At 41.1% G+C, this 57,671-nt stretch carries 46 protein-coding genes and 1 tRNA gene (2 of these 47 cut by a window edge); 19 read left to right on the forward strand and 28 right to left on the reverse strand.

Annotated features, from left to right (window positions below; all coding sequences use genetic code 11):
• From ACO6S0_RS00295 to ACO6S0_RS00345, 11 genes are all read left to right on the forward strand, one after another.
• Positions 1–1,179, forward strand: the 3' portion of a protein-coding gene (locus tag ACO6S0_RS00295) for an oligosaccharide flippase family protein (protein ID WP_422350060.1). It extends 165 nt beyond the left edge of the window; only the last 1,179 of its 1,344 coding nucleotides appear in the window; its start codon lies off the left edge, out of view; the stop codon is at positions 1,177–1,179.
• Positions 1,179–2,651: an O-antigen ligase family protein gene (locus ACO6S0_RS00300; protein ID WP_422350061.1), complete on the forward strand. Its 1,473-nt coding sequence runs from the start codon at positions 1,179–1,181 to the stop codon at positions 2,649–2,651. The genes ACO6S0_RS00295 and ACO6S0_RS00300 overlap by 1 nt, the downstream gene beginning before the upstream one ends.
• Before the next feature lie 10 nt (positions 2,652–2,661).
• Positions 2,662–3,558, forward strand: a complete 897-nt coding sequence (locus tag ACO6S0_RS00305) for a glycosyltransferase family 2 protein (RefSeq protein ID WP_422350062.1) — start codon at positions 2,662–2,664, stop codon at positions 3,556–3,558.
• Positions 3,559–3,684: 126 nt separating this feature from the next.
• Positions 3,685–5,646, forward strand: a complete 1,962-nt coding sequence (locus ACO6S0_RS00310; RefSeq protein WP_422350063.1) for an LruC domain-containing protein — start codon at positions 3,685–3,687, stop codon at positions 5,644–5,646.
• A 43-nt stretch (positions 5,647–5,689) separates the two neighbouring features.
• Entirely contained in the window at positions 5,690–7,042 is a 1,353-nt protein-coding gene (locus tag ACO6S0_RS00315; RefSeq protein ID WP_422350064.1) for a UDP-glucose dehydrogenase family protein, read from the forward strand.
• An 11-nt stretch (positions 7,043–7,053) separates the two neighbouring features.
• Positions 7,054–8,022: a UDP-glucuronic acid decarboxylase family protein gene (locus ACO6S0_RS00320; RefSeq protein WP_422350065.1), complete on the forward strand. Its 969-nt coding sequence runs from the start codon at positions 7,054–7,056 to the stop codon at positions 8,020–8,022.
• 9 nt (positions 8,023–8,031) lie between these two features.
• Complete coding sequence (locus ACO6S0_RS00325) at positions 8,032–9,240, forward strand: glycosyltransferase (protein WP_422350066.1); 1,209 nt, start codon at positions 8,032–8,034, stop codon at positions 9,238–9,240.
• A gap of 6 nt (positions 9,241–9,246) precedes the next feature.
• Positions 9,247–10,404 (forward strand): glycosyltransferase family 4 protein, encoded by a 1,158-nt coding sequence (locus tag ACO6S0_RS00330; protein WP_422350067.1) that lies wholly within the window; start codon positions 9,247–9,249, stop codon positions 10,402–10,404.
• Complete coding sequence (locus ACO6S0_RS00335; protein ID WP_422350068.1) at positions 10,405–11,598, forward strand: glycosyltransferase; 1,194 nt, start codon at positions 10,405–10,407, stop codon at positions 11,596–11,598.
• 10 nt (positions 11,599–11,608) lie between these two features.
• The gene (locus ACO6S0_RS00340; RefSeq protein ID WP_422350069.1) at positions 11,609–12,247 is read left to right on the forward strand and encodes an acyltransferase; all 639 of its coding nucleotides are present in this window, start codon (positions 11,609–11,611) and stop codon (positions 12,245–12,247) included.
• Positions 12,248–12,491: 244 nt separating this feature from the next.
• On the forward strand, positions 12,492–13,700 hold the full coding sequence (locus tag ACO6S0_RS00345) for a glycosyltransferase family 2 protein (RefSeq protein ID WP_422350070.1): 1,209 nt from the start codon (positions 12,492–12,494) through the stop codon (positions 13,698–13,700).
• On the opposite strand, the gene ACO6S0_RS00350 is transcribed toward ACO6S0_RS00345, so the two are convergent.
• The gene (locus ACO6S0_RS00350) at positions 13,697–14,830 is read right to left on the reverse strand and encodes a hybrid sensor histidine kinase/response regulator (protein ID WP_422350071.1); all 1,134 of its coding nucleotides are present in this window, start codon (positions 14,828–14,830) and stop codon (positions 13,697–13,699) included. The two genes, ACO6S0_RS00345 and ACO6S0_RS00350, sit on opposite strands and share 4 nt — an antisense overlap.
• 218 nt (positions 14,831–15,048) lie before the next feature.
• On the opposite strand from ACO6S0_RS00350, the gene rfbB reads away from it, so the two are divergent.
• Genes rfbB through rfbD form a run of 4 tightly spaced genes read left to right on the forward strand, consistent with a single transcriptional unit; the run spans position 15,049 to position 18,402 of the window.
• On the forward strand, positions 15,049–16,086 hold the full coding sequence (rfbB, locus tag ACO6S0_RS00355; protein ID WP_422350072.1) for a dTDP-glucose 4,6-dehydratase: 1,038 nt from the start codon (positions 15,049–15,051) through the stop codon (positions 16,084–16,086).
• A 19-nt stretch (positions 16,087–16,105) separates the two neighbouring features.
• The gene (gene rfbA, locus ACO6S0_RS00360; protein WP_422350073.1) at positions 16,106–16,966 is read left to right on the forward strand and encodes a glucose-1-phosphate thymidylyltransferase RfbA; all 861 of its coding nucleotides are present in this window, start codon (positions 16,106–16,108) and stop codon (positions 16,964–16,966) included.
• 3 nt (positions 16,967–16,969) lie between these two features.
• Positions 16,970–17,518 carry a dTDP-4-dehydrorhamnose 3,5-epimerase gene (gene rfbC, locus ACO6S0_RS00365; RefSeq protein ID WP_422350074.1) on the forward strand — a complete coding sequence of 183 codons (549 nt, stop codon included), beginning with the start codon at positions 16,970–16,972 and terminating at the stop codon, positions 17,516–17,518.
• A gap of 14 nt (positions 17,519–17,532) precedes the next feature.
• Positions 17,533–18,402 (forward strand): dTDP-4-dehydrorhamnose reductase, encoded by an 870-nt coding sequence (gene rfbD, locus ACO6S0_RS00370; RefSeq protein ID WP_422350075.1) that lies wholly within the window; start codon positions 17,533–17,535, stop codon positions 18,400–18,402.
• 214 nt (positions 18,403–18,616) lie between these two features.
• On the opposite strand, the gene ACO6S0_RS00375 is transcribed toward rfbD, so the two are convergent.
• The 3 genes from ACO6S0_RS00375 to ACO6S0_RS00385 all read right to left on the reverse strand — a co-directional run bounded on the left by ACO6S0_RS00375 (position 18,617) and on the right by ACO6S0_RS00385 (position 21,875).
• On the reverse strand, positions 18,617–19,717 hold the full coding sequence (locus tag ACO6S0_RS00375) for a DUF4407 domain-containing protein (protein ID WP_422350076.1): 1,101 nt from the start codon (positions 19,715–19,717) through the stop codon (positions 18,617–18,619).
• A gap of 196 nt (positions 19,718–19,913) precedes the next feature.
• Positions 19,914–20,468 (reverse strand): GldL-related protein, encoded by a 555-nt coding sequence (locus ACO6S0_RS00380; protein ID WP_422350077.1) that lies wholly within the window; start codon positions 20,466–20,468, stop codon positions 19,914–19,916.
• A 15-nt stretch (positions 20,469–20,483) separates the two neighbouring features.
• Positions 20,484–21,875 (reverse strand): dipeptidase, encoded by a 1,392-nt coding sequence (locus ACO6S0_RS00385; RefSeq protein ID WP_422350078.1) that lies wholly within the window; start codon positions 21,873–21,875, stop codon positions 20,484–20,486.
• 96 nt (positions 21,876–21,971) lie between these two features.
• On the opposite strand from ACO6S0_RS00385, the gene ACO6S0_RS00390 reads away from it, so the two are divergent.
• The 3 genes from ACO6S0_RS00390 to ACO6S0_RS00400 all read left to right on the forward strand — a co-directional run bounded on the left by ACO6S0_RS00390 (position 21,972) and on the right by ACO6S0_RS00400 (position 23,650).
• A tRNA-Leu gene (locus ACO6S0_RS00390) sits at positions 21,972–22,053 on the forward strand.
• 248 nt (positions 22,054–22,301) lie between these two features.
• Entirely contained in the window at positions 22,302–22,610 is a 309-nt protein-coding gene (locus ACO6S0_RS00395; RefSeq protein ID WP_422350079.1) for a hypothetical protein, read from the forward strand.
• 23 nt (positions 22,611–22,633) lie between these two features.
• A complete protein-coding gene (locus tag ACO6S0_RS00400) occupies positions 22,634–23,650 on the forward strand; it encodes a hypothetical protein (protein WP_422350080.1) in 1,017 nt (338 codons plus the stop codon).
• 571 nt (positions 23,651–24,221) lie between these two features.
• Here ACO6S0_RS00400 and ACO6S0_RS00405 read toward each other — a convergent pair.
• From ACO6S0_RS00405 to ACO6S0_RS00465, 13 genes are all read right to left on the reverse strand, one after another.
• A complete protein-coding gene (locus ACO6S0_RS00405; RefSeq protein WP_422350081.1) occupies positions 24,222–25,049 on the reverse strand; it encodes an ion channel in 828 nt (275 codons plus the stop codon).
• Positions 25,050–26,798: 1,749 nt separating this feature from the next.
• A complete protein-coding gene (locus tag ACO6S0_RS00410) occupies positions 26,799–27,149 on the reverse strand; it encodes a hypothetical protein (RefSeq protein ID WP_422350082.1) in 351 nt (116 codons plus the stop codon).
• Between the two features lie 16 nt (positions 27,150–27,165).
• Complete coding sequence (locus tag ACO6S0_RS00415; protein WP_422350083.1) at positions 27,166–32,760, reverse strand: DUF6443 domain-containing protein; 5,595 nt, start codon at positions 32,758–32,760, stop codon at positions 27,166–27,168.
• Positions 32,761–32,785: 25 nt separating this feature from the next.
• The gene (locus ACO6S0_RS00420) at positions 32,786–36,085 is read right to left on the reverse strand and encodes a hypothetical protein (RefSeq protein ID WP_422350084.1); all 3,300 of its coding nucleotides are present in this window, start codon (positions 36,083–36,085) and stop codon (positions 32,786–32,788) included.
• An 8-nt stretch (positions 36,086–36,093) separates the two neighbouring features.
• On the reverse strand, positions 36,094–37,359 hold the full coding sequence (locus tag ACO6S0_RS00425) for a fibronectin type III domain-containing protein (RefSeq protein WP_422350085.1): 1,266 nt from the start codon (positions 37,357–37,359) through the stop codon (positions 36,094–36,096).
• Between the two features lie 515 nt (positions 37,360–37,874).
• Entirely contained in the window at positions 37,875–39,791 is a 1,917-nt protein-coding gene (locus tag ACO6S0_RS00430; protein WP_422350086.1) for a phage tail tape measure protein, read from the reverse strand.
• A 94-nt stretch (positions 39,792–39,885) separates the two neighbouring features.
• Complete coding sequence (locus ACO6S0_RS00435; protein ID WP_422350087.1) at positions 39,886–40,530, reverse strand: hypothetical protein; 645 nt, start codon at positions 40,528–40,530, stop codon at positions 39,886–39,888.
• Positions 40,531–40,673: 143 nt separating this feature from the next.
• On the reverse strand, positions 40,674–41,990 hold the full coding sequence (locus tag ACO6S0_RS00440; RefSeq protein ID WP_422350088.1) for a hypothetical protein: 1,317 nt from the start codon (positions 41,988–41,990) through the stop codon (positions 40,674–40,676).
• A gap of 73 nt (positions 41,991–42,063) precedes the next feature.
• Positions 42,064–42,342, reverse strand: a complete 279-nt coding sequence (locus ACO6S0_RS00445; RefSeq protein WP_422350089.1) for a helix-turn-helix domain-containing protein — start codon at positions 42,340–42,342, stop codon at positions 42,064–42,066.
• Positions 42,343–42,433: 91 nt separating this feature from the next.
• Positions 42,434–43,177: a hypothetical protein gene (locus ACO6S0_RS00450; protein WP_422350090.1), complete on the reverse strand. Its 744-nt coding sequence runs from the start codon at positions 43,175–43,177 to the stop codon at positions 42,434–42,436.
• Positions 43,178–43,231: 54 nt separating this feature from the next.
• Positions 43,232–43,540, reverse strand: coding sequence for a hypothetical protein (locus tag ACO6S0_RS00455; RefSeq protein ID WP_422350091.1), 309 nt, complete (start codon positions 43,538–43,540; stop codon positions 43,232–43,234).
• A 19-nt stretch (positions 43,541–43,559) separates the two neighbouring features.
• A complete protein-coding gene (locus ACO6S0_RS00460) occupies positions 43,560–43,862 on the reverse strand; it encodes a hypothetical protein (protein ID WP_422350092.1) in 303 nt (100 codons plus the stop codon).
• On the reverse strand, positions 43,859–45,151 hold the full coding sequence (locus tag ACO6S0_RS00465; protein WP_422350093.1) for a tyrosine-type recombinase/integrase: 1,293 nt from the start codon (positions 45,149–45,151) through the stop codon (positions 43,859–43,861). Before ACO6S0_RS00465 ends, ACO6S0_RS00460 begins: the two co-directional genes overlap by 4 nt.
• 262 nt (positions 45,152–45,413) lie before the next feature.
• Here ACO6S0_RS00465 and ACO6S0_RS00470 point away from each other — a divergent pair, with 262 nt between their 5' ends.
• Positions 45,414–45,965: a hypothetical protein gene (locus ACO6S0_RS00470; protein WP_422350094.1), complete on the forward strand. Its 552-nt coding sequence runs from the start codon at positions 45,414–45,416 to the stop codon at positions 45,963–45,965.
• Between the two features lie 45 nt (positions 45,966–46,010).
• On the opposite strand, the gene ACO6S0_RS00475 is transcribed toward ACO6S0_RS00470, so the two are convergent.
• The 11 genes from ACO6S0_RS00475 to ACO6S0_RS00525 form a co-directional block, all read right to left on the reverse strand.
• Positions 46,011–47,549: an alpha-L-fucosidase gene (locus ACO6S0_RS00475; RefSeq protein ID WP_422350095.1), complete on the reverse strand. Its 1,539-nt coding sequence runs from the start codon at positions 47,547–47,549 to the stop codon at positions 46,011–46,013.
• A complete protein-coding gene (locus ACO6S0_RS00480) occupies positions 47,546–49,003 on the reverse strand; it encodes a tagaturonate reductase (protein ID WP_422350096.1) in 1,458 nt (485 codons plus the stop codon). The genes ACO6S0_RS00475 and ACO6S0_RS00480 overlap by 4 nt, the downstream gene beginning before the upstream one ends.
• Before the next feature lie 9 nt (positions 49,004–49,012).
• Positions 49,013–50,665: a UxaA family hydrolase gene (locus ACO6S0_RS00485; protein WP_422350097.1), complete on the reverse strand. Its 1,653-nt coding sequence runs from the start codon at positions 50,663–50,665 to the stop codon at positions 49,013–49,015.
• Between the two features lie 44 nt (positions 50,666–50,709).
• On the reverse strand, positions 50,710–51,726 hold the full coding sequence (locus ACO6S0_RS00490; protein ID WP_422350098.1) for a zinc-binding alcohol dehydrogenase family protein: 1,017 nt from the start codon (positions 51,724–51,726) through the stop codon (positions 50,710–50,712).
• A gap of 191 nt (positions 51,727–51,917) precedes the next feature.
• Positions 51,918–52,682: an FkbM family methyltransferase gene (locus tag ACO6S0_RS00495; protein WP_422350099.1), complete on the reverse strand. Its 765-nt coding sequence runs from the start codon at positions 52,680–52,682 to the stop codon at positions 51,918–51,920.
• A gap of 132 nt (positions 52,683–52,814) precedes the next feature.
• A complete protein-coding gene (locus ACO6S0_RS00500) occupies positions 52,815–53,930 on the reverse strand; it encodes a sialidase family protein (protein ID WP_422350100.1) in 1,116 nt (371 codons plus the stop codon).
• Positions 53,927–54,442 carry a GNAT family N-acetyltransferase gene (locus ACO6S0_RS00505; RefSeq protein WP_422350101.1) on the reverse strand — a complete coding sequence of 172 codons (516 nt, stop codon included), beginning with the start codon at positions 54,440–54,442 and terminating at the stop codon, positions 53,927–53,929. Before ACO6S0_RS00505 ends, ACO6S0_RS00500 begins: the two co-directional genes overlap by 4 nt.
• Before the next feature lie 94 nt (positions 54,443–54,536).
• On the reverse strand, positions 54,537–54,824 hold the full coding sequence (locus tag ACO6S0_RS00510) for a hypothetical protein (RefSeq protein ID WP_422350102.1): 288 nt from the start codon (positions 54,822–54,824) through the stop codon (positions 54,537–54,539).
• Positions 54,825–55,186: 362 nt separating this feature from the next.
• Complete coding sequence (locus ACO6S0_RS00515; protein WP_422350103.1) at positions 55,187–55,603, reverse strand: DUF2721 domain-containing protein; 417 nt, start codon at positions 55,601–55,603, stop codon at positions 55,187–55,189.
• Between the two features lie 179 nt (positions 55,604–55,782).
• A complete protein-coding gene (locus ACO6S0_RS00520) occupies positions 55,783–57,075 on the reverse strand; it encodes a hypothetical protein (protein ID WP_422350104.1) in 1,293 nt (430 codons plus the stop codon).
• Positions 57,076–57,230: 155 nt separating this feature from the next.
• Positions 57,231–57,671: the 3' portion of a hypothetical protein gene (locus ACO6S0_RS00525; protein ID WP_422350105.1), read on the reverse strand. Its footprint extends 129 nt past the window's final position; only the last 441 of its 570 coding nucleotides appear in the window; the start codon falls outside the window, past its right edge; its stop codon occupies positions 57,231–57,233.

Genomic DNA, 57,671 nt, shown 5'->3' on the forward strand with positions numbered 1-57,671 from the left:
GTTGATCTTTTACGATTTGGCTTGACGCGCACCTCTTCCGTTCGATTGCTCTCGGGAACAGATAAACAGGGTCAGAAGACCATCCTCGGGACAGCATTTCGAATAAACCTGTCCCTCCTGGGGATATTGACTTTATTTTGTTGGGGTAGCCACGTAATCCTACTCTTTTCCGGTATTGAAATCAATAATGGATATCGATTGTTCTTGTTTTACTATCCCTTTTTGGCACTTTCCAACTTAAGTTGGAACAACGCCATGTCCTTATTTCAAGCAGAACAGAATTTTAGAAGAATGATGGTGGTACGGATTTCCAATGTGGGTCTTTTTTGTCTGTTTTTACTATTGAACCAATGGTGGCTAAAATGGGGTCTTATAGAAATCATCTGGGTAAACGTAGCCGTAAATGCAATCTCGGGAATTTGGTGCATGCTCAAAAATTGGGATGGACTTTTCTACTTAAGATTCGCCCGTAAGAAAACAGAAAAGGAGCTGGTGAACTTCGGTAAATATTCCATGGGGACCCTGATCAGTTCCAGTTTGCTCAAAAGTTCCGATACCTTTATCATTGGGATGAGCCCTTTTTTGGGGTCGGCAGGGATAGCCATGTATGCCATTCCACTAAAACTGACTGATTTATTGGGAATCCCGCTGCATAGCTTTGCCATGACCGCCTATCCCCGAATGTCCAAAAAGGCCATTGATGGGGATTTAAACGGGACCAAAAGTATTTTCTATTCCTATGTTGGAATTATTACTCTTTTGTTCTTTCCCGTTGCCTTGGTAAGTTTTGTCTTTGCCGAGCATTTGGTGCTCTTTTTTGGGGGCAATGAGTACAAAGATGCCCTACCTCTACTGACCCTGATTTTTAGGGTATTCACCGTTTACATTATGTTGTTGCCCATTGACCGATTTACAGGGGTACTGCTGGATAGCATTAACAAACCAAAGCTTAATTTGTATAAGGTTTTGGTTATGACCTTTGCCAACATTATTCTGAATATCCTAGCGGTATTCGTTTTCAAAAGTTTGGTGGCAGTGGCAGTTGGGACCGTTTTATTCACTTTGATGGGGATTTTCCTCGGATTCCACTACCTCAAAAAGGAAATTCAAATACAAAGCCGGCAGATTGTTTCCGAAAGTGTGGATTTCATCAAAAACCTAAAAACACATTTGAGGTAATGAATCCTTTTGAAACAACACAGGGCTCAGATTATCTAAGGAAACCACTTCCCATTTTATTGCTGTTGTCTGTGGTCATTACCACCGCACATCTAACTGCAACCAAAGGTTTGGTGGCGGGCATTGGAATCATGGTGCTTCCTTTTGCCATAACCTACATGGGGGCTCTTTTTATAAACCCTAGGATAGGAATTATCACCATTCTCATTTTTAACTTTTTTGTACTTGGTATTGGAAGATATATTCCCATGACCTGGGGATTACTGATGGACGGTTTAATGGTATTGATGTACCTGGCTTTGTTCTTTAAAGCATTTCGGATAAAAATACCTTGGGAGAAGGCCAACTCACAATTGACCCTCTTGGTTACGATATGGTTTGGCTATGCAGTTTTGCAAATTGCCAACCCCGAAGCGGTAAGCGTGGCCGCATGGTTTTATGCTATGCGAGGCTTGGCTTTATATCAATGGTTGTTTGTGCCATTGGTCTTTATTTTGTTCAACAAACGAACCGACCTCCATCTCTTCTTTTTGATTTGGGGAACCCTGTCCGTTTTGGCTACCATGAAGGGCATGCAGCAATTGATATTTGGAGTCGATTCCTACGAGCAAGCCTGGCTGGATGCTGGAGGGGATGTTACCCATATCTTGTTCGGAAAGCTTAGGATTTTCTCTTTCTATTCTGATGCAGGTCAATTTGGAGCATCCCAAGGGCATACCGGAGTGGTGTTCGGGGTATTGGCCTTATTCGCAAAAAACCGAAAATTTCAAATTTTTTGTGGTGTTGTGGCCATGGCAGGCCTTTTGGGGATGATGATTTCAGGAACGCGGGGAGCCATTGCGGTACCGGCCATGGGAGGGGTCATGTTTATTTTGATTCGCAAACACATTCCTAGCATTGTGCTCGGCGTAATCTTGGGGATTGGGGTCTTCGTCTTTTTCAAATACACCACCATTGGGAACGATAATGATCAGATTCGGCGTATGCGTACCGCATTTGACCCTAATGACGCCTCCCTTCAAATGCGGAAAATCAACCAGGAAAGATTAAGGGGGTATTTGGCCACCAGACCTTTGGGAGGAGGTATTGGTTCAACAGGGAACTGGGGGAAACGGTTTTCGCCCAACACTTTTTTGGCCAATACCGCAACGGACAGTTGGTTTGTGGCGGTTTGGGCCGATACGGGAATCGTAGGGCTTTATCTACACCTTTTTATCTTGTTTTTTATCCTGATTACTGGAGCCTATAACTGCATGTTCAAAATACGGGACGATTGGTTAAAGGGGCAAATTACCGCCTTGGTCTGCGGTATGGCCGGAATCATGTTGGCTTCCTATGGAAATGGGGTTTTTGGACAATTTCCAACCTGTATTTTAATGTATACGGGAATGGTGTTCATCTTCATTTCACCCAAATTGGATAAGGAAATTTTGGATGGGAAGGAAGCCGAATTACAACTACAAGCAGCATAAAACACAACTCATGGAACCACTTGTTTCAATCATAACCATCAACTATAACGAATCCGAAGTGACCTTGGATTTATTACAATCCATAAGGAAACTCACCTACCCAAATATTGAGGTTATTGTGGTGGATAACGCATCGCCGAATGATACTCCTGATGTAATCAAGGAAAAGTTTCCAGAGATTACGTTGCTTAAAAGTCCAGAAAATCTGGGATTTGCGGGAGGCAACAATTTGGGGGTAAAACAGGCCAAAGGAGATTACCTGTTGTTTATTAACAATGATACCATTGTCCCATCAAATTTTATTGAACCGCTGGTGCAAACTTTACAGGCGGATACCAGCATTGGAATGGTGAGCCCCAAGATCAAATTTCATTGGGATCCCACTTTGATCCAATATGCAGGATATACTCCCATGAGTCATTGGACCATCAGAAATAGTAGTATTGGATACCATCAAAAAGATGATGGTTCTTTTGACCAACCTGGGGAGACCCAATCCATACATGGGGCTGCCATGATGGTTCCAAAAACGGTTGTGGAAAAGGTGGGAATGATGACGGAAATATACTTTTTGTACTATGAGGAGCACGACTGGGCGGAAATGGTGAAACGTGCCGGCTATAAAATCTACTACCAACCCCAATCCTATATTTTACATAAGGAATCCGTTTCAACTGGGAAATTCAGTCCCCTGAAAACATACTACATTTCGCGGAATAGGATCCTCTTTGCACGAAGGAACTTTAAACCATTCCAGTTATTTATCAGCCTATTGTTCCAAGGCTTGGTGTCCATTCCCAAGAACAGTCTGAAGTTTTTGGTCAAAAGGGAGTTTGAACATTTAAAAGCATTCTGGCGAGCCGTCACTTGGAACCTAACGCACGGGAAAACAGTAAATCAGGTCTAGTGTAAGACAGAGAACTTCCTAACATATATATGCCAGCCTCTTATTTACAACACGAAACAGGCCGTACGCAACAAATACTTTTCTTTATTAAAATGTAGGATAATATTTACAAAAAAGAAATTTATAATGATATTTAGAAATTTCGGCTTTGTAATGCTGCTTTCCATTTTTGTGTTGAATCTCGGCTGCGTAAGCGAGAAGGATTTGGACCCTCCAGTGGATAACCTAACAACAGGAGAGGAACCGGAAGAGGAAGATCCCTTAGCTGTTTTTCAAGTTTCAGCGGATTTTGACTATTCCACCAGTCAGGAGGTACAGGTTACTTTGGATGTTCCTTCTTTTTTAAGCAAGGCGGTTTTTTCATTGTATAGCAAGATAGGTTCTCAGGACAGCATTCCGTTTGGTAGGGCCGTTTTTGATGCCAACGGACACTATGAGCAAGACTTTTTGGTTCAGGCACAAGCCGATAGTATTTTGTTGTACTCAGACTATATCGGATTGACGAAGGACGTAAGGTTGAAGATCCAAAATGGATCTGTAGCCTTTGACTATAGACCCTTGTATGACAGGACAACAGCTAGCAAGAGTGCCCCATCCATCTTAAGCAAAAAAGGGATTTCGAACTTGACTGGTAAAGTACCCTACACTTTTCTAGGTGGCTTTGACAATCAAGGGGTGCCCACAGAAATGGAACTACCGGACGTGATCCAACAAAATCTTTTGGATGATATCAACGCTTCTCTTCCTGAATACAGTAGAGTGCCAATTGCCAACCCACAATTTTTGGCCAATACCAGCGAGACCAGTATGGTACTTACAGATTTGGCCGATGTTTGGGTCACCTTCGTATCCGAAGGAGCTGGATATAGAAATGCCTTGGGGTATTATTCCTATCCGGTTGGCGAGGCTCCTGCAACTGTTGATGACATCACTGCCCACAATATAATTTTTCCCAACGTATCCATGGTTGGGTCGTCCGGAGGATTGGTGCCAGGAGACCGTGTTTATCTGGGGCGTTTTCAGCCCAATACGGTAATTTCTTGGTTTGTGGTGGCCAATGGCTGGACAGGATCGGGAGTTGGTGACGGGAATGGCATTTATTATTCCGAACCAAGTTTCAATCCAGAAAATACCAATCTAAACACCCATATGGTGCAGTTATATGACAGTGCCAGGGGAATCAATTTCCTAGCTTTTGAGGATTTGAGGAGAGACCAAAGTTCTGATGACGACTTTAATGATGCCGTGTTCTACGCCCGCGCAAATCCCGTGGAATCTATAGAGTTGACCAACGTGGTTGCTTTGATTCCTGCCAACGATGAGGACGGGGACGGGGTAAACGATGAGCTGGACGAGTTCCCGTTTGACGTGAACAAGGCGTTCAACAATTTTTCCACAACCGCCAACTTAACGGGTGTTTTGGCCTATGAGGATTTATGGCCCAGCCAAGGGGATTATGATTTTAATGACCTGGTGGTTACCTATAACTACAATTTGATTACCAATGCTTCCAACCTGATTACACGGATTGAGGCAAGCTACACCATTGATAATATTGGAGGATCCCTTCAGAACGGATTTGGATTGGTTTTCCCTATTGACCCTTCTCTTGTAGAAGATGTTCAAGGCCAGGTGGTCAATGCCGATTACATCGATCTAAACGCCAATGGAACTGAAACCGGCACAGCGGCTAATGAGACCGTAATCTTTGTGGCTGGCAACGTGATACTGATGGAAGGTGAAACCATCGAATTGGGGATAGATTTTAACACGCCCGTTAGTTATTCAGATTTGGGCATGGTACCCTTCAATCCTTTTTTGATTGCAGGGGCCGATAGGGCCAAAGAGGTTCATTTGCCAGATCACACCCCTACCAGCAAGGCAGGTTTTCTTGGTACGTCCGCAGATGATAGCGATGCCAATGAAAATCGGTTTTATAAAACAAATACCAACCTGCCTTGGGCATTGAATATTTCGGATGATTTTGTTCCTCCGCAAGAATTCATTCCCATAACCATTGCGTATCCAAAATTTGTCAATTGGGCAAACTCAGGAGGTACACAGGATTTGGATTGGTACGTACGATAGCAAGAAAAATAAAATATAACAAACCATAAATACACTTCAAATTATGAACATAACAGTTATTGGTACAGGTTACGTAGGATTAGTGACAGGTACTTGTTTCGCAGAAACCGGTATAAATGTGGTCTGTGTGGACATTGATGAAAAAAAGGTGGAAAAATTGCGTAATGGCGAGATTCCCATTTATGAACCTGGCCTGGACGTCCTTTTGGAACGCAACATGGATAAGGGAAGAATCTCCTTTACCACAAGCTTGCAAAAGGGAATCAAGAATAGTGATGCCATTTTTATTGCCGTGGGAACCCCACCTGATGAAGATGGGAGCGCAGACCTTAAGTATGTTCTTGGAGTGGCTCGGGAAATAGGTCAACACATGGAAGATTACAAAGTAATCATTACCAAAAGTACCGTTCCCGTTGGAACCTCATTTAAAGTAAAAGCTGCCGTTGAAGAAGAGTTGGCCAATAGGGATGTACGTATCCCTTTTGATGTGGCATCCAATCCTGAATTCTTAAAGGAAGGAAGTGCCGTGGATGATTTCCTAAAACCTGACCGTATCGTGGTTGGAGTGGAAAGCAAACGGGCCGAAAAGGTGATGAAACGTTTGTACAAACCCTTCTTGATGAATGGTCATCCACTGTTGTTCATGGATATTTTCTCTTCGGAAATGACCAAGTATGCGGCCAATTCCATGCTGGCAACCAAGATTAGTTTTATGAACGATATCGCTAACCTATGTGAATTGGTTGGGGCCAATGTGGATTTGGTTCGAAAAGGAATAGGTTCAGATTCCAGAATAGGCAACAAGTTCATCTACCCTGGAACCGGATATGGCGGGAGTTGCTTTCCCAAGGATGTACAAGCTTTGGTTAGAACGGCAGATGAATATGGACATTCTTTAGAGGTTTTAAAAGCCGTGGAAAGTGTCAACTACAGACAGAAATCCGTACTTGTGGAAAAAATCAAGCAACATTTTGGGAAAGACCTAAAGGGAAAACAGTTTGGTCTTTGGGGATTGGCTTTCAAGCCAAAAACTGATGATATGCGAGAAGCACCTTCCTTGGTGATCATTGAGGAATTAAAAGCACTGGGTGCCAACATTAGGGCATATGATCCTGTGGCCATGGAGGAAGCTGAACGCATTTTGGGCAACAAGATTGAATACGCCAAAGACGAGTATGATGCCATCATTGATGCAGATGCATTGATTGTGGTAACGGAATGGTCAGAATTCAGGATGCCCAACTTTAGGATCTTGGAAAAATTGATGATCAACAAGACCATTTTTGATGGCCGTAATGTCTACGATCCAGAGGAAATGGAGGAACTGGACTTTACCTATTACAGTATTGGTAGGGATGCCGTTGTAAGCGATAAGGAAGAGACCGTAAAAATTTAAAAAGGGGCAAGATGAAACGAATATTAGTAACCGGGGGAGCAGGTTTTGTAGGTTCCCATCTCTGTGAAAGGCTTTTGAACGAAGGAAACGAGGTCATTAGCATGGACAATTACTTCACAGGAAGAAAAAGCAAGATTGTACATTTAATGGACAACCCCTATTTTGAGGTAGTTCGGCATGATGTTACCCTTCCCTACTTTTTGGAAGTGGATGAGATCTACAATTTGGCATGTCCAGCATCACCGGTGCATTATCAGCATAATCCCATCAAAACAATAAAGACATCTGTTTTGGGGGCGATAAATATGTTGGGATTGGCCAAACGGATCAAAGCCAAAATATTGCAGGCATCAACCAGTGAGGTTTATGGGGATCCAGAACTGCATCCACAACCCGAAGGGTATTGGGGGCATGTGAACCCAATTGGAATCCGTTCTTGTTACGATGAAGGGAAACGATGCGCCGAATCCTTATTTGTGAACTACCACAATTCCAATGACGTTTTGGTGAAGATCGTTCGGATTTTTAACACCTACGGACCTCGTATGGAGCCGGATGATGGTAGGGTGGTATCCAATTTTATCATGCAGGCCTTGCAAGGTAAGGACATCACGGTTTTTGGAGACGGAACACAGACACGAAGCTTTCAATATGTGAGCGATTTGGTTGACGGGATGATCAAGATGATGGGCACGGAAGACGATTTTATTGGGCCAATCAATATTGGTAATCCAGGTGAATTTACCATGTTGGAATTAGCTGAGAATATAATCGATATCACAGGATCTAAATCCAAGATTGTACATCTGCCACTACCTTCGGATGACCCTATGCAACGCAAGCCGGATATTTCATTGGCTCAAGAAAAGCTAACTGATTGGAACCCGTCCGTTGATCTTCGTGAAGGTCTTGGTAAAACCATAGCGTATTTTGACAATCTGCTAAAAGAGCAGTCGATAAAGGAATTGGTAGCCGGATAAAAGAACCCAATGGATGTACTAAAAATCATAATCAACGGTTTGGAAATCCTGTTGTTGGGATATTTTGGATTTGCATCCATGTATGTCGTTGTTTTTTCAGTGGCTGGCCTTTTTAAGGCTAAAACCCGTGATACCTTATCCGTAAAACAGCGAAAATTTGCGGTGCTGATCCCTGGGTATAAAGAGGACAGTGTAATTGTGGAAGTGGCCCAAAAGGCCCTGGAGCAATCCTACCCTTCCCATCTGTACGAGGTGGTGGTCATTGCCGATTCTTTTCAGGCGTCGACCTTGGAAGAATTAAAAAAACTTCCCATCAGATTGGTCGAGGTCTCCTTTGAGAAAAGTACCAAGTCCAAGGCACTGAATAAAGCCATGGAGGTCATTGGTGATGAATATCATGTGGCCTTGATCTTGGATGCGGACAATATTATGGAACAGGATTTCATTGTTAAAGTCAATGAGGCGTTCAATCAAGGGTATAGGGTTGTTCAAGGGCACCGAATTGCCAAAAACACCAATACCTCTTTTGCCATTTTGGACGCCATCAGTGAAGAAGTCAATAATCACATTTTTAGAAAAGGACATCGGGTATTAGGGCTTTCATCGGCCTTGATCGGCTCAGGAATGGCGTTTGACTACTATTTCTTTAAACATACCATGGCCCATGTAAATGCCGTAGGTGGATTTGACAAGGAATTGGAGTTGAAATTGCTGAAGAACCGAACCAAGATCGAATATTTGAATGATGCCCTGGTTTTGGACGAGAAAGTTCAAAAATCGGAAGTGTTTGCCAATCAAAGGAAACGTTGGCTGTCTGCCCAATTTGTATACTTCGGCAGATATTTTGTTCCCGGGCTAAAGGAACTTTTCACCAAAGGAAACATCGATTTCTTTGATAAGGTGTATCAGATGGTATCGCCTCCCAGAGTTTTATTGTTGGGATTGGTGACCTTGTTCAGTGGACTTTACCTCGTGATCAATCTGGTTATACCCAATAATCTATTGGTGGTGCCAGCCATATATTGGTACATAAGTTTTGGACTTACCATGTTGGCATTTGTTTTTGCCGTACCTAAAAAATACTACAGCACGAGCACATTACGGGCCGTGCTCACCTTGCCCAAAGCATTTTTCTTAATGTTCCTTTCGCTTTTCAAACTCAAAGGGGCCAATAAAAAGTTTATCCATACCCAGCATGGAACCATTAACCCCCAATAACCAGAGATGAAAATCGGAATAGAAGGACAGCGACTTTTTAGGAAAAAGAAGCACGGAATGGACATGGTGGCCTTGGAATTGATCAAGAGCTTACAGGACATTGACCCGATCAATGAATACGTGATCTTTGTTAGACCCGATTTTGATGATGGTTGTATTCCCAAAGCCGATAACTTCAAGATTGTGGAGTTAGAATCCCGTTGGGGGTATCCAGGATGGGAACAACTGGTTTTGCCACGGGCAGCCAAAAAAGAAGGCTGTGACGTGCTGCATTGCACAAGTAACACAGGACCTCTTTTTTCAAGTGTACCGTTGATAACCACACTTCACGATATTATCTATCTGGAGAGCATTAGCTTGTTTAACAAAGAAGGGACATGGTACCAAAGATTGGGCAATATGTACCGTAGATACTTTGTGCCACCGGTCATTCGAAGGAGTAAGAAGGTCATCACCGTTTCCAACTATGAGAAAGAGCGTATCAAAAAACACTTTGGATTTAAGGACAATAGATTAATAGCCATATATAACGGAGTAGGGTCGCACTTTAAAAAAGTGGCCAATCCGGTACGGTTGAATCGTATAAAAGAACAATATCAACTGCCGAATAATTTCTTTTTCTTTTTGGGAAATACCGACCCCAAAAAAAATACTAAAGGGGTACTGAAGGCCTTTTCAGATTTCAACAAGATCTATCCTAATAAGTACTATTTGGTAATGCTGGATTACGATGAGGAAGAACTGCAAAAACTGTTGAATGCTATTGACGCTGCCGAAATAAGGGAGCTCATTCATCTTACAGGATATGTTCCTAATTCTGATTTACCCGCACTAATCAATCAGGCAACCATTTTCCTTTATCCTTCGCTTCGCGAAAGCTTTGGGATTCCCATTTTGGAGGGGATGGCCTGTGGTGTTCCGGTAATCACATCCAATACGTCATCCATGCCCGAAGTAGCAGGAGATGAAGCTGCATTGATTGTGGACCCCACACGACCCCTGGAAATTACCGAAGCCATGAGGCGCTTGGTGGAGGACAAGATGCTGGCCAAGTTGCTGTCTGAAAAGGGAATTGAAAGAGCCAAGGAATTTTCCTGGGATACCATGGCCAAGAATGTGCTCAAATTGTACACGGAGGTATATGGGGAACTAAACAAGAATTAAATGATTAAAGGACAGGACATCATTGTAGTGGGTATTCAGGCCTGGGATATTGAAATTGGAAGTAATTGTAAAAACATTGCTACTGAATTTGCGAAACACAACAGGGTACTCTATGTGAATCCACCCTTGGATCGAGCTACCCTAAGAAGGGATAGAAATTCCGAAAAAGTCCAAAAAAGGGTACGGATTGCCAAAGGTGAAGACACGGGCTTGGTTCCCATTGCGGATAATCTTTGGAACCTATATCCAAAATCCTTGACGGAGTCCATTAACTGGATACCATCACATTTTCTGTTCAAGAAACTCAACAAAAGAAATGCCAGGCTTTTTTCCAATGATATCTTGGAGGCGATGGAGCAACTAAAATTTAAAAATGTGCTGCTATTCAATGACAGTTCCATGTTTTTGGGATTGCACCTTAGGGAACTTTTGCGGCCACAGAGCTATACCTATTACATGCGGGATTACCTGATAAAGGTACCCTATTGGAGAAAGCACGGGGAACGTATTGAACCCCAGGTTATTGAACTTGCTGATACCGTGGTAAACAACTCTGCTTTGTATGCTGAATACGGAGCCAAGTATAACACGAACAGCTATATGGTGGGGCAGGGTTGTGATGTTTCCTTGTTCAGTGATGAAGACAATACCATAGAAATTCCGAAGGAATTCAAAGATATTCGAGGACCCGTTTTGGGTTATGTTGGGTATTTGACCAGTATGCGTTTGGATATTGAACTACTGGAGTATATGGCCAAGACCAAAAAGGAATGGAGTATCGTTTTGGTAGGTCCCGAAGATGAAGATTTTAAAAATTCTGCTTTGCACCAATTGAACAATGTGTTCTTTCTCGGGAGCAAAGATGCTTCAGAGCTTCCAGCCTATGTCAAGGGTTTTGATATTGCCATGAACCCCCAGGTGGTCAACGATTGGACCATTGGAAACTATCCAAGGAAAATTGATGAGTATTTGGCCATGGGGAAGCCCACTTTGGCCACCAGGACCAAGGCTATGGAAATGTTCCAAGAGCATGTGTATCTGGGAAGTACCAAAGAAGAATATATCCAACTGGCTGAAAAAGCTTTGGGAGAAAACAGCGAAGGACTGCAGAACAAACGAATTGCTTTTGCCCAAAGTCATACTTGGGAAAACAATGTGAAGGCCATTTATGAGGCCATAAAAAAATCAGCGTAAAACAGGTGTTATGGGATTAAAAGACAAAATAAGGAACAGTGAAAAGATCAAAGGATTGGTGCACTGGATGTTGGTTCCCAAAAATCAGGCTAGGCCCAGACGTTGGGTACGGCTGTTTGTCAATCCCTTTTATCATAAAAAGGGAAAGGGCGCTACTGTATGCAAAAGAACCCGAATGGATGTACTTCCCTGGAATACTTTTGAACTGGGGTCCAATTCCACCATTGAGGATTTTTCTACCATCAATAATGGGGTAGGAGCAGTAAAAATTGGCAATCGTACCCGCATTGGTTTGGGCAATACCATTATTGGTCCGGTAACCATTGGGGACGATGTGCGATTGGCACAAAATATAGTCTTATCGGGACTAAACCACAATTATGAGGATGTCACCCAACCTATACATGCCCAAGGAGTATCCACTGCGACCATTGTTGTAGAGGAGGAAACTTGGATTGGGGCCAATTGTGTGGTAGTGGCTGGAGTGACCATAGGGAAGCATTGCATTATAGCGGGAGGTAGCGTGGTTACTAAAGATATTCCGCCTTATTCAGTAGCCGTTGGAAATCCGGCCAGGGTGGTAAAAAGCTATAATCACAGTACCGGGGAATGGGAAAAAGTTGCTAAAAAAAGTTTGGTTGCAGTATAACAATGGGAAAATGCAACAAAGGGATTTCACAGAAATAGTTGGAGATGGAGCGGAAGTGCGTTTCGCTTGGGCGAAAAAGAGCATGTAGCGAAAAATCTATCAACGGTTTTGTGACAAGGGAACAAAAATTTCCTTGAAATCATCTTGATTTTTTGGTTCGTTTTGTATCAAGACAAAATGAACAAAAGACTAAGGAAATGGCTTAATAACCTTCAGGAGCAAATCCTGAAATAAAAGAAAAGTAATGGAGGTTTTAAAAGTAGTATTCTGGATTTCATTATTTGTAATTTTCTATTCCTATTTGGGATACGGCATTTTGCTATTTGGCATAATAAAACTTAGACGTTTATTGGGTTTGGGCAAACCTTTTACGGGAAATGAGGATTATCAACCCGAGGTTACACTGTTCATAACCGCTTTCAATGAAAAGGATTTTTTGGACCAAAAGGTAAAGAACTCTCAGAGCTTGGATTATCCTCAGGACAAAGTGACACAAATTTGGGTAACTGATGGTTCGGATGATGGCACCCCGGAACTGCTTCGTAAGTATGAAGGAGTTGACGTATACCATAAAGACGAAAGAACTGGAAAAATTGCAGCCATGAACCGGGGAATGCACTTTGTGAAAACCCCCATTGTTATTTTTTCTGACGCCAATACGGATTTAGGGAAGAATTCCATCAAGGAGATTGTGCGTTTGTTCCGTAACCCCAAAGTGGGCTGTGTTTCGGGAGAAAAACGAATCTATTCCAAGGAATCGGATAATGCCGCTGGGGCGGGAGAAGGGATGTATTGGAAATACGAATCCTTGCTTAAAAAGTGGGATGCGGAACTGTATTCCGCAGTTGGGGCCGCGGGTGAGCTTTTTGCCATACGAACCGAGCTTTGGCAGGAAGTTGAAAAAGATACCTTGTTGGACGATTTCATAATTTCATTGCGTGTAGCTATGTCCGGTTATACCATCCAATACAACCCGGAGGCCTATGCCATTGAAACCGCTTCGGCCAATGTAAAGGAAGAGTTGAAACGAAAAATTCGGATATCAGCAGGCGGAATTCAATCCGTGGTGAGGTTACGGTCACTGTTGAATTTTTTCAAATACGGAACCTTATCCTTCCAGTATATTTCCCATCGCGTTTTGCGTTGGACACTGACCCCATTGTTGTTGTTGCTGATTATACCCATGAACTTTGCACTGGCTCAAAACGAAGGCTTGTTTGACTTTGGTTTGTTCAGCCTGTTATTCTGGGGACAGGTATTGTTTTACGTTGCCGCCCTGTTGGGATGGTTTTTGGAAAACCGACAGATTCGACTGAAAGTTCTTTTTATCCCGTACTACTTTTTTATCATGAACCTTTCCGTGTTTTTGGGCTTTGGAAGATATTTGAAGGGGAATCAGTCCGTAAAATGGGAACGTGCAAAACGAGGTGTGCAGTCTGAAGTTGTAGCTTAATCTTGTTCCGAATAGATGGGTAAATCAAAATAAAAAGTACTGCCTTTGCCCACTTCACTCTTAATTTTTAGGGCACCTCCATTTTTTTGAACAAAGTTTTGGCAAAGAATAAGACCCAGTCCGGTACCAGGTTCCTTTTCAGTCCCCAGTTTGCTAAAGTGCTCGTTGGGATTCAGGATTTTCTTGATATCCTCCTTGGGAATGCCATTTCCATTATCAACAATCTCAATAACAATGTGGTTTTTGCTAGTTTTACCATTTAGCTTGATGAGACCATCCACAGGGGTGAACTTAATGGCATTGGACACAATATTTCGCAATACGGTCTTGATCATGTTGTTGTCCGCAAAGGCAAAAGTCTCTGCAGGAATATTGTTCTGCATTTCAATTTGCTTATGGTCACTACCTAATTTGAGAAGCCTAAAAGTTTGCTCCCCTAAATCATTAAGATCCAATTTTTCAGGAATCATCTGGATTTGATCACTCTCAGATTTGGCCCAACCCAGCAGATTTTGAAGCAAGTTCAACGCCTCGTCCATTGTTTTTAAAAGATCATAAACCGTATCATCTAGAAAATTATCCGCCTTGGGGTCAATAATGCCCCGCATGATAAAATCCATTTTCAATTTAGCTGCACTCAAAGGAGATCTTAGGTCATGACCAATAATGGAAAACATTCGATCCTTCAAATCATTGGATTGCCGCAGGTTTTTGGCTTGCTTTTCAATTTGGTTTTTGGCGCGAACCAGTTCCACGTGGGTTTGTATACGGGCTACCAGTTCCTGTTCATTAAAAGGTTTGGTAACATAATCCACCCCGCCAACTTCAAAACCTTTGATTTTGTCCTTCACATTAACCTTGCCCGTGAGAAAAATAATGGGAATATCGCGATACGTTTCAAACTCTTTTACTTTTTCGCAGAGTTCAAATCCTTCAATACGCGGCATGATCACATCCAGAAGAATGAGATCTGGTTTTCGGGTCGCTAAAAGTTCAAAGAAATAGTCATCGTCACTAGTGCCTTCAAACTCAAAGTCGTATCGCTCCAAGATAAACCGAAGCAGTTCCAGGTTAAGCTGTTCGTCGTCAACGGCAAGGATATAGGGTTTTTCCGTAACTTGGTTTTCCATTTAAGTTATAAAGACCTATACGAAAGTAGGAAAAAGATTTTAGGATTGATAGGATTGCCTTTCAAAGCCCATAGAATAAGACCCATAAATTGGTTCAAATGGCGTTTAAGCCTATATTAAAGTGTTCCACCAACAAAAACCAGCTGTTCACAACATAAATTGAACGCGGTTAAAAAGTAGGATTATATTTACAAAACAAGTAATTAAATAAAATCTTCATGACTCATATCTTGGTAACCGGAGGGGCAGGATTTATCGGTTCCAACTTTGTCCCCTATTTTTTGGAAGCTAACGCCGACATCCATTTGGTCAATATAGACCTCCTTACGTATGCAGGAAATTTGGACAATCTGAAGGAAGTGGAAGGCCATGACCGATATACCTTTGTTAAGGGGGATATCTGTGACCGAAAACTCATTGAGGAGATTTTTGAAAAATACGATATAACAGGAGTAATTCATTTTGCCGCGGAATCCCATGTGGACAACTCCATTTCCAATCCGGATGCCTTTATGCAGACCAATATTTTGGGGACATTTAATCTGATTGATGTAGCCAAAAATCGTTGGATGGTAAGTCCAGGGGTTTACAAGGAAGCCTATAAGAATTCAAGATTTCACCATGTATCCACTGATGAGGTATATGGTACTTTGGGCAAGGAAGGTTTGTTTATGGAGACTACTCCGTATGCACCCAACAGTCCATACAGTGCGTCAAAGGCTTCTTCCGATTTCATTGTCAGAAGCTACCATCATACCTATGGAATGAACGTGGTGACTACCAATTGTTCCAACAATTATGGGCCTAAACAGCACGATGAGAAATTAATTCCTACCATCATAAGAAAGGCATTATCTGGCGAGGCCATTCCCATTTACGGCGATGGCTCCAACATTAGGGACTGGTTGTACGTGCTGGATCATTGCAAGGGAATTGCCCTGGCTTATGAAAATGGTGTTTCCGGAGAGACTTATAACATTGGTGGACGGAATGAACGTAACAATGTATACATTGCCCAGACCGTTTGCGAATTGTTGGATCAAAAACATCCTAAGGCAGATGGAACTTCTTATAAGGAATTGATTACCTATGTTAAGGATAGGGCAGGTCATGATTTTAGATATGCCATTGACGCCTCCAAAATAGAAAACAACCTAAAATGGAAGGCAGATGAAAACTTTGAAAGCGGTATTGACAAAACCATAGATTGGTATTTAAACAAGTTTATCCAAAACAAAACAAAAAGTCTGGCTTAGGACAATTAACCCCGAAGACATGAAAGGAATAATATTAGCAGGTGGTTCAGGAACTCGTTTGCACCCCATTACCTTGGCGGTGAGCAAACAGCTGATGCCCATCTATGACAAACCCATGATCTACTATCCGCTTTCCACGCTGATCGAGTCGGGAATTTGGGAAATATTGATTATTTCCACACCACATGACTTACCTATGTTCCAGCGGTTGTTGGGCGATGGAAGAAAATACGGCTGCAAATTTGAGTATGCCGTTCAGGATGAGCCCAACGGCTTGGCTGAAGCCTTTATCATTGGGGAAAAGTTCATTGGCGACGACAAAGTAGCCCTTATTTTGGGGGACAACATCTTCTATGGAACTGGATTGGAAACCCTGTTGCAATCCAACAACGACCCAGATGGAGGTATTATCTATGCGTATCACGTGAACGATCCTGAAAGGTATGGGGTAGTGGAGTTTGACGAGGAAGGCAATGTAATTTCCATAGAGGAAAAGCCAAAGAAGCCAAAATCGAATTATGCGGTACCAGGTATTTATTTTTACGACAACGATGTGGTGGAAATAGCCAAGAACATTGAACCCAGTGCCCGTGGTGAATTGGAAATAACCGATATCAACCAAGAATATCTAAGAAGAGGTAAACTTAAAGTAAGCATCATGGACCGCGGAACGGCCTGGTTGGATACCGGAACTTTCAAGTCGCTAATGCAGGCCTCCCAGTTTGTTCAGGTTATTGAGGAAAGACAAGGGCTAAAAATTGGTGCTATAGAATCCTCGGCCTATAAAATGGGCTTCATTACCAAAAGTCAGTTTAAGAAATTAACCGAGCCTTTTTTGAAGAGCGGTTACAGTGCCAAATTATTGGAAGTTTTAGCCTAGCCCATGGAAGTACATCAAACCCAAATAGAAGGATGTTTTATCATTGAGCCCAAGGTCTTTGAAGACAAAAGAGGCTACTTTTTGGAAAGTTATAATCAGGAAAAATTTGAATTACTGACCGGTGCCAAACCCTATTTTGTGCAGGACAATGAGTCGTTTTCGGTGAAAGGTGTGCTGCGTGGACTTCACTTTCAAAAAGGGGAGCATGCACAGGCCAAATTGGTTCGCGTTCTTGAAGGCGAGGTACTGGATGTAGCAGTCGATATAAGACCCAACTCCAAAACTTTTGGGAAGGTGGTCTCCACTTTGCTTTCCTCCCAAAACAAAAAACAAATGTTTATTCCCAGAGGATGTGCGCATGGTTTTGTAACTTTAAGTGATACGGCCAAATTCTTTTATAAATGCGATAATTTCTATAATGCCGAGTCGGAAGGGGGTATCATCTATAACGATCCAACCTTTAATATTGACTGGATTTTGAACAAGGAGGATTTGATCATATCGGACAAAGACAAGATTTTACCTGTTTTTAAGGAAGCCGTTCCACATTAAATGAAAAGTAAACTATGAAAATACTGGTCACCGGTGCGTCCGGGCAATTGGGAAGCACTTTTAAGGCTTTGGTAGATGAAGGCAAAGCACAAGGTCTGGACTTTGTGTTCAAGTCCTCATCCGAGCTGGACATCACTGATTATGATGCCGTAAACGAAGAGCTGATTTCTTTAGACTATGCCTATTGCATCAACTGCGCAGCATTTACCAATGTAGATAAAGCTGAGGCAGAAAACGAATTGGCCTATCGGGTAAACGTTAGCGGAGCAAGAAATCTGGCCCTCAATTGCAATGAAAGCAATACAGTACTTATTCATATTTCCACAGATTTTGTGTTCGACGGCTTTATGACAACCCCATACCTAGAAGAAGATATTGCCCGACCCATTGGGTTTTATGGCGATACCAAGTATAAAGGGGAACGGGCCATTATAAATAATCTGGAAGAGCATTTTATTCTCCGGACTTCTTGGCTGTATTCTGAATTTGGTCATAATTTTATGAAGACCATGATCCAGTTGGGAACAGAACGGGACGAACTTTCCGTGGTATATGATCAGGTGGGCACACCCACCTATGCCTTGGATTTGGCAGAAGTTGTGCTTCATATCATTAACGCACATAGTATAGAGTATGGCGTGTACAACTATAGTAACGAAGGGGTGGCCAGCTGGTACGATTTTGCCAAAGCTATTTTTGACGGGTACAAGATTGATGTGGATTTAAAACCCATTCGTTCTGAAGAATATCCTACCCCCGCAGAAAGACCCAAATTCAGTGTGTTGGATAAATCCAAGATCAAAACAACCTTTGGCCTGCAAATTCCACACTGGAGGGATAGCCTTTCAGTTGCCTTGAAGGCATATTCCAGGATAAATATTTAGTTTGTCATACCCTAAGCTATCTCCCTGAGCCTGTTCGAAGGGGCAGTCAAGTGGTCTTTGACTTTTTATTTCCCCTTTCCGATGAGTGCAAAATTTAGTTCGACACGAATCGTACTAATCTGCACGAATACACATGCTTATAATGGGTGTTAATTGGTGGAATTCGTGTCGTAATGGAAACAAGGGGTTGCACATTGCTAGGTGAAAAATAAAGCTAGAGTCCTTTTACCTGTACCTTGTGAAAGGAATCTGCTTGGAGTCGCAGTAACTCTTCCGTCTTTTCTTTCTTGTAACGATACAGTTCTTCCTCCCCTTTGATGTCCTCATAGATTTTTTGGTTAAGCTCACCATCTGTGGAAAAGAGCAACTTGCGCTGTGCCACTTTTTGGGTCACCCAGGTAGCCACCACACTTTCCTGTTCTTCAAACTTATAGTCATATTCGCCCTTGGGAGCCAGTAGTTTGGCAATAATGGGTGCGGTTTCTATGGCCAGGAACAATAAAAAGATGAAGAAGGATGGAAACCATGGAAGTTTTCCTAGGGAATTGATGCGCGCCATGAGGCCGTCGAAACCATCAATAATGGGTTGTGAGTCGGTTACTGCCGTGTTGTAGTCCACGCCCAAGGCTACAATTTGACTTTCCAAATCCTGAATTTTTTGTCCATTGGTTTCTTTAAGTTGGGCCAGTTCCGCCAAATAAGCATCATGCTTTTCCCGTTTTTCCTTGTATACAGGTCCTTTGCCCAGCAATCCGGTTCCTGCGGTACCTTCGGCTTCGGTAATATAGATATCATACAGGGCATTGGTTGCTGCCTCCTTGGCCGCTATTTCCGCTTTTAGTGTTCCAATTTCTTCATTGAGTGCCTCCACTTTTGGGGTGTATTGCAAAGCAATTTGTTCTTGATTGGCCAAAGTCATGGCATTTTTCTCCTCCAATAAAACCTGATTGATTTCCTTTTCAAAAATTTTCATTTCAAGCGGTTTGGAAATCACCACTGCAATGATCATGGCCAAAATGATTCGAGGTGTGGCCTGGAGCAATTCGCTTTTAAAGCTGTCCCTTTTTTTGATGGTGGACACAATGTACCGATCCAAATTGAAAATGAGCAAACCCCAAATGAATCCAAAGAAAATGGCCGTGTAAATGTTGTCGAAAACGGTGTAGAGTGCATAGCCACTGGCAATAAAGGCCATGACAGCGGTAAAGAATACTGTGGCTCCAATGCCAGCATACTTATTGCGTTCCCCGTTGGAACAAGTTTCTAAAATTTGGGTGTCCGCTCCTGAACAGAAAATAAAAAAGCGTAGTAACATGATAGTGCTCGTTTAGGTTTATACTTGACTGCATACCGCTTTTGGGTCAAATACTCCCACGGAAGGTTGGTTTGGAAGGAATTTGGCCTCTAGAAAATTGAAAGCGATGTAATTAGAACGCAGTTTTTTGGTATTTGTTACAGGGAAGACCCTAAAATCAAGGCTTAAATGTCTTCTTTACTGGGAGAAATCCAATCTAGCTACTATCTGTTTTAGGATTGATGAACACTGAAATGGCAGCGCTTACAAGTCCAACCACAAGTATAAAATCTCCGTTGATTATCCCAAATTGCCAATGGAGAATTTTTACTATTGAGCCAACAATTATTCCGACCCCTGCAAGCGCGTACAAGAAATATTTGAGTTGGTATTTGGTTTTTGATTCTTTATTGTCTGTGGTCTCCAAAGTACTTTGCCCGCTAGAAAAAAATACATCCTTGAAATACAGAATCAGGAAAACAAGCAGACAGCACTGGAATGTATAGGTGAAAATTGTTCCGTAAGCCAAGTGAAAAATCCGAAACGAATAATGCAAGAGAAATGTAATTACCAATGCCAGTTTGGAATAGTCCATCAACGTCTTCCTTCTTTTCTGATAAAACCGAATAGCGTAAAAGACGCCTATTCCGACTATTCCTGCTGCCAATATCGTAGGGGCAAAAGGCCAATGGAGAATTTTAAACAAGATTCCCAAAATGGCAATGCTGATGCTCAATCTTAGAAAAAGATGTGTTTGTCGTTTAGAAAGCAAATAGGTAGGAATTAATTATTCCTTCATTAAAACGCTGTAATATTTGTAAAAGTACGGAATGGTCTCAATCCCTTTCAAATAGTTCCAAACCCCAAAATGCTCGTTGGGGGAATGAATGGCATCGCTGTCCAAACCAAAGCCCATTAAAATGGTCTTACTTTCCAAAACCTGCTCAAAAAGAGCCACAATGGGAATGCTTCCACCCGTACGCTCGGGTATGGGAGTCTTGCCAAAAGTGGTTTCGTATGCTTTGGCCGCGGCCTTATATCCAATACTATCGGTCTTGGTAACATAGGCAAGGCCACCATGATGTGGGGTAACCTTGACTTTCACACTTTTGGGGGCAATGGACTCAAAGTGTTTGGTGAACAGTTCTGTAATCTCATCCGGGTCTTGGTCAGGAACCAAGCGCATGGATATTTTGGCAAAGGCTTTACTGGCAATCACAGTTTTGGCACCTTCTCCCGTATAACCGCCCCAAATACCGTTCACATCCAACGTAGGACGGATGGAATAACGTTCCGAAGTGGTATAGCCCTTCTCTCCATAAACATCAGCAATGTCCAAGGCTTGTTTATAGGCATCCAGACTAAAAGGAGCTTTGGCCATTTCCGCACGTTCTTCGGCCGATACTTCTTCCACTTTGTCATAAAATCCAGGAATGGTAATATGGTTGTTTTCATCATGCAGGGAGGCAATCATTTTGCTCAGCACATTAATAGGGTTGGGAACCGCTCCACCATAGATTCCCGAATGTAAATCACGGTTAGGTCCGGTGACCTCTACCTCTACATAACTTAATCCGCGTAGGCCTGTGGTGATGGAGGGAACATCATTGGCCATCATACCGGTATCTGAAATAAGAATGATGTCATTGGCCAGCTTTTCCTTGTTGGATTCCAAAAAGTCAGCCAAGCTATCGCTTCCTACCTCTTCCTCACCCTCAATCATAAATTTGACGTTACAGGGCAATTGGTTGTTTTTGATCATAAATTCCACCGCCTTTACGTGCATGTACATCTGACCTTTATCATCGCAAGCTCCCCTAGCAAAAATTGCGCCCTCCGGGTGCAATTCGGTTTTCTTTATGACGGGCTCAAACGGGGGAGAGGTCCAAAGTTCCAGTGGATCTGGAGGTTGCACATCGTAATGGCCATAGACCAACACTGTGGGGAGATTTGGGTCTATTATTTTTTCCCCATAAACCACGGGATATCCCTTGGTTTCACAGATTTCGCTTTTATCACAGCCTGCTGCTATTAGCGATTTTTCCACCACTTTGGCGGTCTCCAAAACATCTTGGGAAAAAGCGGTATCTGCGCTTATGGACGGAATTTTAAGTAGTTCGATCAACTCAGTAATAAAGCGATCTTTATGGGTTTCAATGTAGTTTTTAATTTGTTCCATGAAGTATTTTAAAGGGTCACTAAAAGTACAAAAAACAAGTTTTTAAAAAGAGAGTATTTAGTAATCGGAAAATTGATTTATATTTGCACTCCTTTTGCGGGTGTGGTGGAATTGGTAGACACGCTAGACTTAGGATCTAGTGCCGCGAGGCGTGGGGGTTCGACTCCCTTCACCCGCACATATAAGTAATCGCAAATAACTAAATATCAGTTCTTTGCGATTTTTTTGTTCTTATGTTTCCCAACCATTTCCCAACAATTGATTTTTTAAGAATATTATTAGACTATTAAATGTTAATGAGAGGTTAATTGTATTTGTTAAAAGTTAGGTTGGTATGATTTTTACGTATATAATGATGTAATTAATCGAAATATTAACAGTTAGTTAGTGATATTTTTTTATTTTTAAGCGTTCGCTAACTAACCCTTGTCCTCCCTTGCCATGGAAATATTCAGTAATTTGCCAGCCCTTAATAAAGGCATTCTGCATGCTTTAAGGGGGGTTAGAGATGCATTTGCAATATCATTAGAACAAATTTCAGATATTTTTGGGCATGATGATTCAATTTCGGTGGAAAACTCTGAAATAATTACAAATGAATCTGATAGGCTTAAGGTTTCTCAGGCAATTAATGATATGCTCGAAGAACAATTGGAAAACGCAAGAAACAATAAAATAAAGGAACTTGTGGAAGACGTTCAATTGCAAAATGGAAAAATTACCATTAGATTGTAATTGACTTTCCGTAGCTTTATAGCATGTCAATCGCACTAGACACGCTAATTCTTTTCCTATTTATAATTGTACCAGGTGTAGTCTTTCGAAGATTTTACTTTCAAGGGGAATTTACTAAGCAATTTAATTCAAAAACACTTGCTCATGCTATTATGGCAAGTGTATTGCCAGGGTTGTTCATCCAGTATCTTACAGCCAATATATACCAATACTACTGGCGTAAAATTGATGGTAATGGCATCAAAGAATTCTATGGAGAACTTGCAAAGAATGTACTTCCTGAAACATTGTTTGATTTAGATATTCTTTGGAATGTTCTTATCTATATTGGTTTAATGTTGTTGGTCTCCTTTTTGCTTGCAGTGATAAGCTGGGGGTTTGTAAGAGTTTTACGAGTTGATCGATGGTTTACAGTTTTAAGGTTTAGGAACCATTGGAACTATTATTTCAATGGAGAAATAAAAGGATTTAAATCCTATAAAGGACTGCTAAACGGAAAGGTAATTGAAGTTCGAGCAGATATCTTGGTTAGAATTGAAAATGAAGAACCAAGGTTATATAGTGGCGTTGTAAAAAGTTATACAATCAATAACAATCACGAACTGGAGTATATATATTTGTCAAAGGCATCTATCTACAAAAAAGGTAACCACAGTAGCAATAAGAAACGTCAATTAAAACCAATACCAGGGGATGTTTTTATTGTCAGCGCACAAGATATCATTAACTTAAATCTCCACTACATTACAACGGATTATCAACGCAGGTACAACTTGAAGGGTGTATTCAATATTTTAGTATTGGCTGCATTCATAGCCTTGTTGGTTACAAATTATGGCTACTTTGTTAGTGACACGCTTTTTAAGACTATTCTTATCAAATTGTTTTTTGTTTTTTATCTCACCTTTGTGGTTTCTTTGATCAGGGCATTCTTTTTTGACCCAAAAAGTGAAAAGAGAAATTCGGCAATTTCTGGGTTAATTATGTTGATTGTCATTTTGTCCATATTATACTATGTCCTGAGATTTGTTATTTTCTAGGATTGAGTTTTGAAAACTCTTTTATTTAGATTTAGACAATCTTTTATAGCCTTACATCAGCCTTCTTCTATACCACTTTCATTTTAAAATATAACTTGCTGTGGAGTAACAATCCGAGCAGTCTGGTTTGGAAACACATTTATTAATTAGATTGCCTTTTGTCAAACTCCTACAAACCCTTGCTATTAGAGTTCCAATAAGCCTGGCCTTTTCCAACTCCAATATGGCAATAACAGATATGTAACTCATCGTTCTTTGAATAGTCCAGGATTAAAATACTGCTTTGATTTTATTGAGGTTTAATATCACTGAGTTTGGTCTAAAGCATCGAAATCCCTAACAAGGTCATCTAGGTTATTAAATTTAGAAAATAATTTAAGTGTCTAATGAAACCATAAGGATTTCGGTTAGTTTTTTTTGCAGGTAAACAACACTTGGACCAGTTAACCAGTTAAAAAGGGGAGAGAGATTGGATTGGTGAAAGAAACCAGCCTCAATAAAGAAATTGGTTGTTGATTTAAAACCTCAAGATAAAATTTAGTGGTAGCAAAGGGGATATTTCCCTGAAGTATTATTTATATTTTCTTTTTATTACAACTATGGAAATGAGAAATCCAACAATAAATACTTCAATTAGAATTTGAAAAACAACAATAACACGTGTAAATGATGAATTGGGTAGTATGTCACTATTACTGACTTTAGTAAAACTGAAATACAAAAAATCCCAATACGTCCATACATCAGTATTCTCGAGCTCTACATCCCTTAACTCTTTTTCTTTTTTGTTCTTTGTGGATAGCACTTTATTAAGCTCACCCTTCAATTCGGTGGTTTTTGATTTCCGGTAGGATTCAAGTGATTTAAGTAAAATTTTTCTTTGTTCTTGTTCAATTAAAAATTGAGACCCTCGACCCAATACATCTGTTTCTATGTTGAGGCTAAATCGCTTGGAAAAGTCTCGTTTATCATAACATTCAAACTTAAGAATCAGTAATTGGTCTCCTTGTTTTCCTGGTGGGGCCATTCCCCTTCTACCTAAAGGATCGATCAGTTCCATATCATAAAGTGCACCTTGATAATTCGTGAGCTTTGAACCAAAGATGTTTTCTTGCAACTCCTTAAAACTAATATTCTCAATTAACCCTTCCGCCAATTTTACTTGTCCAATAGTTTGCGATAGATGGGTTGAGTCGGTTCGGATATTCGAATATTCTTTGTCTATAATTAAGATTTCTTGATATAAATCCTGCTTGACTTTAGAGACCTGAGTCGATAGTATTTCTTTAAGGAAGAAAAAATTACGGTTATCGTTCTTATATAGTCTGTAATAGATAATCGAAAAAACGATTTGTACTAGAAGAAACAGAATAAATACTTTGAATATTTTTCTCCTCATTATATTGTTCTATAAAGGAAAAATAACAGAAATAATCAAGATAAAGAAAACTTTGAATATCACTGGTCCACTTAACCATCCAAAAAGGGCAGAGGGTGTGTTCGAATGAAAAAAACAGCAACCCATAAAAGAGTTGCTGTTGTTGGTTTAAGGTCACTAGTTATAAACTGGGGCTAGCGGGGGAGTTTCAAAAACCGTACAGTAATATACTTGATGTGAACCAAGATTTTTATTCCGAGTTTTTTGCAACTTAGTTTCCATCTAAGGCCAAGACAATATTATTATCTTTACTATGTGGAAACTTTTAAAGACATAGCAATAAACCTTATATCAGATGCAATTTCTTTTGTATTGGGAGCTACGTTTGTTTCTGTACTTGCCTATATAAAAAAACCTAAACTCACGCATGCGAAGTTAAAAGCGAACAATAGTTCGTATTTCTTCTAACTTTTGTATCAATTGTGCGAACAAAAGTTCGCTTTGTTAGAATTATTTAGAATAACGGAAACAACCAACCCATACAAAATTCTCGATAGTACAAGCGTGGTATAACATTTAGTTCTATTTCTAGTACTCTGGATTTTTCATTTCAAAGTCATTATTTACATTATTCCTGACGTAAACAAGCCTCTATAAATTTTTCAAACATGGATATTTCAACGGTAGTTAACTCGATGGGCTTATTTTTTGACATAGTAGGAGCTTTGCTAATGTTTTTTAATTCACAACCAGTAAATTATGATACTTTGTTCCGTGATAGGGAACGTTTAAAGCAATTGAGGATAAGAGCACGAAAAAAGAACCGAAACATTAGACTTGGAGCCTTTTTATTGTTCATTGGTTTTACACTTCAAATCGTCTCAAATTTTATTTGAACTTCTCTTTTTAAAATCAATCCAAAGTTTTGCAATTCCTGTGAAGGGTATTGTTGGAATCACTTTGGCAAAGAAGTCTCCAATTAATTTAATCCTATCTCTTTTAATAAAATTCAAAAGAGTGGTCATCACCACTATGAAAACACAAAAAATTAAAATTATATATACAGCCATCATGTTTAAAGATTATTGGTTCAAGCTAAAAACAATTGTCATCAGTCTAAAAGGACATGCTGTTGACAACCTCTGGAAAGCAATATATTCATGGGGATTGTTGCAAAAAAGGACATCCAATTCAAACTTGGTTGTTAAAGAGAATCAATTATTTGAAAAGACGCTGTAACATGAACTATCAAATTCAGTAGTTTCAGTATTTTTTGATGAATGAAGTTTTTTACTGGTAAAAAATAATCCAAGTTTAAAATAAGTGTCTATAGTATTTTGTACTTTGGGTTTATGGAAGTATTGAAAGATATACTGGTCAATCTCCTTTCTGATAGAATTTCAGTTCTTGTTGGAATCATTTTGGTTTATGTATTCAAGTATATAAAAAAATCCAAATCCTGTTTTTTTTCCAACCTTTCCCCAACGATTTTATAAGTGATATTGCTAAAATCTGTATAAAAAATTAGAAATCAGAATCTTAAAAATAATGAAGTGCTGCTAAAACCTTTTGACATTATATGATTTCATATAGTGTTTTTCAATCCCAAAACCTTGAATACTGTTGAAAAACAGTATTGGAAAGTGTCATCCGTTTAAATAAAAAACCAGCCCCTAAAAAAGAGACTGGTTGTTGGTTGCAAACCCCTAGTTGTAAACTAGCGGTAGCGGAGGGAAATTCTTAGACAACCTCTCACGACACACCTCATTTCTACCAAAAAAATCCAACGGGATAATCCTGGTTCCTAATGCCTCTCCAATAATCCAATATTGGTGCAAATAATTCATTATTATGATTATTTGCAATGAAGTCAACAAAGGTTTTTACCAATTTAAAATTTGATTTATCCTCAACAATTGCATCATTAAATGAAGCTACTATTAAATCAAACAATTCATATTGGATGGATTGATTTTCATGCTTACAAGAATGAAAATAATCCATAAAATCTAATATTCTTGAAGAAGATGAATTGATAATTCCCCAATCTTGAGTTTCAAAATTCAGTCCCAAATCGGCTGAAGCTTTCTTCAGTAGTTCATAATTAGGTTTCACTGCCATCTATATTAAATTAACATTATTTTGGCAAAGTTTCTATTGTTCCAGGATACGCAGTTTTTACACCAGAGCCGCTTGGAACCAATCTTGCATGAGTTGCTGGAGTAAATGTTCCATCGGGATTTACTACCCTTCCAAGCCCTTCCGGGATCTCTATGGTCACAGAACCATTTTTAGTTTTGTCCAAATTCCTAGCAATAAAATCCTCAGCAGCAACATTATCTAACCATTGTCCTTGAGGATTCCCACTTCCTTTCGCCTGCTTAATCAATTGATCTGTATTCTGACTTCCATGTTTTGTAAAGGTATGCTTAATTGTTTTACCTTTCATTGTCATGGGCTTTACAACAACAGGAGCTTTTGGCTTAGCTGTTTTCAGTTTAAGTTTTGCAGGTGCAACAACAGCAGCTACGGTTTCAGCCCCTTGTCTTGAAACCCTTCCAATTGCTCTGGCATCACCCTTTTTGATTGCGCTGACTTCCTTTGCAGCGGCAGTAGCATCACCAGAGCCTGCAAGGTTCAAATTTACCGCTGCACTCTTGTAATCTCCATCGACTAATTGCTTTACCCCTGCAACTTTCTGATTTAGGTAATCTTCTGTGTCGGTTTGAGGATCAGGTAGACTCTCCACCCCAGCTTCAACCCAACCGACGGCAAATTGAGCAACCTTATTGTCTGTTTTAGAAGCTAAAAAGTTTAGGAATGCCCTCGCTCCCTTTTTCCATCCTGGCGGAAAAGGAAACTCTCCATTTTTCTCTTCAAAATAAATCGGATTATTGGCTGCGTAGGCGTACGGGGTTTGAAATTCAAAAAGTTCAGCTTTAGGGTCTACAGAAGTAAAGTAAGCAGCAGCAGGATCGTACATCCTCGCCCCATATTCATAAAGGTTTAAACCTAGGGCATCCGTAAACTCTTTCCCATTATATTTAAACCGCTGTGCCACATTGTTACCAAATGACGTTGCACCGCCAATGTTGTACCCTTTGTGTTTAAGGCCAAAGGGGTAGTAGTTGTTTTCCTCCACAATTTCAGTCGTCATAGGGTCACTTGTAACATCTATATCCCCATCCCCATTACCATCTGTATAACTCAATCGTATATTGCCCAAGTGGTCCTTGTACTGATATATATAGTCGTAACCACCTTGTCCATCCGATGTTATATACCCTTCAGGTTGGCTCAAGAACTCCAACACAGGTGTCCCGTTGTTATCGGTATATACGTAGTTACCGGCATAGTCTGTCACAGAACCTTCCGCGTTCTTCCGTAACTTGGTGCCCGCGGCGTCGTAAATATAGGAAATTGTTTGGCCGTTTATCACAACACTTGTAGGAAGATTCAGGTAGTTATATCCAATAGAGGTAATCCCCTTGTTGGTGTCGCTGGTCATGTTGCCGTTGGCATCGTAGGTGTAATCATTTCCGGAGTTGCTACCATCTTCAAAGCTTCCAGCTCCATCATGCTGTTCTTCCACGGCCAACAATCTATTGCCCTGGTCATAGGTATAGGTTAGGTAGTCCATCGGAGCTCCTGCCGTTGGACTTCCCATTTTAGCACGATCAAGTGACTGAAGGTTGCCGTTCTTGTCATAGTTGATGTTGGTCACATTGAACCAGCCCGGCTCATCGGACAGTTCCGAATTATAGCCAGCTACTTTGATCCTGTTCAGCGCATCATAGGTATAATTATAAAAGCGTTTTTTGCCGTCATTGGCCGTCCTCCATTCCGTATGGGAAATGTTTCCATTGTAAAGAGGGGTAGAGCCATTTTGTGAACTGTTATAGTTTATCCCAAAATTAAGGAGGTCGTTGTCATCATGAGTGTCCTCGTTGATGCGCTTGAGCCATCCCCTTATGTTATGGGCATAGTCCACAGTCTGAAGACCCAGGGTACTGGCATTTGGGTTGCCACCCACTTTTTTGGACTTTAACTGTCCCAGCTTGTCGTAATCGTTATATACAATAAGTTCTTCGTTTGTGCTTCCGCCACCGCCGCTGTTAGCCGTTGGATCTACTCGTAATATCAAGGTACCACTCAAGGTCACGGGATTGCTGGTGGCCTTTACCTCGATCCTGTCCGTTGCGGTTTGGTCGGTGGTATAGGAGGATTGATCAAGTACCAAGATATCATTATATATGATGTTTGCACAACTTTCTCCAAGAGTGTCATCGCCAATGCATTGAGTCTGTTTTAGCAAGCGGCCCCTATGGTCGTAGGTAAAGTTATCCAAGGTCACAACAGTGTTCCCATTGCGGGTATGTTGACTGCGTACCTTTATAGGTTTGCCCACAAAGTCCAGCTGGCTCTCCACTACGTCCGTGGTCTGCAGATAGTCGTTCTGGCCATAGGTATAGATGGGCCTTCCCTTGTCGTCGTAGCGGGTAATGGTGGTAATCCAGGTTTCCTGTCCCGGGATGGCATTGGGGTCCAATACCTTTACCTTGCTCCCAGTGGCAAGGCCCTTGGTCCTACCATCCACCGAAAATCCAAAGACTTCCGTGGGCGGGGTGCCCTCGTTGGCCCGGTCAAAATTATGATCATCGTAGTAATTGATGGTAAGGACTTCTGTAATCGCGGCAGTGGTGGGATATGCAGTATTACCATATTCCACGGTGACATTGTCCATGGCAAAACCACTGCCACGTTCTTCCCATGTGTTACTGTTATTATCGGCATTGCCCTGTACATAAGCTCTAGAGGCAGGGTTTGCGCCATCCATCTCCACTGCCTTCCCGGTGTAGGCCACGCGTCCAAACATATCGTACTTGGAAAACAACCATTCGCCAGAAACGCGCTGTATGCTGTCCTGGGTCATTATCGGCTGGTCCAGTTTGTTGTAAACGATATATTCCCTGGCCTTGCCCGGCAGCTGTTTTTCCACCAAACGGTTACGGTGGTCATAAACGTATTGGTAGCCGAGATCAGCGAGATTCGAATTGATGGTTGCCAATGTAGCCGTACCGGCATCCATTTTTGGAGGTAGTACGTAGGTAAGGTTGCCATGGTCATCATATATATAGTAGGTCTCGTGCGCTACCTGGGATTGACCTCCCAAATCGGCATAGGTGCGTTTGAGCACCACCCGGCCCAGTTTGTCCACAAACTCCTCGGTACTGTGGTTTTTGCCTGAAGTATGGTTTTCGTCATATGTAATGTTCTTGTACAGCTCACCAATGCCGTACTCTACACCGGCACTTTCTTCTACCAGGCTGGGTTCAAAGGTGTTACCGTTCTCGTTGAGGAGTACTTCAAAACGACGCACACCGTCTTGAGCGTCATTCGTCAGATACGCAAACACGACCTCATGTCCATTGCCCAATTTCCAGTCCTCCCCTGGTGCAGCCTGTTTCAAGATCCTGTTCAATGGAGATCGTTCAAATTCTTTTTGGGAATAGGCGTTTACTTCTATCCCTGTTGTGGTCGGGAAATCCAGACCATAATCCACATGATCCTTGTAGTAGTTGCGGGTGGCCGTTTCCTGGCTGCCGGTACGGAATTCGCCCAAAGAACCCACCGGTTCGTACAGGGGCAGCCACTCCAGTTCCTGCCGCCCAATGCTGTCATAGCCTATATGGGTTATGATATCCTTTTTGTCCGGTGACTGACGGATGGCATTTTGCTGCTGTGGCCTTCCCAAACCGTCAAAAAAGGTGATTTGCTGGATATAGGCATCATCATTCCCAAATTTGTTGATCGGTACCGTAGCCATCTCACTTTGGTAGGTTCGGGTATAGATGTAGTTATGGGTCTCCGGATCACTGCTAATGGGAACACAGGTATTGCTGGGATCATATTGGTCCGGGCAATTGTCCAGCGCATTTTGGACATAACCCGCTGGCTGGTCGCACTGGACCAAGGAGTCCGCTGGGTTTCCGAGCCCGTCCTGATCAATATTATCGGCATACCAAGTGATCATCGCAGTAATGTTGACATCGACCTGTACCCTAGTAGTGGATTCACATTGTGTCGTTGTGTTGTAACTGGATGCATAATAACTGGTATTGGCACTGAGCACCGGGGTGGTAAAACTTGTCGCTTCGGCCAAATGTATCCCTCCATTGGCAACATCGTACCATCTGATAGTATTGGCATTGCTACCAGGTGCCAAAACCAAGGTCACCGTGTTTCCAGTACAGACCTCGACAGTCTGTGATCCAATTGGGTCCAGCAATTGGGGCAATATCTCAATTTTTACGGGTACTTCTGCAAACAAGGTATAATTGCATGATTTGACACCCCTACGATAATAGGTGGTGACGGTGGCATTGGGGTCCGGGGTATAGTTTGCAAGGTCCTCTCCCGTGATTGGGGCCCAGGTACCGTTGGCTCCGCTGGGGGAAGATTCCCATACATATTCATAGTCGTTCTTTCCTCCTGTAGGCAAGGTCAAATTGGTTATGGGTCCAGGATTGGCACCATAGCAAAGCACCTGTTCTCCTTGGATGGACCCAGCGGTAAGGGGGTCGTAAACGTCTACCAAGATGCTGGGCGTCTCATCGGTCTGTCCGCAGGACATAACCACCTTTCGGTAGTATGTTGGAGTTGTTAACCCTGCCGGGGGGTCATAAGTGGACAATGTCTCCCCAGTAATGGGGTTCCAATTGGTGTCATCCACAGAGCTTTCCCATCGATAGGAATATACAGAACCATTACTGGGACCTAAGTCGCTGGTAAGGTTTGGCGGATCGCCATTATAACAAATTTTGGCCACCGTATTTAAGGTACCCGCGTTCAGGGGATCCATTACCGTAACTTTTACCGGTGTCGTGTATACTGTCTGGTTACCACCACAGGAGGTAACTCCACGCCTGTACCAGCGGTCCGAGGTTAGGTTTGTGGAAGGGTCAAAATTTTTATCTGTCTCACCTGAAACATTGGTCCATGTACTGTTATTGGTCGAAACCTGCCATTGATAGTCATAGGTAGTCCCGTGGCTTGAATCTTCGCTACTGGATATTAACGGTGAATCCGTTCCATAACAAATGATCTGGGTACCGGTGATTGTAATTGAGCCTGGGTCCAGGTCATTCGCTGTAACCGTTACACTACCCAAACCGGGACTCCATTCCCCAGTGGTGCTCCGTGCACGAATATAATAGGTTCCGCTACCTGGGGCAGTGTAGGTAGATCCGCTTCCCATGGTCGTATGAAATCCGTCATCGTCAGTTCCTTGCCAATACCAAGTGTCCCCTGTTTCTGTGGTAAATCCGGTACGCTGAAGCACAGGCGCACCACAGTTATTGGAAAGGACTGTGGGATTACCTGGGTCGTTTGGCACTCCTCCAGATACAGGGAAACTTTCTGTCAGATCATGTATCACTGTTGTATCGTCCAATATGCGTGCACGGACCACCAAGGTTCCGCTATTGGTCATGATCAACCTGAACGCATTGTTATTGCTGCCAAAGATCGTTGCCTGAGCGCTCCCTTCCAACCACCATTGTGTATCGGTGCCCGCCGAACTCGATAGGCTTACGGTAATACTGTCACCAACTACGGCGGATGCTGGAACTTGAAGAGTAACCTGAGCCTGCGCACTGATGGAAGAAAGAACCAGAAACAGTAATCCTATAAAAAATTGTTTTTTAGGATTTATTATTTTATTGAAGTTCATTTTTGTCTTTTTAATGTGTCCCTGATTATTGTTGCCCTCCTAGATTGTAGACATGGTCCGTCACAAGGTTGTTCTTCTCGTCCCTTACTTCCTTGAGCCTGTTCTGGCCATCGTAGAGGTAATAGGTGGAGTAGCCTCTTGCATCAGTTGTGCTTGTAATCCCGATCAAGGGGTCATAGGTAAAGGTGGTGACCATCGCTTCTGGAAAGTTTGTCCGGATAGAATCGAGGTGGTTCCTCAATATCTCCTCCTTACAGGTTGGATCCGAACAATTGTCATTGTCCTCGTCCGAGCGGTCCTGGATTGTTGATATTCCATAGCCCACGGATTGTGTCAAACCATTATTGACCTGGTCATAGGATATGTTGCCCTCGATCTTTGCAATTGGATAGCGATCATTGTAACCCCATATATAGACCGTCTTGTTTCCATCAGGTCTCTCAAACTCCAGGATGTTGCCCTGGTCATCATAGGCCAAATAGTTCAATTGTATATTTTCCGAACTGTTTCCCTTGATATTCTTCAACTCCATGGGAAGTACCAAATTCCCATAGGTCCCGTACATGAGGGATTCCTTTTTAAGGACTGTCCCATTCTTGCTCTGCTGCATCTCCAATAAGGCGGATAGCCTGTTTTGATCATGCAATGTTTGGATAACAGTGGATTCGCTTGGGCTTTTGTCCAGGACATGGGTATACGACGTCTTGAACGAATCACCATTACTGTCCACCAAGGTAACCTCATCGACAATCGGCAATGAAGGTTTATAGGTTGTCTGTTCAATGGTAACCAATTGCCCGCTGCCCAGGAATTCTGTTGTGGTCTTGGTTGTTAGAAGGTGCTGGGCCACGGGGATCTCTGTGCTGACATCGAGCATATGGGACTGTTGGTCCCATGCATCCAGGCCACTGCCCAGTTCCGTTGCACCTATCTTCACGTTCTTCTGGAGGGCCAGGGTCGAGAGCGTCCTGGGGGTAAGGATGTATTCTTCCTGTCGTAGGATGTCATCCGATTCAGAATACACCTTCCTAGTCTTTAGCTTGCCCCTTTTGTAATCATTGTCCACATATGCCAATGAGGGATAGGCACTGTTGTCGATCAGTTCGTCACTGCACTGGAAACTGTTCTGAACGCTGAATATCTGGTGGCCATTGGTGGGCAACCTGGATTCCTGGACATTTGGATGTTCTGAAGAAGAGGAATATAGGTATTCCGTATGTCCATTGCCCGGTTCTATTTCCAATACCCTGGAATACCCCACAAAACTTCCGGAGGTAAGCTCTATACCTCCTTTTGGCTTGTCATATACGGCGGCCTCATATAGCAAAAAAGGTGAAAGTTGGACCTGGTTTGGGTAACCAAAGACCGGTATATTGTTGATTTCGCCGGATGTGTTGCCATCAGTTCCAAGATAGGTATACTCGTATTGTTTGACGGTCACTCCCTTGTCCTTGAGTGTCTGCTTCCTGACCCTTGCCCCCCCGGCAACATAGTCCTCCCCCATGAACCTGAATGAATTGTTCTCATATTCGAACTCCGATGTCCCTCCCGTGGGGTATGTGACCCTTGTCAAGAGTCCGGTCAATGAATAAGAATTGGGCGTGAAATCGATGGCACCAGGGATTAGTTGGTAGTTGTTCTCATTAGCCCTTTGGAACGGTAAAATGGAATGCTGTCCCTGATTCGGGTAAAAGTACAATTGTGGGGTTATGCTGGTTGTCGAGTTCGAATTTCCCGTCACACCATTGTTATTGTAGTAGCCTAGATAGTCCTGTTGCAACGACCCTCTTTTGGGGAGCTTGTCGGTATATTCATAATCAAATGTGTAGATCTGCTGGTCATCCCCCTCAAAGACGGAGACACCGTCCAATCTGAGCCTTTTGCATTCTGCATCCGAACAGTTTTCCTTGGAATCGAAATAGGTATAGGAAAATTGCACTTTCTTGATCACATTGCCGAACACATCCTTGACCTGGACTTCTGTCAGTGCCTTTTCTCCGAGATAGTCCAACCTGTCCAGACCGTGGATGAAATCAATGGTCCCGCCATCAAATGTGATGGTCTGCAACCTTTTCCTCATCGGGTGCTTCTCCCAGTTCTCAAAGGCACCCAAGTAGGCGTAGGGTGCTGATCTTCCTATCGAAAATGTGTTGTGTGCGAAATAACAGGAGTTGCCGGGTGAAAGTGACGCAGGGCCATTAGTGGCAATGGTATGGTCGTTGACCATGGTGTTTTCGACAATGTCATCGTTGGCATAGTCCCCATACTGGAAATCCACGCTCCGTCCAGTGGCCGGATCGGTGATCTTGGACAGGTTCCAGGTATGTATCCGTTTGGTATAGTTGTTCGCGTCCATGGTATCCCAGGTATTGGTCCATTGGTTGATCGATCCCGAGGGCTGTGTTTCCAGGGGCGAGTAAAAACCCTCACTTACCTCAACCTGATCGAAATCATAAACGAGGCCACTGTTGTTCGATATCTGGAACTCGAAAAAATCCTTTATGGGCTCGGTCATCCTGCCCTTATGGTTACCTGTGTTGCCTGGGGCATAGAACCCAAGTCCATCTATAGTCCGGATATCAACCAATACTGAATCCATCCGGGCACCGTTGCCATCCAGGAATGTGGTGGTAAAGCCAGTGTTGTTATCTGGATAGATACATAGATTCGAGGTGTTTATACAGGTAAACTTCGAGTTCAGGCCAGGGGCGCTCACCATAAACAGGTCAGGTGACAGGTCGGTGGCGTGAAGGCCAAATCCAGGCGGATTGCCCCCGGGAGTGTTGTTCACCAAGGCGTCCACGTCCTCGTAATAAACAGCATGTTTGTTCGTCGGTCCCCAAGCGGTCACAATTTCCCTGTAGTTTGCACAGCCAGGGTTCCTGTTGTAGCCCTGAGAGGCAATCCAACCTGTCAAAATCGTCCCAAGGTCCGGGTCGCTCTCGGCGTTCAATGAAAAACCTATCTCATTGTCATGCAGGTCCCGTATGTTCCTCACAATGTTTCCCCCCGCATTGATGTTCCATCCAATGCCAACAGATGAGGCAATATCGTCCACCTTGATTCCTCCGGAATTGTAAGAAATGGAGATTGGAACTGTTATATTTCCCGATCTGATCTCATAAATGGGAATGGTAAGGTCGATTTTGCCCGTATAAAGACTAACGGGAAGCGCGTGAATTTTTTGGAACGCCATGGCATCCGGGGAAGCCGTGATGGAATTGTCCGGAATCGGGTTTGCAAAGCCCCCATGGTTTCCGTCTTGTGCTTGCAGTTTGAACATTGCCAACAATAGTGGCAATGCCATGTATATTCTGATATTCATCCTTTGGGTTATTTTTTTGCAGTCGTAAATTTCTCAAGTATCACTTTCTGGGCTTCCAGCTCCTTTTCGAAAAGTGTGATTTTTGCCAACTTTTCATTCTGTTGTTCCAATCTTTTCTCGTGTAGTTTTTGAGTGCTCTCCAGTAAAATGATGTACAAGGTCATCTCCTCAATTTTCTCCAAAAGAAGCTTGTTCATTTCGCCCACGTCCATACCATTGGCATGTACTTCTTCGGCAGAGGGAATATTGGGCAGGTGGCCATGCTGATCAATATGTTTTTGGACTTCTTGAAGTGAGGGAAGGTCATAGCCTTCCTCAAAGACATAATCCGGCCAAGTCCCTGAGAACTCAACCCTAACCTCCTCGGTAATGAGCTTTCCATCAACGGCCAATTTGTATCCGGAAGGGACCGAATTTGAGCCAATGGCAACCTCGTCTGAATAGCTAGCCGTGGTACCGTTTTTTGCCCATTCCGCGTTACCGCCGCCAGCAGGTGCAGGATCCGTGGTTACGTCCAAAAAAAGACTTGCAGGACTCTCATTCTCATAATAATCCAAGGCGGTCACATGAAACTGATATGGAGTTGACGGGGTCAGTTGGTCAGCCGTATATTCCAGAACATTGGAAAGTGTATCCACAGCGACGTTGTTTTGGTATACCTTATATCCGGTGACACCTATATCGTCTCCGGCCGCTGTCCAATTAAAAAATACTGAATTACTTGTTTTGGAAACAAGGGTAGGTTGACCAGGTTGCGTCGGTGGCGAACTGTCCAGTTCCTGTATGGAGATATTGTCAATCAATACGGCTTCCCCAATAGTTGAAGGGGCACCTGCATACACCTTCAAGGTGGCCGAAGTTCCACTGGCTGTCACATTGAACTCATAACGGTGCCAGCCTGTTCCATAAAAATCCACGCCAGCAAAATCACTAAACCCGTCCCATGACCAAAAACCACCATCCAAGCTCAATGACTTGGCGTGTATAACTATTTTGTATTGGGTATTGGCCGTAGTGGTAAAAATGTATTTTCCACGACTCGCTGCTTCGGCGATGGTCTCTATCCGTATGGCATAGGACCCTCCGTAAACATCGCTGGTCTCTACTGACACTGTGGTAACATTATCGTTTTGGGGAACCCATCCTGTTATTGCATTGGATTCATTGGCAATGCTTCCCGCATTGCTTTCGGTGTGAAGTTCTTGGGCATGGATGTTTATACATCCAAAAATTGCAAATAGGGCTACCGTATAAAACGTTTGTAAGGGTTTCATAGTTGAAAAGAAATTAGGGTTGAAATAAAATGTTTGATGTTGTTAATATGGGACCGATTGGCCCCTAAAAATGTCGAGTTATGCATGTAATGTAGGTTAAGATTTTGGGTATAATCCTCTACTATTGAAAATATAATCGACTATATATATCTGCTATTTCTTCTTTTTATTGTAGTATTTTTCTTTTTTCGATGAAATACTTATTCTTATAAAATGATTATTTCTTAAGGAAAAAGCATGATGTTCTTAGCAAAAGACTTCATGAAGGAGATACGTGATGAGGAATGATTCCACTTAAATTAATTTAGAGAATGGCAAGAATTTTATTTTGTTGTAATTCAGCCACCTTGGCTAAGTAGGTTAATGAATACCAAGCAGTTAAATGCCCAGAACGTTCAACATTGGTTATTCATCGTCTTGTTCAAAAATTCTAATACTGTGCAAAATAATTTAGCACAATTAACCAATGTTATACCTATTGGAAATGTTGATTCCTTATAAGGTAAATAAGACTGCTAAAATGCTCCTTGGGTTTTATTTAGGCTTATAGCTGGTGCATTTGGTCCTGAAGCATCAACACTCTTAACCATATTGTTTGGGTCATTAAAATTGACGTTCACATTAGAGTCATGGATTGCTTTTTTTACGTCATTATTGCTTTTCACCATAATTAATTCTGGTCCATCTAATCGCTCACGGCTTTTTGCTAAAGCCTCCCTTTCTCCGGTTAAATGGGAGATTTTATCCAATGCCCCTTTGGCCATATTTCCAACACCTGGCAATCTACTGGCCATTTTCAGCATCATTTGAATTGGAGCCAATACAAACTTTAAAACGCTTTGACCAATCCTCTTAAAGAATGCAACGAAGTCAAAATCTTTAATCCAGCTAACAACATTGTCCCATGCCTCCCCAATCCACGATGTGAACTTGCCCCACTGTTTTGAAAACCATTTTGAAACGTTGTCCCAATTGTAGAATAGGGCTATTACACCCCCAATAATAGCAATCAATGCCAGTATTGGCCATGAAGCTAAATTAATTGCAACTCCAAAGGCTGTTGTGGCGGCAGTTGCCAACCACGTAACCCCTGTGGATACAACCTGCATGGCTTTATAAGCACCCAGGGCAACAGAATTTTGGCCTATTGAGATTGCCGCTGTTTTACTAAGTGCAGCTTGGGCACCAATAACAACATTATATCCAATAGCCGCCGCCTGGGCACCCAATGTTATGGCTTTCATTCCACCAAAAATAGCCACAGCAGAACCTCCAATACCTACTATCATTTCCATGTTGTTGGCTACCCAGTCCATTGTACTTCCCAATAATCGCAGGGAGTTGTTTTCTGAATTGGTAGCTGTAGTTACATTGAAGAATTGATTTTTGATTGCGGTGATTCGAGCTCCCAATGAAGACATATTTTTGTCTGCTTGGGCTTGTGCAGCCCCTGTTAGACCGATATTCTTTAACATTTCGGCAAATCCCCCTGCATTATTGAAAAGTGCCTGAGCGAGTGCAGAATTTTCTTTTCCAAAAACCTTCATGACAGCATTATTGTCAGTTGCAATTTTGCCGAATTCCATTAACCTGGTATTAAGCGGTAAAGCAGAATTGGCAACTTTTTCTATATCCACTCCCATTGACCTTAGAACATTAAGTTGATCTTTAGGCAATATTTTGGCACTTGCAATGGTTGCTAAAATGTTTCTTAGTTTGGTGCCTGCCTCTGCTCCTTTTTCAAATGGACTAACCAATTGTATTAATGCTATTGACTCATTTAAGGTGGTGCCCGTTGCTGCCGCAATTGTTCCAAATTTTGCCAATGCATCAGCTGTCTGTGGAATTTTCGAGGATCCGTAAACACTTCCAGCGGCCAATGCATCTATGGCCATTAAAGATTTCTCAGCGCCTAATCCGAATTGATTCAAACTAGTGGTTAGAGCATCTGCTGACATTTTTAAATCCAATCCGGATGCCTTGGAAAGAATGATTGCATTCTTCGTAATGTCTGCCAAAAGATCAGGAGTCTTGAGCAATTCAGGTTTTGCGGATGCTATTTCTTCGAATCCTATTAGAACATCTTTTGCCATCATTTTGGTCGAGTTGGCCACTCCCATGGCATTTCTTTCTAATATGGTTAGATTCTTTCCCGTTGCGCCTGTAATTGAACTAACACTCATTAAAGATTTGTTATAATCGATATTCGCTTGTATCGCAGAAGAGAACAGAGCTCCTGCTGATATTCCCAAGGCCACTTGTGAAATTCGCCCCATACTTTTGAATGTCTGATTGATTTTTGCATCAAACCTCTGCATTGAGCTAATACCCATTTTAGCAAAATTTTTAGTTCCCATTCCCATTGATTTCAGAACATGTGAAAAACGGTCAACTGCTTTGAATGTGGCAGGGATTGTTACTGTAGCACCCATAGAATTTTGTTTTAATTATTTAATGTAGTGATATGATTTTTATATAGTTACGCTTAACCATTGGTTAAATTAAAAGTTGTCAACAGGAGCAATTTTACTTTCTTTCACCTCGACTTCTTACCTCAGCATAAGAGGCAATTGCTCGATGTATGTCGATTAAGGATTGTTTCTCTGCAGTTTTGATTGCTTTATCAACACTCTTTCTCATCTGGGTTCCCATTTCGCTTAAGTGGGTTCGATCTCCACCTAGAATTTCACAATAGATTGATGCCAAGTTGTCCGCTTCAGCTTCAAACGTTCTGAATATAGTGTGGATGTTAATTACCAAAATTTTCTCTACCAGTTCCACAGGCATTAACTTGCCCAGCTTTTTTTCCAGTTCCAGTTGTTTTAGTTGGTTTTCCCTTTCTGCTTTTTCAGCATCTGCTACTTTCTTTCTAATAGTCAGCGAATGGTATTGTGAGTTTTCATTAGCGGATTCAATCTGATCTTCGACACTTAATTGTACTGTTGGTTTTTGGTTGGGGATAATAGATAGCTTTGATTTAGGTTTTTTGGTTATTTTTTTTGTGTCCAAACCATTCCCGTTGGTTTGTTCAAGGATGTATTCCTGGTTGGCATCAAAATCTGTATCTATCAACTTGCCAGACTTAAATACTTTTTTTCTTTTGATATGCTGTCTGACGGTTGCTTCTTTTATACCAACAGCCATTGAAAAATCTTTAACTGATAATAACATGTTTTATGGATTTAATTGTGGATTAGCTGTCACGTAGTGATGGTGTTTTTGATTCGAAATTGTGACACATTTCGTTACGATTTTCAAAAGTGTGTCAAGTACTTGAAAAACGCAGTGCGCAACGTATTGCTTTGGGTTTAAATTCATTTTACAGTACCTTTTTTCTTAATTGCTTTTCTTTTGCTATTGTAAAATCTATTCCTGATTTGATGTGCACAATAGCTGATAATACTTGAGTCGTGCTTTGGTAGTCTAAAGTCATTTGATGATATATTTGGGGCAAGCATGGATGTCAGATGAATAAATAACTCATAGTCATTCTGTCTTAAATGCTTCAGTGTTTTTGTTCGAATGTATTTTGGGATTGGTTTTCCTGATTTGATAGGACCTTCCCTTTCTAAGGTTATCCCAGTAACAGCACATTTTAGTTGAGATAAATCGATAGGGGTGAAGATTCGACTTATATGTATAGTGGAATCGTCACCCCTCACATTTTTTGAAGCTAAACTGAGGGGTGAGGATTCGACACCTAACAATTGAGCTGACTTCGTTGTGACTTGACTGTGGAAAATTGAGTGTACATTGTTACCTGTCTTATTCAAAAGCGAAAAATATCTTGTTTTCATTCTTGAAAACATATTGACAGATTTTTGTGTTTGACAATACCAGGTGTATGAATTCAGGTATTGGGTAAGCCTTTGTTTTTCGTTGTTGTCAAGGTTCTTAAATTCTGTACTATTATCTAAAATCAATACTTCTTTCGCAGTAGATCCCAGATCCAAAGCCATTGATGTATACACTTTTTCCAATAGCAAATCTTCAAGGGTGGAAATTCCATGTTTCAAGATGTATTTAGTTTGTTTTGATTTTATCTCAAATCGGATGGTGTCGGGGTGACAATAATTGGGGTGCTGTACACCCTTAGCGTATAGCTTTACTATTTTAAATGTATTTGGTCTACCATTTGGTTTGACACCATATGCTTTCTTGCTGTATGCTAGATCTGCGTCATACTTAAACTGGGTTTTTTTCCAGTATTCAGTCCATCCTATTAGCTCTTTGCCATATCCAGGCACAAGGATATTGACTCCAAATTCAATATTGATCACTTTCCATTTGGTTGGTTCGCTTATTTGAAAAGCTTCTACAAATGTTTTGATGCAATCAACGCTTTCTGTTAGGCTAAAGTCGTTTGCGTTATGGGTATTTGCGTTATAGAAGTAATGAGGACGAAACAAGATTTCTAATCGGTTTTGAAGTTTACAGAATAGAATACCTCTCCATTTTTTTGTCTCTTTTGTTATCAGAGTCTCAAAATCAAAATGATTAAGTCTCTCATTGAAATCATGGAAAATCAATTTTGGATTGCGCCATACTCTAGCAATCTCATCCATGTCCCGAACAACGAGTTTAATAAAATCAATCACTATATTTGAGATGTTGAATGCTCCTAATTCCATTTTTTGGACATTTAACTTTGAATCTGAACAATTCGTAAAACCCTGGGACACTGTGTCAGGGTTTTATTTATTGTCATCGTAGTTTGATAATGGCCTTTTCAATTTCACTTCGTTTGAAGTAAATCATGCCACCTAAGCCGTAGGGTGTTAGTATGCCGCGGTTAGTGTAATTATTGATGGTGGTTTTGGTGACTTTCAGAAGTTTCGAAACTTCCTCCTTGGTCATAAATTCTTCTGGAGGGTCTGGTTTAAATTTTTTTGTGAAATCAACAAATCGATTATCTAATCTTTTATCGACCTCATCTAGAAAATCTTTGGGGGTAATGTTCAGAAATTGGATTGCACCAGACATAACTATTCGTTTTAAAAATCAAGGTAAAGGTTGCTAGATATTTTTACCTATTGTCGGTGGAAAATCCCTACTGGTGAAAAAACCAAAAAATTCAACCAAAATACTTGTTGAATAGCCTATTGAATTTTAGAAGTCTTTCTTCAGATTGGCAATTTTTGTAGGTGGAAAGAGGATTTTTATGATCTCTATTATAGAAAGAATCGAATAATCTTTGGGTAAGGAATTCGCTATTAAGCATCCATTTGAGATAGTCTGGTCTGGAAGGAGCGAAGATTAATTTCCTCTTTTTCAGTTCTTGATATAAATAACTGTGATCGAGGTATTCATTTAATATTTCATTAGTGACGTAATCTCGGAACAGTAGAAAAGCTTCTTTGTTTTTGAACCAATCAGGGTACTCTATTGCATCCGGACGGAGTTCGTTTAGAATAAGCTGCTTTAAGTTGTTTAAAAAAGGAAGATAGATTGAAATGAATAGGGCTTCTTCCTCTTTTGACAACAATCCGTCATTGCGCTGATAGGTAGTACGAAAATTGACGGATTTGGCTAGTGTGGTAAAATAAACGAGTAAGTTGTCTAATTCAATTTCTGTCATTGTCTCTGCAGTTATTAACAACTGTACTAGCTTTGCTTTTAGGGGCTTAAAATTACTCCAATGACTAGGCGGCCTGAATTTGTGAAGAGCCTCAAAATGATGAAGTATTTCATTTTCTGTAAGTTCCTTTGGGTTCCAACTGCCACCATTTTGGTAAACCCAAGCTAAGTCTGCGGGAGAGATGTTCCGCGGATCCTGAACAATTTCAAATATGTAATCTAAAATTTTATAGGCTTCCATGAAGATGTATAAATTGGTGGATCAAGCGATAACATCATACTAAGCACTTAAAAATCATTTACTATACTTTTCTATTAACTGTTGGTCCCAGTCAGTCAATGCGATTCCAGCATTTTTCTTTAGTTGAATTATTTTCATGTCTTGATGGTCCTCGCGTACTTCAGCGGCTTTATGACGAGCTTCCTCCAATTCTAGTTTAGCTTCTTCGTATCGTTGTTTTGTTTTTATCCATTCAGTTATTACATATCTAACATCCTCTTCGTAAGAATGTTTGTGGTCTTCAGCTATTTTATGCAAATTGGAAGCTAGGATACTTTGAACTTTTTCCTCTATTTCTTTTAGAATTGACTTTTTCAGTTTCATTTTGAATTATATTCAATGGTTACTTGATATACTTTTCGACCAATTCATCTTCCCTTTCTGTCAATTCAATTCCTGTATATCTTTTTAGTGAGATTATTTTGGAATCCTGTAAATCCTGTTCAACCTCAGCGGCTTTCATAACCGAAATTCTAATTTTGGCATCTAACTCGTCGGAACGTTGTTTTTCCTTTCCCCAAGCCATAGCTATAAAACGTACATTTTCCTCAAGGTACTTCCTTTGTTCTGTACTCATGCCGTTCCAATTTTTTGACAGAATAGATTGGACTTGTTCTTCAACTTCCTTTAGGATTGACTTTTTCATTTTGATTCGGATTTTAAGATTGATAATTTTAATTCTTTGGGGTTTTGTTGTTTCAGTTTTTCCATGAATTGAATGGTTTCCTTGGCATAGTCATAATTGGATTTGCCGATATACCCTAAAAGGCTTTTTTCGCTGCTGTGCCCTGTTATCTGCATTAATAGATGCAGTGGAAGAATACCATAATAATTCGTTGCAAAAGATCGTCTGCAAATATGTGAGGTAATCAATTGGTGTTTTGGGAATACTCCTTTTACCTTGCGTTTCTTTTCCTTATCAAATTTATAGCCTTCAGTAGGGCCATCAATTTCGGCTATTTGGCAAACCTTTTTAATGTATTCATTGAATCTTTGGGTTGAAATTTTATTCGGAAATCCTTGTGATAAAATTTCTTGTGCTTCTTCCAAAATTGGGATGGTTACATGTTTTTTGGTTTTTTGTTGAGTTATTTGAATTACCGTGATTCCTTCAACTTCTCTCAAATGCGTTTTGGTAATTGAGAGTAGGTCACCACCTCTTTGGCCAATGTAACATCCCAGAATTAACCATTTGCGTGCATTTTCCAGATAGGGTGTTAGCATTTTCGCCTTTTCAATCTTTTTTATTTCTCCTGGTGTGAGATACACTATAAGATCATTCCTTACCTTACCCCCCTTTATTTTTTTAAGTTGGTCGGAAACTTCTAGCCCATTAAATGAGGCATCATAACAAACGGTCTTTAGGTTGCCGATTAGCCTCTTGGAATAGCCTTTAGAATAATTCTGGTTATTAACTAAGTAATCAAGAAATTTGGTGGCCAGAGCTCCATCAACATCTGAAACCCTAATAGCTTTTTTCCCCTGGAATTTTTTAAAAATTGATAGGAGTGACCTATAGTCATTTATTCTACTTTGGGAAAGACCCATATTACCACTTTGGTTGATCCTTATATTTGCGGTGTCAATAATGGATTGGATAGAATCAATAACAAGATCACTTTGGTTGTTAGGATTAATTTTTTTCAAATGGATACCAATGCGCCTATCCAGCCAGTCATAATTGATAATTTCTCCTTTGGCTGTGGACTCATTGACTTCATCCAAAACATATTTTTCCAAGGATCGTAATTTGGCAGCTAGTTTTTTTTCTGAGGCAAGGTTTTGTTTGGGCAATCCTTTCAAAACACTCCATTTAGAGAAATCAACCTGATAATCTGTTTTCTTTTCAAAAACTTTACCTCTTCCCAAGGACAGTTTAAGGTATATGGATGCATTTTGGGCTTTTGATTTCACCCTAAATTTTATGGTTGCCATAAATTGAATCTGAACAACTCAAAGTTATATAATTTTCCCAACCATTTCCCAACCAAATGTTGTTTATTTTTATCTAATTTTATTTGATTTTATCACTAAGAAGAGTACATATTTAGTATAATAGGCTAATAATCAATAAAATAATATTGATAAACAATGTGTTGAGTATTATAACAAGAAATAAGGTTCGACTCCCTTCACCCGCACAAAACAACCTCTCTATTTTATAGTGGGGTTTTTTTATGCCTTACCTCTAGATTTAGTGGAGGAGAAGTTTACCCTGAGCTGTGTCGAAGGGACTCCCTTCACCCGCACAAAACAACCTCTCTATTTTATAGCGGGGTTTTTTTATGCCTTACCTCTAGATTTAGTGGAGGAGAAGTTTACCCTGAGCTGTGTCGAAGGGACTCCCTTCACCCGCACAAAACAACCTCTCTATTTTATAGTGGGGTTTTTTTATGCCTTACCTCTAGATTTAGTGGAGGAGAAGTTTACCCTGAGCTGTGTCGAAGGGACTCCCTTCACCCGCACAAAACAACCTCTCTATTTTATAGCGGGGTTTTTTTATGCCTTACCTCCAGATTTAGTGGAGGAGAAGTTTACCCTGAGCTGTGTCGAAAGGACTCCCTTCACCCGCACAAAACAACCTCTCTATTTTATAGCGGGTTTTTTTTATGCCTTACCTCCAGATTTAGTGGAGGAGAAGTTTACCCTGAGCTGTGTCGAAGGGACTCCCTTCACCCGCACAAAACAACCTCTCTATTTTATAGCGGGGGTTTTTTATGCCGCAGTTGACTTGAATCTTGGCCGATAAATCAACTAAAAACTACCGGTAAGTCCGATGTTGTTTTGAATCATGCTACTGGGATATCGTTATTTTGATTACCGTTGCCATTTCGTCTACCGTGTTTCCTGGCATTGTCAGGTAAAGTCCATTTTCCGATTGTTCCCATGCAATCTTACTTTCACTCCCCAATACGGTTACGGTTTCTATAGCAGGTACGTCAAGTATTTTTTCTTTGGCAAAAGACTCCAACATTATTTGCTGGTTCGGAGTGGTCTTGCCCATTATGATAGCGTAAATGGTGTAATCCTTTGTAGTATACCGAATATCCTTACTGGAGTATTTTATTTTGTGAAAGAGATCATGATTTTCGAAATGGCCTGTGGGTTCTTTAGTGGGTCCTTCGCCAAAGGTGTACCAAGCTTCCGTTCCATAAATTGCCTCTCCATACTTTTTTAGCCAGTCTCCCATTTCCAAAAGGCCTTCCACCTGATTGTTTGGAATAGTGCCATCCGCCATGGGGGAGATGTTCAAAAGCAGCACTCCATTTTTACTGACAATGTCTATAAGCATATGAAGGATGTCCTGGGATCTTTTGACACCAAGATCTTTGGTATAACACCAGCTTCCATCGCTAATAGTGGCATCGGTCATCCATGTTTTGGTTCCTATGGTGTTCTTTCTGGATTGCTCAAGGTCTTCAACGCTCATGTTCAGCGGTAGATCGTGCTGTTTTCTTACAATTACGGCTTCTTGGTCTTTTTTATGGGCCTCGTTTAGGTAGTACGCTGCAAATTCCTTTCTATACGCTTCCGGAATGTCGCCAAGCACATAATCAAACCAGACAATATCAGGGCTATAGTTGTCAATGACTTCCTTCAATTTTCCCAACCAAACCTCTTTGTACCATTTCTCATGCTCAATATTTCCATACATTAATTGTAGGTCTGGGTCACTTGATGTGGGCGGCATGCCTTCAAAATATGGAAAATGGCTTATGCTAATATCCTGTCCAATAGCGGTGGCCCGCTGCAGGTTTTTGGCATGGTGAAATGCGGTTATGAATTTCAGTCCTTTACCCTTGATTGATTTTTCCAATTCTCCCGTTATGTCCCTATTGGGACCAGTGTCCATGGTATTCCATGGGGTAATCTTACTGTTCCACATAGCGTAGCCATCATGGTGCTCCGCAACAGGTCCCGCGAATTTGGCACCTGCATCCACAAACAATTGTGCCCATTTATCCGAATCAAACTTTTCTGCCTTGAAGAGGGGGGCAAAATCGTGATAACCAAATTCTGAAGGGTGACCATAGTTTTCCAAGTGATATTTGTACACAGGGTGATCCTCAAAATGCATATGTCTGGGATACCACTCGTTGTCAAATGCAGGAACAGAATAAAGCCCCCAATGGAAATAAATCCCCAATTTGGCTTCCTTAAACCAGTCGGGAGATTCGTTATGTCCACCTAACGAGGACCAGTCTTCACTATAATTTTCTTGGGTTTTTGGTATCTCAGGCTCATAAGATTGGCTCTCCTGTACAGTTTCCTTACAAGCAGTGATTGATAGCAAAATGGTAAGAACCAAGATTTTTGGTAATGCTAGTTTCATAATTTGACTGGTTTTTGAATACGCATGAAGTTGGCCAAAGCGTCTTTCATACCGTTGTTGATGATACTTTTTAAATAGCTTGAAACGGTTTTTTGAACTCCAGCTATTTGGGTTAAGTCCAATCCCCAAAATTCTGTGTTGGCAAGTGTATGCTGAACAATGTTTTCCAAATTATTCGAAGCCCATTGGTGCTTAAAAAATTCGAGAATTTTTGGGTCGTCCTTCAATGGAATTGGTTCCCCGTCCCTTTCCCCTTTATAAAAGGCTATCAGGGAAGCAAGCGAAAACAATAGGGGAAGGGGTAGTTCTTGTTTTCTTTTGATGTATTCCAGGAGGGAAGGCAACACCCTAGTTTTAAATTTGGATACGGAATTGAGTGAAATGCTGATCAGGGCATGTTGCAAATACGGATTTCTAAATCGATCAAGAACATCATTGGCAAACTGCTGCACTTCATCTTTTGGTAAGTCCAGCGTGGGGCAAATGCATTCAAAAATGACCTGTTGCAAAAAATTCCCTACCACGGGATCCTCCACAGATTCCCTAACGTGGTCAATCCCGTATAAGTATCCTACTGGAACCAAGCTGGTATGTGCTCCGTTCAGAATCCTCACTTTTCGGGTTCGATAAGGTTCCATGTTGTCTGTAAAGACAATATTCAATCCGCTTTCCTTTGATGGAATGCTGTTTTCGAGAAATTGGGGTCCTTCTATGACCCACAGATGAAATTGCTCGCCTTCAACGACCAAATTGTCCCTATACCCCAGTTCTTGGGTAATGGTTTCCATTCTGTCTTTGGGATACCCAGGTACAATTCGATCTACCAGGGTGTTACAGAAAACACAATGATCATCAATCCAAGTTTTAAAATCTGAACCCAATTCCCATTGTATTGCATATTTATGGACTATGCGTTTAAGATTGTCGCCGTTCCTATCAATGAGTTCACAGGGAATCACGATTAAGCCTTTTTCCACATCCCCATTGAATACTTGAAACCGCTTAAATAGCAAAGCGGCGAGCTTCCCTGGAAAACTGTTTTGCGGAGTATCTTCCAACTGATCATTGGGGTCGAATGAGATTCCAGCCTCTGTGGTGTTGGATATGATAAACCTTAAATCTGGATTTTCTGCATTCGCCAAATACCCCTCGAAGTCTTGGTATGGATCTATACTCCGTTGTATGCAGTCAATGATTTTGTGCTCACTTAAAACTTTTCCATTTTTAATGCCGCTGAGGTATAGGGTATATAGACCATCTTGCTGGTTTAGCAGATGGACCAATCCTTGTTCAATAGGCTGTACCACCACTACGCCAGCATCAAAATCGGATTTTTTGTTCATCTCATGCAGCATCCAATTGGCAAAAGCCCTTAAAAAGTTGCCTTCTCCAAATTGCAGCACTCTTTCGGTATAGGTTGGTACAGATACCGTGTTTCTATTAAGTAGTTTCATGCATGTTTCTTATAAAGAAATCCCTCTTTTCCATGGGATGAAATCATTATGGCCTTTCAGTACCGATTTGGCTTCAACCAAGCCGCTGGCCACTTGGATGATATGGTCCAGTATTTTCTCTCCCATGGATTCAATGGTGTCTTCGCCCGTAATCACCGTTCCAGCATTCATGTCAATGATGTCGTTCATTTTTTGGTACAGCTTGGTATTGCTTGAAAGCTTGAGAACGGGAGCAACCGGGTTTCCCGTTGGTGTTCCCAAGCCCGTGGTAAACACAATGATATTGCACCCCGACCCTGCAAGACCTGTGGTGCTTTCCACATCGTTCCCAGGGGTGCAGAGCAGATTTAATCCTGGTTTGGTTATTTTTTCTGCATAATCCAGGACTTCTACCACAGGAGAGGTTCCACCTTTTTTGGCTGCTCCTGCAGATTTCATCGCATCGGTAATGAGGCCATCCTTTATGTTTCCTGGAGAGGGATTGCTTTCAAAACCAGAACCTACGGCAATGGCAGATTCCGAATACGCTTTCATAAGGGACGCAAATTTTTTGGCGTCCTTTTCATTTTGACATCGATCTATAAGATTTTGCTCAACCCCGTTCAATTCCGGGAATTCGGCTAAGACGGGAGAGCCTCCCAAAGCGGTCAACAAATCTGACGCATAGCCAAGCGCAGGATTGGCAGATATGCCTGAGAATCCATCCGAGCCGCCGCATTCCAAACCGAGGGTTATTTGGCTCAAAGGAGCAGGCTCACGTGCTATTTTGTTGGCTTCCATAAGTCCAACAAAGGTCAATTTAACGGCTTCTGCAATAAAATCACGTTCACTTTTGCTCTGTTGCTGTTCCAAATAGGATACGGGTTTTGCGCCATTTGGGTTTAGGGTCGCAATGGCTTTTTGCAGCATCTCGATCTGGGCATTTTGGCATCCCAGGCTCAGTACTGTCGCACCTGCAACGTTGGGGTTGCTGATATAACCAGCAAGCAGGTTGCAAAGTACCTGGGCATCCTCACGGGTTCCTCCGCAACCGCCATCGTGTCTTAAAAACTTAACCCCATCCACATTGGGGAACAATCTGTTTTTTGATGCTTCTTCCTTGGATAAAACAACAGGAGTATCCAGAATTTCTTGGACGGTTGCCCCTTTTTTGTACTTCGAGATTAAAGCATCGGTATCCACGCTATAATCTTGTTTGGTCTGATAGCCTAGTTTTTCCAGCAAAGCGGCCTCCAAAATGTCAACATTCCGATTTTCACAAAAAGTCAAGGGAATAACCAACCAATAATTGGCCGTACCATAGCTCCCATCCACTCTTGGATATCCTAGGAATGACCGATGTTTAAACTTGGAAATATTCGGTGGGCTCCATGCGACTTTTTTATTGGGAGTTCCATATTGGGCCGAAGCGTGCACTACATTTTGTGTTGTTATGGCCTGCCCAGCCTTAATTGGAGCAATTGCTTTTCCAATCAGCACTCCATACATGTAGATTTCATCCCCCAAATTAAAATCCTGTGAGGCAAACTTATGTTTACTCTTGATATTTTCCTTTAATACGGTGGTACCGTTATCCAAGTTTATGGACATTCCCTGTGGCAGGTCGTTTATGGCGACAACAATGTTGTCACGTGGGTCAATCTGCATATAATCTTTTGCCATAATCTTTATTCTATTTGAAATGTCCCTCTTTTCCTAATTGAAAATCATTCATTGTTAAAATGTACCACAGCTTTAATGGTGCCATATTCGGAGTCTAGCCAACGGTCAAAGTTGGCTATCATTTCAGTATAATGAACTTTATGGGTTATGAAGGATGCCGTAGGGAATTGGTCCATAATGTCAATTACTTGCTTAAAATCCGCCAAGGTGGCATTACGGCTACACATAATGGTAGCTTCCTTAGAATGGATTTTGGGATGATTGTAAGTAAGGTCCCCTTTAGATAATCCCACGAGGACAAACCTGCCTCCATGGGCCATGTATTCTGGCCCGTTTTCCAATGGGAATTTGGCACCCGTTGCATCAAACACAGCAGTACATAGATTTCCATTTGTAATGGCCTCAATTCTTGCCAATGGATCTTGTGAAGCATTGATGGCATAGTCGCAGCCAATGGTATTTTTTACGTATTGAAGCCGCCCTTCGTTGATATCCATGGCAATCACTTTTGCGCCCATGATCTGGGCCTGCTTTAGAATCCCAATACCTATGGGACCGCATCCCATGACTGCTATGGTTTCGCCGCTTCTAATCTCTGCCCGTCTTAAGGCGTGGGCGGCAATGGCCAAGGGTTCAATGATGGTTACTTCGTCATCTGTCAAACCCCCAACTGGTAGAAGAACATCTGAAGGAACTACAAATTGTTCCTGCATTCCACCATCAATATGCACCCCTAGAACATCAAGGCTAGTGCAACAGTTGTTCTTGCCATTGCTACAGGCAATGCAGTTTCCACAGCTGAGATAGGGCATTACCGTAACCTTGTCACCTACTTGAATGTTATTGGCATTCGGCCCAATTTCCAATACCTCCGCACAAAGTTCGTGTCCTAATATTCTTGGATAGGTGAAAAATGCTTGACTGCCCGCATATGCATGTAAATCGGTACCACAAATGCCGACACTTTTAATTTTAAGCAATGCTTCATCATGCCTCCGTACAGGGGCACTTTTTTCCTTTAGGGCAAATTGACCGGGTTTTTCGCAGACTATGTAATGCATTGTATATGTTTTTGGAATAACACTAAAACGATGACAATGTAATCGATTGCACAAAAGTATATAAATATTGCCATCCTGTATAAATCCGGTTAAAGATTTTTAAAAAAAAGGCCTGGAAATAGCATGATTTCCTTGTTGGGCGAGCGTCATACGACATTGGAGTACCTCGGGCAATAAAAGCTCGATGCAGATTATTTTTCCCAAATCTGATAATGCCCGTCCCGAATCTTTAGGTTGAAACCAATCTCTTTTAAAATTTCCTCACATTCCTGGGCTTCTTCTTCTGTTAGAATGCCAGCAAAAGGATGAATCTCAAAAAAGATATGCTTGAACCCTGAAATCTCCTGTTTAAAATTGCGCAGTAAACTCAATTCCCCGCCTTCAATATCCATGACCAAGGTGTCAAAGTCGATGTTGTACTTTTCCTTGAGCTGGGTAATGGTAAGGCCCTTAATTTCCGTTTTTACCGGGGTTTCCCGTTTGGTGCTTCCACCCACAATAAGCTTATGGATGTAGAAGGTGTTACTCTCGGTAGGGGAGACTATGGAATTCTCCAAATGAAATTGACAGTCATTGACCTCCCTATTTTTTTCTATCCAAGGAATCAGGTTGGGATTGGCCTCAAGGGCCACATGTTGGTCTTTTTGGGCAAGAATGTTATTGACGAGACAAGAAACGTATCCCAAACAGGAACCCAATTCCAATACTTTGGCGTTGGGCGACAGGTATTTTGAAAGATATTTGGCCTCTTCTTCCTCATATAAATCCAAAGCAAAGCGCCCCCGAAATTTAAAATCGGTAAGGTCAAAAGGAATATGGAGTACTACCCCGGCGTTTTTGTAGGTCTTGGTGAAAATGGAGAAATAGATACCGCCAAAAAGCAATCGGATTTTCTGAATTCTTCGTTGAATCTTGTTCTTTAAATAATCCAACCAAGTAGAGCTGTCGTTATTCATGTATCAAAGATTTCGGAGTATATAGTCGCTCAACTTTATATCTAAGCCTGTTTTTAAAGGTACAATAACTAATGAAGCACTGAGAAATCTTTTTGTTGGTTCTCCTTGCAAAGTCAAGAATCTACTCCTACTTCAATTATTTGGGTTGTCCTCCCCATCAGTCAACCATGAAATGGAGAAACGGGTAAATACATTTTCTGAATAGTCATCCTTTTCAAAGAACAGTCCAATATCCCCATTGTCCAAAACGGTCATGGAAGAATAGGCCGAACTCCCTTCAAAAATGGTTTTCCCTTGGGACCAACTTTTTCCCTCATCATAACTGATATGTACCGTCAGATTTTTACGCTCATCCTTATGGTTGGCATGGGCAAACAACAGCCGGTTTTTGTCGTCCCCGTTCTTCTTGGAACTATATCTGATAATACTGGCATTACAGCCTGGATCCACCAAGTTGGTATCTGGCACAGACATCCAGCTTTTCCCTTTGTCCGAAGAGGTATGGACAAACCTTGTACCCAGGCCATTAACTCTGCTATTGATCATCCAGCTACCATCGTCCAGTTCCATTACCTTGGATTCATCTCCGGGAGATATTGGTGTGTCTATGAGATACCAACGCTCCCCATGGTCTTCACTTCCAAAAAGATAAAGGCCTTTCTCCAAGTTCACCAAAGTGTGGAGCAAAGTACCATCATGGGTCTGAATTCCACGTCCGGAAGTGATAAACTTAAAATGATTATGCCATTCTGGCTTTGCGATTTGCGAAGTAATGTCCATGGGAGGACTCCAGGTTTTGCCATTGTCAGTGCTCTTGACGTACTTTAAATAGTAGATGTCTTTTCCCTTGTCCAAGTCCATATAATTAAAGAACATGAAAATTGAACCGGTCACTTTGTCCACAATCATGGATGGATCGGAAGCGGATTGGCCATGGGGATAATCAATTGCCCTTTCTATTTCTGTCCAAGAGTCGCCATTGTCAACACTGCGACGAACAACAATATTGATATCCTTGCTCCATTTCAAATCGCCGCAAGAGGGTACTCTTTCATCTATAGCGGCGATCAAATCCCCGTTGGGCGCGGTAATCAATGCGGGTATCCTGTAGCAGGCTACTCCAGCTTCTGTTTGGGCATCAAACAAATTGTTGAAATTCAGAGACTTGGTTCCACCTTCAGGATTCACCGTCTGGGCACATATCCCAGTGGATATGCCCAAAAAGATAATGACGAGAGCTGTTTTCATGCTTTGGATGACTTATTATTGTCTAATCTATAGAACAAAATGGATTTACCTTCCATCATTTTCTCCTCAACCAACTGCATATGCAATCGGTCGCAGACCTTTACGGAATCCTGGTTGGGACTGTCCATGGAAGCTTTGATACAATCAAATTTTAGTGTATCAAAGGCATATCGAATAATTTCTTGCGCAGCTTCCGTTGCATAGCCATTACCAGTGAATTTAGGTAAGAGTGCATACACCAATTGGGGAAGCGCTTCTTCAAAAAAGAACCAGAACCCAATATAACCCATATAGGTTTGGTCAGAGGTGTTCATTATTTTCCAAAGACCCCATTTTTCTTGTTCAAATTTGTTGCCCACCTCTTGGATGATTTCTTCGGAAACCGCCGCTGGGATTTCTTCATTATCCCACAAATACTTTTTTATATGGGGATCAATATTGGTTTGGTGAAAAATAGGTGTGTCTTCCGCCGTTATTGGAATTAATTGTAGTCGTTTGGTATTAAGTTCCATAGAGGAAATTTAGGTCTTTGGTTGTTTTTCTTCCAAGATATTGTGTTCGGAAGAAAGAGCTTTCATTTTTTAATTTTGTGTTGCCAGGGTTTGTTCATTGCATCAGCCAAAACAGGCCAAACAACACTAAAAGTACAAACACGAGACTAAGGGCGGAAAGAATCCACAGTCTTTTTTGGTCTTTAAGGGCAGCCTTTCTTATAGATTTCTTGATGCTGTCCAGTTCCGTTTCGCTTACGGTTTTAATATTTAGTGGAACTTCTTCCTTCTGGGATGCAGTGTAAATGGGATCTCTGTTATTTTCCTTGAACTTGGCACGTTTGGAGGGCCGCTGATCGCGATTCTGCCTTATCCGATTGTTCATGTCCTGGATGTTGCTCATTTACAGTAGTTTTTGATTTGAGACAAGCTCATCAATACATTTTAAAAGTAGCAATGAGTCAACCATGGTATTTATCGTCAAGATGAATTAGTGCCAATGTTGGCATTAGTTTTTTATTTTGTTTGTTAGTAGTTCAATTTCCAATTCCGAGTTTATTCCCAACGCGACCGCCAGTTTAAAACTGGTGGCTTTCAATACACCAAATTAAAAAAATATAAACCTGGAATGCCACAAGATAAAATCTTGCGGGAGCGGAGGGTTGGTAACAAGTAACTCTAGAAACTATGGCAGAAAAGCAGGGCTACGCCATTGGGTATAGCCATTGTTGTACAAAGTATTTTTGAACTAAGTTTCACCTTTTATCAGCTTTGATACTTCTTCTTAATCCTGTTCCATTCATCTTCTAATGTTCTGTGACCTTTGCCAAATTCTAGTCCCATAAAAATTATACTGATAACAAATAGAATTGAACAAATTACTACTAATATTGATGTGAATAAATTGGGTTTTGCAATTATTTTTATAATTATAGTTGTGATTAGTACACCTATTATAGAAATAAAGGCCCAACTGGTCTTTTTATATCTATTAATGAATGTAGTTGCTTGACTTTTTAAACTAGTATCTTTACCGTTACCTTTATCATACTTATCGAATATTTGCCTTGCGCGATCAGATAAATGAATATTTCTCAAACTAATCAATGCGGCCATAGCGCATAAGGCAACTAAAACCGGTGTGCCTAAGTTTCCAATAAAATTTTTAGTTAGTTCCTCCATTTGCGTCTATTTGTAGATGAATATTCCGTACTCTATATTTTGTACAACGGTCTCGGCTATGAACAGTTGCGTGGGTAAGCACGGACTTTCGCAAGTACACGACAAGCTGAAAATTCCGCAGGAATTTTCAGGATAAGCCTGTAATAGCAATTGTTTATAGCCATTGTTGGGCAACGTTTTTATATTTTTAATAATCTACTTGTTGAAACTAAAACTTTCTTTGCTATTGTTTCAAGAATAGATATGTCGAAAATTAAATGTTTCAATTCAGGTGAAGATGGTAAAAGTAATTCATAATTTTTGTCAGACGCTTTAGTGTGAACAACTCTGCATCTAATTTCATAAATTCTTTCCGAACATTCTGTTACTAAATCAGCATTTTTATTTGCTAAACTTAAACCTTTTGCAGAAAGACTTTTGGATTTTTTATCTTTAAAGAATTCTTCCATTTCACTATCTCCATCTATAATTTCTCTTAATTCTTCTGTAGTAATACAATTTTGAATTGTAGATTTTAATTGTTCCAGTTCCGAACCGAAACCGAGTCCACTTTTATTCTGGTTAATTGTGCCTAAAATTCTTGTAATATCAGAATCTTTATTAGGATTAAACCTTGGGTCTTTTATTATATTCTTTATTTGATGATGCGCATCTTTTTGTGAAAAAATGGGGAAGTAAAATTCTAAAATTTGATATAAAGCAAGGAACTGTAATAGTGGCATATCAATTGCTGATTTAGCATACCAATATAGTGACATTGGTTCACTGTCATATTCGTAAGTTGGAAACGACTTATCTAAATCGTGTTCCTCTTTTTTTCTTCTTAAGTATGAACGTCTAATATCTCTATCTTCTGCTAATTTGTATCCAATATTATTGGTAATATCAAGTTTAAATAAAAGTGAACTTCCAATTTTTTCTAAAATCCTTTTTGCTTGGTCGTGCGTTGTGATTTCTATGTTTTCAATTCGAAGAGTTGGACGTTTTTTTGCAAATTCAAATCTATGAATACGAGTTTTTGCAAATGTTAATATTGCGTATTCATCACTTGCACTACCAATTGAAACAATGTGATTATTTTCGGATTTGTCAAATTCAAACCTTGTATTTGTATCATCATTTTCATAATCTTCTCCTAAAGCTTTTGCAAGTCTTCGTAACAAGTATCGACTCGGAACTCCCATTCTTGAAAGTGTCTGAAGTTCACATTCAATAACCTTGTGTTTTGGCGACCAAATAGCTTCAAAATCTTGTATAAACTTATAATGTTCAAAATCACTACTCAAATAGGTTTCAAGTTCTATTTGGTCAGAAAATCTTAAAAAATGAAAATTTCGAGCGCACGGGAACTTTGCATAATCAATTTTTCTTATTTCTGTGGTATCTTCATCAATGTAAACTTCACGCTCTGTTTCTTCAATTTCTATTCCTGCGTTAGTCAGTTTTTCTAAAAGTTTACCTGTAATTTTCATAGTTTATTTCAAATGTTGCCCAACGGTTCCGGCTATGATTTCGGCCCGGCAGGGTTGAAATCAAGCCGTTCTATTATTTTGAAATCTAATGTAGGAAAATTTTTAAACGGGGCAGAGGAGTAGGGATGAATTATAGCCGTTGTTGTACAACGTATTTAATTAATTCCCACTAAGTCATCACGAACTTCTGAGCGCCATTTTTTACCATATTTGTTGTCCAAATATTTGGCGACTTCCGAATTGTAAAGTTGTAAAGATTTCATCGATATAACCTGGCATCCAAATTCATAGAAATCCACTCCGTATTTACGCGTAAATTTTCTATCTGTTGAATAAATAGTTGGCGCAATACCTCCTGATAGTAAAAATTGAACTTTACCGTTATTTATATCCTCTATTGCTGTTGTGCCATCAATTTTCGGATATAAACTAAGAGTTATTACAAGATTATTGAGATCTGTTTGCTTTGATGGATAATCAAATTCATGGTCTGTGTAACCCATTGAAGAAACTTTAACTCGAAGTATATCTGGCATACTTTCAGCTAAATATTCAAATTTGAAATTTCCTCCTTGATCTGTTATTGTTCCTTGTGT

It is taken from the genome of Flagellimonas sp. (genome assembly GCF_965233845.1).
In the GTDB taxonomy this organism is placed as follows: Bacteria; Bacteroidota; Bacteroidia; order Flavobacteriales; family Flavobacteriaceae; genus Flagellimonas.

Excerpts from the sequence above, each read along its gene's own strand:
- ACO6S0_RS00300 (WP_422350061.1), top strand. The coding sequence starts at position 1,179 with ATGAATCCTTTTGAAACAACACAGGGCTCAGATTATCTAAGGAAACCA.
- ACO6S0_RS00305 (WP_422350062.1), top strand. The coding sequence starts at position 2,662 with ATGGAACCACTTGTTTCAATCATAACCATCAACTATAACGAATCCGAA.
- ACO6S0_RS00310 (WP_422350063.1), top strand. The coding sequence starts at position 3,685 with ATGATATTTAGAAATTTCGGCTTTGTAATGCTGCTTTCCATTTTTGTG.
- ACO6S0_RS00315 (WP_422350064.1), top strand. The coding sequence starts at position 5,690 with ATGAACATAACAGTTATTGGTACAGGTTACGTAGGATTAGTGACAGGT.
- ACO6S0_RS00320 (WP_422350065.1), top strand. The coding sequence starts at position 7,054 with ATGAAACGAATATTAGTAACCGGGGGAGCAGGTTTTGTAGGTTCCCAT.
- ACO6S0_RS00325 (WP_422350066.1), top strand. The coding sequence starts at position 8,032 with ATGGATGTACTAAAAATCATAATCAACGGTTTGGAAATCCTGTTGTTG.
- ACO6S0_RS00330 (WP_422350067.1), top strand. The coding sequence starts at position 9,247 with ATGAAAATCGGAATAGAAGGACAGCGACTTTTTAGGAAAAAGAAGCAC.
- ACO6S0_RS00335 (WP_422350068.1), top strand. The coding sequence starts at position 10,405 with ATGATTAAAGGACAGGACATCATTGTAGTGGGTATTCAGGCCTGGGAT.
- ACO6S0_RS00340 (WP_422350069.1), top strand. The coding sequence starts at position 11,609 with ATGGGATTAAAAGACAAAATAAGGAACAGTGAAAAGATCAAAGGATTG.
- ACO6S0_RS00345 (WP_422350070.1), top strand. The coding sequence starts at position 12,492 with ATGGAGGTTTTAAAAGTAGTATTCTGGATTTCATTATTTGTAATTTTC.
- ACO6S0_RS00350 (WP_422350071.1), bottom strand. The coding sequence starts at position 14,830 with ATGGAAAACCAAGTTACGGAAAAACCCTATATCCTTGCCGTTGACGAC.
- rfbB (WP_422350072.1), top strand. The coding sequence starts at position 15,049 with ATGACTCATATCTTGGTAACCGGAGGGGCAGGATTTATCGGTTCCAAC.
- rfbA (WP_422350073.1), top strand. The coding sequence starts at position 16,106 with ATGAAAGGAATAATATTAGCAGGTGGTTCAGGAACTCGTTTGCACCCC.
- rfbC (WP_422350074.1), top strand. The coding sequence starts at position 16,970 with ATGGAAGTACATCAAACCCAAATAGAAGGATGTTTTATCATTGAGCCC.
- rfbD (WP_422350075.1), top strand. The coding sequence starts at position 17,533 with ATGAAAATACTGGTCACCGGTGCGTCCGGGCAATTGGGAAGCACTTTT.
- ACO6S0_RS00375 (WP_422350076.1), bottom strand. The coding sequence starts at position 19,717 with ATGTTACTACGCTTTTTTATTTTCTGTTCAGGAGCGGACACCCAAATT.
- ACO6S0_RS00385 (WP_422350078.1), bottom strand. The coding sequence starts at position 21,875 with ATGGAACAAATTAAAAACTACATTGAAACCCATAAAGATCGCTTTATT.
- ACO6S0_RS00400 (WP_422350080.1), top strand. The coding sequence starts at position 22,634 with ATGTCAATCGCACTAGACACGCTAATTCTTTTCCTATTTATAATTGTA.
- ACO6S0_RS00405 (WP_422350081.1), bottom strand. The coding sequence starts at position 25,049 with ATGAGGAGAAAAATATTCAAAGTATTTATTCTGTTTCTTCTAGTACAA.
- ACO6S0_RS00410 (WP_422350082.1), bottom strand. The coding sequence starts at position 27,149 with ATGGCAGTGAAACCTAATTATGAACTACTGAAGAAAGCTTCAGCCGAT.
- ACO6S0_RS00415 (WP_422350083.1), bottom strand. The coding sequence starts at position 32,760 with ATGAACTTCAATAAAATAATAAATCCTAAAAAACAATTTTTTATAGGA.
- ACO6S0_RS00420 (WP_422350084.1), bottom strand. The coding sequence starts at position 36,085 with ATGAATATCAGAATATACATGGCATTGCCACTATTGTTGGCAATGTTC.
- ACO6S0_RS00425 (WP_422350085.1), bottom strand. The coding sequence starts at position 37,359 with ATGAAACCCTTACAAACGTTTTATACGGTAGCCCTATTTGCAATTTTT.
- ACO6S0_RS00430 (WP_422350086.1), bottom strand. The coding sequence starts at position 39,791 with ATGGGTGCTACAGTAACAATCCCTGCCACATTCAAAGCAGTTGACCGT.
- ACO6S0_RS00435 (WP_422350087.1), bottom strand. The coding sequence starts at position 40,530 with ATGTTATTATCAGTTAAAGATTTTTCAATGGCTGTTGGTATAAAAGAA.
- ACO6S0_RS00440 (WP_422350088.1), bottom strand. The coding sequence starts at position 41,990 with ATGGAATTAGGAGCATTCAACATCTCAAATATAGTGATTGATTTTATT.
- ACO6S0_RS00445 (WP_422350089.1), bottom strand. The coding sequence starts at position 42,342 with ATGTCTGGTGCAATCCAATTTCTGAACATTACCCCCAAAGATTTTCTA.
- ACO6S0_RS00450 (WP_422350090.1), bottom strand. The coding sequence starts at position 43,177 with ATGGAAGCCTATAAAATTTTAGATTACATATTTGAAATTGTTCAGGAT.
- ACO6S0_RS00455 (WP_422350091.1), bottom strand. The coding sequence starts at position 43,540 with ATGAAACTGAAAAAGTCAATTCTAAAAGAAATAGAGGAAAAAGTTCAA.
- ACO6S0_RS00460 (WP_422350092.1), bottom strand. The coding sequence starts at position 43,862 with ATGAAAAAGTCAATCCTAAAGGAAGTTGAAGAACAAGTCCAATCTATT.
- ACO6S0_RS00465 (WP_422350093.1), bottom strand. The coding sequence starts at position 45,151 with ATGGCAACCATAAAATTTAGGGTGAAATCAAAAGCCCAAAATGCATCC.
- ACO6S0_RS00475 (WP_422350095.1), bottom strand. The coding sequence starts at position 47,549 with ATGAAACTAGCATTACCAAAAATCTTGGTTCTTACCATTTTGCTATCA.
- ACO6S0_RS00480 (WP_422350096.1), bottom strand. The coding sequence starts at position 49,003 with ATGAAACTACTTAATAGAAACACGGTATCTGTACCAACCTATACCGAA.
- ACO6S0_RS00485 (WP_422350097.1), bottom strand. The coding sequence starts at position 50,665 with ATGGCAAAAGATTATATGCAGATTGACCCACGTGACAACATTGTTGTC.
- ACO6S0_RS00490 (WP_422350098.1), bottom strand. The coding sequence starts at position 51,726 with ATGCATTACATAGTCTGCGAAAAACCCGGTCAATTTGCCCTAAAGGAA.
- ACO6S0_RS00495 (WP_422350099.1), bottom strand. The coding sequence starts at position 52,682 with ATGAATAACGACAGCTCTACTTGGTTGGATTATTTAAAGAACAAGATT.
- ACO6S0_RS00500 (WP_422350100.1), bottom strand. The coding sequence starts at position 53,930 with ATGAAAACAGCTCTCGTCATTATCTTTTTGGGCATATCCACTGGGATA.
- ACO6S0_RS00505 (WP_422350101.1), bottom strand. The coding sequence starts at position 54,442 with ATGGAACTTAATACCAAACGACTACAATTAATTCCAATAACGGCGGAA.
- ACO6S0_RS00510 (WP_422350102.1), bottom strand. The coding sequence starts at position 54,824 with ATGAGCAACATCCAGGACATGAACAATCGGATAAGGCAGAATCGCGAT.
- ACO6S0_RS00515 (WP_422350103.1), bottom strand. The coding sequence starts at position 55,603 with ATGGAGGAACTAACTAAAAATTTTATTGGAAACTTAGGCACACCGGTT.
- ACO6S0_RS00520 (WP_422350104.1), bottom strand. The coding sequence starts at position 57,075 with ATGAAAATTACAGGTAAACTTTTAGAAAAACTGACTAACGCAGGAATA.